The following is a 49,361-nucleotide window of genomic DNA, read 5'->3' as shown; positions in this document are numbered from 1 at the left end:
TTGAATCGTACCCTTATAAATGCAGAACTGCTTGCATAAGGGTACCTTTCGGCTTGGACGATGCCCTTATAGAGATGGATCTAGTGACCTCTTCCCTCTACCTTGCAATCCACGAAGCCGATCCACTCCATCGGCGGCTATTTTTACAATATTATAATTCCACCCGCAACACGCTCCAATACCCAAATAAATAAAGCCAGCTTAAAAACTAAGCTGGCTAATTGTATTAATCCTTTTTAACAGGGAGTCCTTCTTCTTCCCAGGCGGAGTAGCCGCCTTCGAGGTTGACTACATCCTTGTAGCCGTTTTTCAAGAGCAGGCTTGTTCCGATCGCGGAACGTGCGCCTGACTGGCAGTGGGCGATGATTTTCTTGTCGTTTGGCACCTCGTCAAGCTTGTCGGTCAGGTTTCCGAGCATCATGTGATGGGCACCGGGGATATGGCCGCTGTCCCACTCGCTCTGATTGCGGACGTCGATGACAAAGTAGTTATCGTCTTCCATCATTTCTTTTGCCTCGCTGGCGGTGATGGTCTTGTAACCTTCCAGGCTGCCGCTGAGCTCTTTCGGGTCAATATACCCTGTGACCTGGTCAAGTCCGATTGACTGCAGGGATTTTCCTGCATCAGTCAGTTTTTCCGGATCACCAATCAATACGATGTCCTGGTCATAGTTTAACAGCCAACCTGCCCAGTTCGTGAAGGAGTTATTATAGGGGATATTGATCGTTCCTTCAGCATGTCCCTCGGCGAACTCATCTGCCGGACGGGTGTCGACAACCACTGCGTCCCCTGCGTCAGATAATGACACTTTAGGCGTTTCCTCATGTCTGAGCAGTTCAGGGCCTACTTTATTCAGCTTTTTCATCTGGGCAAAGTACTTCGGAGGCTCCGGCTGTCCGGCAAGCAGCTCCTCAACAAACTTATCCTCTTCTTTGATTTGGAAAGCCCAGTTGAATTTTTTTTCATAGCCTAAAGTGGACATTGGCACAGCTCCAAGGGATTTTCCGCATGCGCTTCCTGCTCCGTGTGCTGGCCATACCTGCAGGAAGTCAGACAGCTCTTCCACTTTTCGGAGCGATTCGAACATCTGGCGTGCACCCGCTTCGGATGTATCCTTGATGCCTGCCGCCTTTTCAAGAAGATCCGGTCGGCCTACATCGCCCACGAACAGGAAGTCTCCCGTGAAAATTCCCATCGGCTCATTGGCGCCGCCGCCCTTATCCGTCAACAGGAATGAGATGCTTTCCGGTGTATGGCCCGGCGTGTGGATGACTTCAAAATAAATATTTCCAATATTGAACGTCGAGCCTTCTGTCAGCAATTCATGCTCATACTGGTCGACATATTGATACTTCCAGTCCTTATCCCCTTCATCGGATACATACAGCTTCGCGCCATGGTGATGGGCAAGCTCCCTTGCTCCTGACAGATAATCTGCATGAATATGGGTTTCTGTTGCAGCTGAGATTTTGAGGCCCTCTTTTTTGGCGATGTCCAGATAAGGCTGGATATTCCTTGCCGGGTCGATGACAATCGCTTCGCCCGTTCTCTGGCAGCCGATCAAGTAAGACATATGTGCAAGCTGGTCATCAAAAAATGACTTGAAATACATATGAACTCCTCCTTCATTTTAATAGGTTTATGAAGACTATATTCTCTTATACCCCACACCATATATTTTAAAAGTCAAAAAACATCAGTGCAGGGGGCTGCCTTAATTCCAATATATACCTATATCTGTATTTTACTCTGTTAAGAAATCTCCTTCAAATAAAAAGAACCTGCTCCAAAATTGGAACAGGTCTATTTTCCAGCAGGACGTTTCATCATCAAAATATAGAGGAGAATCGAAACGGAAACGGAAATGGCGGAAGCGATGTAGATGCTGCCATAGCCAAGCCAGTGACCGATCTGGCCAAAAGTCATCGCTCCGACACCAACGCCCAAATCGAAAAAGGAGAAGAAGGTTGCGTTAGCCATGCCTTTTCGATTCATCGGTGCATCCTGTACTGCCCATGCCTGAAGTGCCGGCTGGACTGAGCCGAAACCGAATCCGTACAGGCCGGCTGCGATGAACATCACCAGGCTGTTTGGCAGCCAGGCTAAAAGGATCATGGCGATCATAATTAAAACTGTCCCGGGCAGGAAGACGGCGCCATGTCCTTTTTTGTCATAGAGTTTGCCCGCAAAGGACCGGGAAAGCATTAGGGTAATCGCAAAAATAAAAAAGTACCATTCTATCCCTTCAATTCCCTTCTGTGCTGAGTAAAGGGGCAGAAATGAAGCGATTCCTCCAAATGTGGTTGTAATGAACAATAATAGCAATGACGGCTGCAGGGCGGACTTTTCGTATACATCCCATCTGCGCCTGACCTTATTCTCTTCCGTTTTTTCCACCTTTTTATAGGTGATCCTTGATGCCAGCAGGAAGGCAGCAAGACCCAGGATGGCACTGATTAAAAATAACTGCTTGAATGTGATTGCCGCAGCCAGCGCCAGACCAAGCGTCGGTCCCATCGCGAGCGCAACGTTCCCAGAGAGACCGAAATATCCCATTCCTTCTCCCCTGCGCCGCGGTGGTATTAAGTCGGTTGCGATTGTACCAGATGCTGTCGTGGAAAATCCCCAGCCAACCCCCTGGACAATCCGCATTAAAAACAAGAAGGCGATTCCTGAAGCAAATCCAAATGTGCCTACAGAAACCACGAAAATGGCCAGGCCTGTCAGGTAAATACCCCCCCTGCCTCTCGTTTCCAGCATCCATCCTGCAAATGGGCGTACAAGCAATGCCGAAAATGTGAAAATCCCAACGACAAACCCGATCAACTGGTCATTTCCGCCCAGATGCTCCACAAACAACGGAATGGTAGGCAAGGTCATTTGAAAACCCAGGAAGATAAAGAAATTCGCCAGGAATATAAACATAAAGTCCTTGCTCCAAATTTTTTCAGTGCCCTGTGGCTGCTGAGCTGCTCCTGATGATTGATCCATATGATTCATCCTTTCTAAATTCCATGCTTTGTTTAGGCACTGTTGCCAATCCATCCTTTTAAAAATTTTCTTGTTCAATATTCCGTCAATTTGTTGTTGCATTTGTGTGAACAACTTCACAATCAACTCATTTTTATTTCGGATTCTGATATATTGTAAGTGTAATCAATAATTACTTATTTTTGAAGGGAAGCGATTTAGATGTTCGCTAAATGGTTAAGAGAAAACAATATTGCTGCTGGCCTGTTGACTGTCATTAGGGTATGGCTCGGATATAACTGGATGACTGCGGGATGGGGAAAATTGACGGGTGAAGGATTTGACGCAACTGGATATTTAAAAAATGCAGTTGCCAATCCAGTAAAAGGTCCAGACGGAAACGCAGTATATGGTTGGTATGTAAACTTCCTTGAAAGTTTTGCGCTCCCGAATATCGAACTTTTCAACTTTATTGTCCCGCTGGGAGAATTCCTTGTTGGTCTTGGTTTGATTCTCGGAACTCTGACAACTGCAGCCATGTTCTTCGGCCTGGTGATGAACTTCAGCTTCTTCCTTGCCGGAACAGTATCTCACAATCCAACTGACATCTTCTTCGGCTTCATCATCCTGTTCGCTGGCTATAACGCTGGCAAATACGGTTTAGACCGCTGGGTCGTTCCTTTCATCCGTAAAACTGTATTCAAACGCGAAACTGAAGCTGCATATAAAGCAGTTTAACTGAAATCATAATCAGAGAGCCCGGCATTTGCCTGGCTCTTTTTCTTTTACGGATCTGCCTATACTAGTTTTTGCTTCCACCATGATTTCCCTAGCCCCCGCCAAGCATTGCCACTGTCATCTTCTCCACAAAGTGTTCAAAATCCTGACAATATGTTTTTTCTAATATGTGAACAAAGACTTCCTGCCCGCATTTTAAAATAGAAGATTAATATATTGTAGTGTAATCAAATAATACTTCATCCTTGAAGGGAAGCGATTGATATGATTGCTGATTGGTTAAGGGAAAACAAGATTGCCGCTGTCCTGTTGACTGTTTTAAGATTTTGGCTCGGATATAACTGGATGGTTGCTGGATGGCATAAAATGACCGGGGAAGGATTTGACGCAACTGGATACCTGAAGAATGCCGTCGCCAATCCGGTAAAAGGTCCTGATGGGAACATGGTTTATGGCTGGTATGTCTCTTTTCTGGAAAACTTCGCGCTGCCAAACATTGAGCTATTCAACTTTATAGTGCCGGTCGGTGAATTCCTCGTCGGCCTGGGCCTCATCCTTGGCTGCCTGACCACTGCCTCAATGTTCTTCGGCTTAGTAATGAATTTCAGCTTCTTTCTAGCCGGAACCGTATCCCATAATCCAACTGATATATTCTTCGGTTTCATCATTCTCTTCGCTGGTTTTAACGCAGGGAAGTATGGATTGGACTACTGGGTGATCCCGTATATCCGGAAAACCATTTTCAAACAGAAAGCAGCCACTAAATAAATTTTCGGCCTCCTGAGCTAATAGCAGGGGGCTTTTGTATACCTTGTCCCAACTGGAAAACTTAGCTATAATTTTACATAGAACGCCTATTAGAATAGGAGCGATTATTTTGTTCAACCTCGGTGCACTAGAAACTCACCAGCTTTTAAATAAAATCAATGAAAATATTTTCATTGCTGATGAAGAATACAAAATTGTCTTCATCAATGATTCTGCCCTGAAATTATTAGCGCAAATTGGCCCTTATGTAGGGATTGCTGATCCAGAAGAATTCATTGGCAGGAATTTAGGAGAGTTCCATGGCAGCCGTCAACAGAAAATCCTGGTCGAAGGGAATTTTCCTCATTCCGCCAGCATCACTTTGTTCAATAAATTTTCAGCCGAAATTATGGTAGATCGACTTACTAATCATGATGGCAAGGAAAGCGGATTTATCCTTACATGGAAAGATATCACTGAATTCGAAGAGGCACTGGAGGAAAACAGGAAACAGCTGCAAGTTCTTGATATGCCTGTCATCCCGCTATCCGTCGACTCAGCTGTCCTGGTTCCGGTCATGGGAAAATTGACTGAAGACCGACTGGTGCTTCTTGGTGACAAAATCCTCTCCCACAGCGCCAGGCAGGGAAATCAATTTGTCATTTTTGATTTTACCGGAGTTTCGGATGAACTTGATGCATCCATCGCGTTCCGACTGCAGCAGGTCATCAATGCCTTGAAGCTTATGGGTGTTCAATCCATCTATGTAGGGATCCGTCCTGAAATGGCCAAATCAATCGTGCTAAATGGTTTGCACGTTAATGTTCCGACTTTCAACACATTTGTCCATGGAATCCGTTATGTGTGGAAAGAAACGGGTTTTGAACTTGTAAAAATTGAAGATTAACCATAAAAAGAAGGCTTGGTCACTGACCGAGCCTTTTCATCTATTTATATTGTTGGAAGATCGGAAACCGTTCTTTCATTCAATTCTTCGCCTGTATTCACGGTTGATTTCGGTTCGAAAAAGATAACATGTGCTTCTTCTTCTGCTATAGGAAGGTGCTCAACACCTTTAGGGACAATGATGAATTCCCCTTCTTTCAGGTGTACATCCCGATCTCTGAATTTAAGCAAAAGCTCACCTTTTACAACAAGAAACATCTCATCCTCATGTTCATGCATATGCCAGATAAACTCACCTTTCAGCTTGGCGAACTTTACATGCATATCATTTATTTCCCCCGCAATTTTTGGACTCCAATAATCACTGAAAAGCGAAAACTTTTCGTTGATATTTACCTTCTCCATTTTTGCCAATCCCCCCCTATTGTCCAAAAGAAAACTCTGTATGGATTTCCCAATACTTTGTTATCGTATTTCCAGTTTGTAACATAAACCCTATCTGCACTTTTTCAGTTTCATTTTCAAAAGTCAAGACACCGTGCGGCAGGTAATCGTATGTAAGTCCGTCATTATACTTGAAGGTCCTTGGGCTTCCATTTATGTCTGCTATGATTTTGGCAATCTCGTCCGGGTCTTTTATAACCTGGATTGTTGTGCCATCCATGCCGCTGACTGCCAATTTATCATAATTACCTGACAGGATTTTGTGATGATAAGCCCAATATCCTGTCAAAAGGATGACACTCACCAGAACTAAAATGACAGTTACAAGCGTTTTCCTTTCAGCCATGCCAATCCCTCCCCCTATCATTTTACCATTTACTTCATTAAAAAAGACCAACCCATTGGATTGGCCTCATATTACTATGTTACATCACCATAAGCTTGAAGATTGTCAAGCCAATCCCGATCAGGAAGCCGCAGACGGCTCCGTTCACCCTGATCCATTGCAGGTCTTTTCCCACGTTGTTTTCCATCATGTCAATCAGTGTTTCTGTATCGAGCTTATCAAGATTTTCTCTGACAAGCTTGCCGATTTTAGAATGGTTTCTTTCAATTAACCCGGCAATCTTCGCATGGAGCCAGGTTTCGATTGCTGTTACCTTTTCATCGTCAGCTTTGATTTCTTCAATGAACTTTTTCACCACTGGTGTAACCGTATCATCTACAAAGCTGTCTTTTTCGATAAAAGCCATTGTACGCTCCTTTGCCTTCGCCAATACACCTTTGATTTGTCCGGTTAAGTCCATCTCTTCGACCATCTTGTTTTTCCAGGCCTGGATTTCCGACATTAGAGCTTTACGCTCACTGATGCTTCCAAGCTCTTGGCGGATTTTATCAAGAATCATATGGCGGTAGCGATTATCATCCTGCTGCAGGTTTTTCATTCTTTTTAAAATGAATGACTGCAAAATATTGCCGACCTTTTCTTCCGTGATCATATTGCTGAACGATTGGATCGCGAATTTCAAAAGTCCGTCAGCTTCCGTTGTATCGATCGCCTGCTTTCCCAGTTTGCCAAGAACCAGTTTCGCTTCATCCTGAGACGCCCATTTTTCCGTCTCCTGGAGTACATAGTCAAAAGCAGCCGAGTCATATTCCTTTGCCAGTATATGGCTTGAGGCTTTTTGTAAAAAATCGGAAGAGTCTGCTGATAGCAGGAAGCCTTTGATTTCTTGTTCGATCGTCGGTGCAAATCTTTCGATGTCTATTTTCCCCACAACATCCAGACTGAATGATTGGATGCTTTTCTTAACAGACTCAGAATGCAGTTCCTTCTCAACCGTTTCGAAAATTTTATCAAGAATATGAATCTGCTTGAACTTTTCCATGATGCTCTCTTTCGTGAGCCAGTCATTCTCAAGCATGTTGATTAACGCGCGCGTTACTTTATCACGATTCTTCGGCAGAAGTGCCGTGTGCGGAATCGGGATTCCCATCGGGTGCCTGAATAGCGCCGTAACGGCAAACCAGTCCGCAAGTCCCCCGACAAGACCAGCTTCAAAGCCGCCCATCAGCAATTTCCCGATCAATGAATCCTGAAACGGAATCGCGGCAAGGAACCCCGCTCCCATAATCGCCAGCGAAATAGCCGCTAAATGTCTAGATCTCTTATCACGTTTTTCCATATATCTCCCTCTGTTACTGTTTGATTTATGCCCAAAAATTTCTACTATTAAAAGAACAAAAGAGTCTTCCTAAAAAGAGTCTCTTCAATATTTTAACCAATTTATAGGGGAGAAAGCTATAAAAAAGGAAAGTCCCGGGAGCTTTGGCTGCCGGGACTTCATTATTATGACTTTCCTACTTCATCCACTCTGGCTTTCCGAAACCTTTGAACTCTTCATCGATGATTTCTTCAAACTCAGCGGATTCTACAACTTCTTTGATGTCCTTTGCAAACTGGGCATCCTGGTCTTTTGTGTTGATAACCACGCGGTTACGGTATTGGTCTGGCATGTTTTCAAGCTGAAGCGCGTCCAGCAGGTTCATTTTTGCTGCAAGGGCAAAGTTTCCTGGTACAGCTGATAGGTCGACGCTTTCTACTGCTCTTGGAAGCTGTGCTGCTTCAATCGGCTTGAACTGCAAGTTCTTGACATTGTCTTTTACATCTTTCTCAGAAACTGTCAGTGGGTCAGCATCAGGATCAAGCTTGATTAATCCAGCGTCCTCAAGGATCAGGAAGGCACGCGCTGCATTTGTTGGGTCATTTGGAATCGCGATGGCAGAACCGTCTGCGACTTCATCCAGTGAATTGAATTTCTTTGAGTAAATCCCCATTGGCGCGGTTGGCACGACAATCACTTCCGATAGCTCAAGTTTATGTTCTTTCGCGAAGTTTTCCATATAAACCTTGTGCTGGAACAGGTTAGCATCTAGATCACCTTTTGACAAAGCCAGGTTCGGCTGGATGTAATCGCTGAACTCGACTACTTTCACTTCATAGCCTTTTTTCTCAAGGAGCGGCTTGATCCCCTTTGTGACCATATCGCTGTATGGACCGGATGTCGCACCGAATGTCACATGTTTTGCGTCTGCTTCCGCATCGCCGCTGGATGCTGAGTCGCTGCCGCATGCGGCAAGCAGCCCGATTGATAAAAATAACAGTACAAACAATAATAATTTCTTCATTTTAAAAGAACCCCCTAATATTTATCTTTTGTCTACTAATCTTGCAATCCTGTCCCCGCCAAATTGGATCAGCTGGACGAGGCAGATGAGGATAATGACTGTTGTGATCATGATGGTATTGTCGTATCGGTAATAGCCAAAGCGGATCGCCAGGTCACCGACTCCACCTCCGCCGACAATGCCGGCCATTGCCGAATACGCAACAAGGCTGATAATTGTGATGGTTACCCCCTGGACAATGCCAGGCTTCGCTTCAGGTATCAGTACATCGTTGATGATCATCCATGGAGTCGCGCCAGTTGCAACGGCAGCCTCTATGACTCCTTTATCAATTTCCCGAAAGCTTTGCTCTACGATTCTCGCAAAAAACGGAATTGCCGCGACCGACAATGAAACAGATGCCGCTGTCGGACCAATTGTCGTGCCAGCAATTAAATTCGCAAGCGGGAGAAGGGCGATCAGCAAGATAATGAATGGAACCGAACGGATCATATTGACGATGAAGCCGGCAATATTTTTAAAAAGCTGGTTTTCCAGGAACAGTCCTTTGTCAGTGACAAAAAGAAGGACTCCTGTTGGCAATCCAACGATGATGGCGACAAGGATGGAGATGCCGACCATATAGATCGTTTCAAAAAACGCTTTATTCAATTCAGGCAGCAGTGCAATCAGGTTATCAAGCAGCATCATCAATCACCTCCAGATTTTTAGTCCTTGCCGCTATATAGGCAATCGCCCGGTCAATCTCCAGCTGGTCGCCCGAAATCTCCATAATGAAAATGCCCAATGGAATATCCTGAATATATTCAATCTTTCCATGCAGGATATTTCCGCGAACCTTATAGGTCTGGAACACATCAGAAATGACTCCCTGTTCGGCAATTTCACCCTGGAAATAGATTTTGATCAGCTTTCCTCGACGCTCCTTCAGCAATCTTTCCGGCAGTTCGAATTGAAGGATGGCGTTGACAAAGTCCCTTGTGAGAGCTTGTTTCGGATTCGCGAAGACTTCATACACCTCTCCTTCTTCAATGATTTTCCCGTCTTGCATAACAGCCATCCTGTCGCAGATGGTCTTGACGACTTCCATCTCGTGGGTGATGAGGACAATCGTGATGCCCAATTCACTATTAATCTTTTTAAGTAAGGATAGGATTGATTTCGTAGTGCTTGGATCCAGAGCAGAAGTAGCCTCATCACATAAGAGCACAGATGGATTGTTCGCCAGCGCCCTGGCGATACCGACCCGCTGTTTCTGTCCGCCTGACAATTGTGCCGGATAGACATCCCTTTTATCAGTGAGGCCGACCATATCAAGAAGCTCCGTCACTCTATCATTGATTTTCGCTTTCGGAGTGCCGGCCGCTTTAAGCGCAAAGGCGATGTTTTCACTAACTGTCTTTGCGCTGACAAGATGGAAGTGCTGAAAGATCATCCCGATTTTCAGGCGCGCTTTCCTCAGTTCACTCTTGTTCAAAGAAGTTAGCTCCAGACCATCAATATGTATTTCTCCGGATGTTGGTTTTTCAAGAAGATTCAGGCATCGGATTAAAGAACTTTTACCGGCTCCGCTGTATCCGACAATACCGTAAATCTCTCCCTTTTCTACTTTTAATGAAACTTGGTCAACACCTGTAACCGCCCCTTTTTTTGTTTCATAAATCTTGACCAGGTTTTCCACTTCAATCATGATTTGCACCCCCGTTTTTAAAAAATAAAAAAGCCTCTTTCATTCAAAGAAAGAGGCATCGTAAACATCTATACGACTTATCTTTCAGAATGAAAACATTCTGCAGGAAGTGGCACCTTTCCCAAAAGGAGGTTGCCGGACGTCATAGGGCCTAATCCCTCAGTCTCTCTTGATAAGTAACTTATTTAATTAATTTCGATAATTGAAATATTAAGTCTATCTGATTTATTTGTCAACAAAGTTTTTTGAGGTTTTTCTCATGTTACCGCTTACAGGGCTGCAGGAGTAAGGAATTATTTTTTGAAAAAGAAAACCCCTTGTTTACGATAAAACAAGGGCACCGTAAACAAGGGATCCTGCGATGACATAGGCAGGGTGGACTTTGAATTTTTCCATCAGGATGAAGCTGATTCCGCCAATCAGAATGGTATGCATCAGCCCGACCCCCTCATAGGAAGAGAAAAAGAAATCATAGGTCATGACTCCTAAAAGGACGGCAATGACAGGGCGGACGACGATTGTCAGCCTTTTGACACGGGGTGAATCTTTAAACTTCATTAACAAACCGAGCAAGCTGATCATCAGGATTAGGGATGGTGCTACCGTGGCAAATACCCCAACTATAGCTCCGAGGATTCCTCCTTCTGCATATCCGATATACCCAGCCATCTTGGTAGCAATCGGGCCAGGCAGGGCGTTCCCCATTGCCAGCACCTCACTGAATTCATTGACTGACATCCAACCATATCGGTCAACGACTTCATTTTCGATTAATGGAATGGAGGCAGGGCCGCCGCCGTATCCTAAAATCCCTGGAATAAAAAAGGCCAAAAATATATGGAAATAAATCACTGCTGCTCCCCTCCTGTTTGTTTATTTTCAGATGTTGCAGGGTCTTTTTTCAGCAAGGCACCGAGCAGCAAGACAAAAATTAAAATAGCGGGATGCAGATTCAAGAATTGAAGAAGAACCAGGCTGCCAATAAGCGCCACAGCTGTCCACGCCCAACCAAGGTTTGATTTACCTGACTTCTTGATAAAATCCCATGTCAGGACAGCAAGCATGACGGCAACAACTGGAACAACAGCCTCTGCCATTCCTTTCACCCAAGGCTCATCTTTGTATGAGTTCAGACCGGTCAGCAGCAGGATCATCAGGATAATTGCTGGAATCATCGTTGCTGCAAGGGCATTGATCATACCAAGGTATCCCCCTACTCGATAGCCAATGTAGCCCGCCATTTTTGTGGCAATCGGACCCGGCAGCGCATTTCCCAAAGCAAGAACATCACCGAATTCATCAGAATCCATCCATTTATATTTTTCAACCACTTCCTTATGTACAAGCGGAATCGAAGACGGGCCGCCGCCATATCCAAGGATTCCCACGCGAAAAAATGCTAAGAATAAATCTCTTTGCTTCAAAACTTCACCTTCTAATCTATTATTGATGCAACTAATCGTATCCTTATGAAATGAAATCAAATCCAGCCTCAAAAGTGTACCGTTCCAGGAACAGCAATCTATTCAATCTATACTTATATCTTGTATTTAATTATAGACTCATATAATCAATACTGCATGTCAAATTCAAGTAATTTTACCGTGTGGGCCTATTTCATCGTAATTTTCGCCATTCAGGTGTCTCAAATTCTCCCCGCCACGCAAGGTATTGACGAATTATTAATTATCCCTGCCAATTTTTGATCAATTCGGCAAACTCCACGAATATTTCGACCCAGCAGCATTTCTGCAGTTTCGGCTGCATATAGCTCTTCATATAAGGCTCTTTTCTCATACTTTGTTGCTATTGACTACCAAATATGATTGAATGACCTATTTTTCCTCGCAAAGTAGACTCTTTTGTGAGGTAAAGAGCACGCAAACTTATTACCGATCCTTATATTACGTTAAAATCGGCTTTAGGATTTTAACAACAATCTTTACGAAAAAAAGTACCACAGGCCCTAAGGCTATGATACTCATCTTATTATCTATTAAACTTAAAAACTGAAACGGATACATTCAACTCATTTGTCAGCTTCCTCAGGTCTGTCACCTTTTTCGAAAGGTTGCCGAATGCAGATAATTGTTCCGTTGTGGATGCGGAGATTTCTTCGCTTCCAGCGGCTGTTTCCTCTACGACCGCACTGATCGATTCAACATTATGCAGAACCCTGGCTCCCAATTCCTTCGAAGCTTCCATACCTTTGACAAGCTGAGTAACTTTCTCTGAGATGCCGCTTACCTTCGATTCAATATTCACAAAAGCAGACATTGTCAGGCTCATTGATTCCATCTGCTCTTCTGCGATTGCTCCGCCTTTGTTTACCGCTTCTCCGATTCCTTCAAGTCCAGTCTTTAGGAGATTGACCATATCAAAGATTTGTGTTGTGGCTCTGTTGGATTCTTCAGCCAGCTTCCTGACCTCTGAGGCAACGACTGCAAATCCTTTTCCGGCTTCTCCTGCCCTTGCTGCTTCAATCGCCGCATTCAATGCCAGCAGATTGGTCTGATCCGCGATGGCTGAAACAGTTTGGGCCATATCCTGGATTTTTGCCGCATAGCCTGCAAACTGATCAGTCGCTGCCTGGATTGAAGCAGAGGCTTCTTTGTTTTCGGTAATTAAGACTTTTTGCCCCTCGATCGCTTTTCTGCCTGCGCTGATTGCTTCCACCGCTTCCTGGCTATACGAGGAAGATTCCTGGGTGTAATCGAGGTTCAGCATGATTTCCTTATCCATTTCATCAATCAGCTCGACTGATTGCTGAAGATCTTCCGAGACAGTCTGGGCACCTGCAGAAAGCTCATCCGTTGATATAGCCACTTGGTTGGAGATTTCCGTCAGCGCGATATTTTCCTGCTCGATTTCTCCTGCGAAATCTTCCACTTCCTTGCTTGCCATGTTCACTTTTTGCAGCAGGGATGTCAATTGGGCTGCCATCATTTCAAAAGACTCGTTCAAGGTTCCAAGCTCATCCCTGTGTTTGTAAGGAACTTTTTCGATCATCAAGTTTCCTCTGGCGATTTCCTGGGCATTGAAGGCAATCTGCTTCAGCGGCCTGGTGATTGAGCTGGTAAGCCTGATTCCAATACCACCAGCAACAATCACAAGCAAGATGCTGCCGATGACAGCCGCCAAGATGATGAATTGGATCTGGTTCTTCAAATCCTCCTGCAGAAAATTATAGTATTCATTGACCTGGATATTCAATAGGTGCAAATCGTTCAGGATTCCTTCACTGCGCAGTGACTGACGCTTAACTTCAGCACTTACCTTGTCCTCAAGAGCTTGTTTAGCTTCAGACTCCAGGGTGCTGAACTTTCCAAGTGCCTTTTCCAGCACGAATTTGCTGTTCTCCTGCTGTATCACTTCTTTTGCCTGAGCAAAAGTCTGCGAGGTCTTCTCCATTTTCACCAAAGCATCCTGCTTGTTGCCTTCTGTTGGATTGAAGGAAAAATTGCTTAGCGATTGCTTTACGGCCGATGTTTCAGCCTGAAGATTCTGGACCGTCAGCAGTACCTGGACATAGTCCTGATTAGATGCCTGGACCATCAGCATCCTGTAAATGATGAAAGAAATCATCACAATCGATAAGCCAATGGCTAGCAATAAGTTCAATAGTAATTTCTTCTTGATTGTCATCTTGGTTCCCCCAGTTGCAGCTGTTAATCTAGCTGGATTGAAACTTCATTTGTTGATAATTGTTCTTCCAGGTCTTTTAATTTCTTGTCCTGTTCTGGTGTCAGTTTGATCACACGAATCGGTGCTAGCCCGATTCCTTTCTCATTTATGCCCAGCTCGATTTGCCTGGATTCGAGTTTCTTTTCGGACTGGAATTCCTTTACTACTTCGTATAGAGCGATATCCACATTTTTCAGCATGGAGGTAATGATTGCTTTTTCGGCAAAAAAGTATTGGTCGCTATCCACACCAATCGCGAATTTTTCCCTCGCTTGCGCTTCCTTCAGCACACCTACTCCGGTAAAACCAGCCGCAGCATAGAGGACATCCGCACCCTCATCAATCATTCCGGAAGCAATCTTCCCTCCAAGCTCTGCATTGCCAAAGTCATTTGCGTATTCAACCTTAACCTCGGCTTCTGGATTCACAGATTTTACTCCCTGCTCAAATCCCACCTTAAACTTGTGGATCAGTGGGACATCAGCTCCGCCAACAAATCCAACGATATTTGATTTTGAGACCATTCCTGCTACGGCACCGGCCAGGAAACTTCCCTGTTCTTCTTTAAAAGTAATCGATGTGATGTTGTCCATCTCTGATACCGAATCGACAAGAACAAATTGTTGGTCAGGATATTTTTTCGCCACCTTTTCAAGGTCTTCAAGAACCATGAAGCCAAGACCGATGACAAGGTCATTTCCCTCTTCAACCAACTCCGTGAATCCTTTCTCATAGCTTCCTGCTTCCTGCAACTCCCGATAATCAAAAAGAATATCAAGTTCGTCCCGTGCCTTTGTCAGGCCGGCAAACGCCGCATCACTAAAAGATTGGTCACCTAGTCCGACGTCAGACAACATAATGCCAATCTTTACCCTTTCTTTTGCGTTCAACTCGGTAGTGGTGCATCCAGCAAGCCCTCCTGCGAGTAGTGTCACGATTATAAGCACAAACATGATTCGTTTCATCTTGGTGTCCTGCTCCCTTTTCAGTTAAATTTATATCTTATTCATCGACCATTGCTAATTATTGTTTATGCCAAAAAATAAAGTCTATCTTTTATCAATTTTCTAAAAAATATAAAAGCAGGCTGTGATTACCCAGCCTGCTTCGATTACATTATTTAATTTTCGTAAACCTGTTCAAATCGCCATTCTCGCCTAATACAATCAGGATATCCTCTGCTCTAAGCGTTTTCTCTGGATCTGGAGAGATGTCGACCTTGTTAGCGGTCTTCACGCCGATAACCGTGATATTATATTTGGCACGCAAATTAATTTCAATCAGGTTCTTCCCTGCCATGCTCATCGGAAGTTTGATTTCCTCGATACTATAGTCATCCGATAGCTCGATAAAGTTCAGTACATTGGGTGAAGCCATCAGCTGGTGGGCAACTCTCTCCCCCATATCCCGTTCCGGGAAGATGACTTTGTCCGCGCCAACCTTGAACAGTACCTGCGCATGGTGTTTGTTAAGGGCTTTGGCAACGACATTGGCAACACCCATTTCTTTTAAAATAAGGACGGTAAGAATACTTGCCTGGATGTCGTCACCGATTGCCACGATGACGGTATCAAAGTTCCTGATTCCTACTGCCTTTAACGTCTGCTCGTCCGTTGAGTCGCCGATTACCGCATGGGTAACAAACTCCTTATAGTCCTCGATATGCTGTTCACTTTTATCAATCGCAAGAACCTCATGTCCTTCATGATAAAAAGTGGTCGCTACACTGGACCCGAAACGTCCCATTCCAATTACTGCGAACTGCTTTGCCATAATAATATCCTCCTACCCAATCATCACTTTTCCAGCTGGATATCGATAATGATCCTCTTTTCTTTTTTTCGTAACTGCAAAAGCCAGTGTCAGCGGACCAACCCGGCCAGCGAACATCGTAATCGTTATTAATATTTTTCCGTATGGTGACAGCTCAGGGGTCAGGCCCATTGAAAGCCCTACTGTTGAAAAGGCTGAAACTGCCTCAAAGAATATCATCAAAAAATCTTTACCTGGTTCAGTGACAGTCAACACCATTGTAACCAATCCTATTAAAAAAAGTGAAATCATTGTAATCGTCAACGACTTGGAGACAATGCTTAGGTCCATTCTTCTGCCAAAGAATGTGATATCCTCCCTGCCGCGAATTTGTGATCTGACTGCACCAATCAGGACTGCAAAGGTGGTGGTCTTGATTCCTCCGCCCGTAGAACCCGGCGAAGCGCCAATGAACATCAGGAAGATGATCAAAAATAAGGTCGACTGTTTCAAGTCAGGGATATTTAATGTATTGGATCCAGCTGTCCTAGGTGTGACAGCCTGGTAAAGCGCTCCGAATATTTTACCAGTCATCGTCATCGGCTTCAAGGTGGAAGGATTGTTAAATTCCAGGATAAAAATCAGGACAGCTCCTCCAAACACCAAAACAGCTGATAATGCCAAAACGACTTTTGAATGCAGGGAAAGCCTTTTAGTCCTGCGATAGTCAAAAAGCTCATTCATGACAATGAATCCAATCCCGCCCAAACTGATAAGAGTGACCATGGTAAGATTGACGACCGGGTCTTCAGCATATGCAGTGAGCCCATTGAATCCACCCATCAAATCAAATCCAGCATTATTAAAGTTCGATACGGCATGAAAAAAACCGAAATAAATCGCTTTGCCCGCAACCATCTCCTGTGAAAACCTTAGAGTAAGGATGATTCCGCCAGCGATTTCGACTGCCGCTGTAAAAAGGAATATTCGTTTGACAAGTCTGACAATCCCTTCAACCGTCGCGTTATTCAATGACTCCTGGATGATCAGTCTTTCTTTAAAGGAAATTCTTTTCCCTAAAATAAATGCAAGCAAAGTGGCGAAACTCATGAACCCCAGTCCGCCGACCTGGATCATCGACAGGATGACCATTTCCCCAAACCGCGTAAAGGTATCGCCTGTGTCCACGACGACAAGGCCTGTTACACAGGTTGCTGAAGTTGCCGTAAATAACGCATCTAAAAGAGGAAGTCCTTTGCCATCGACTGTTGAAGATGGCAATGACAGCAACACTGTCCCAAACAAAATAATGGCTCCAAATCCAAAAACAAGTACTTTCGGCGGATCCATCCTGAAAAACAAATTCCTCCTCATGATCCTTCCTTCTTTCCTTAGTATGAGGAAACCATGCGTCTAATATTTCTTTGCAGGGACTTTGTTCAAACTGGAATTTTCAAATAGCCGGCATATCTAAAATACAGCAAAACAAAAAAGCCCACAGAGGCTAAAAGATAGCAGCCTTGTGGACTTTGAACAAACCTGTCACACAAGCTTCATCTTCCTCATCTGCAACGCTTACGGAGTTAGCTGTCGGATTAGGGCTCAGAATAGCCCCGCCTATCATTCAGGCCTCACCCCAAGTGGATTGCATCCACAAAGTTGGTTCCCCCGCTCCAATTGGATTCAGCGATTTAGAAATATGAAACTCATTTAATTTTTGTATAGAAATCTGAAACTGTTGTAATCATACTCCTCCCATATTCTACTTGTAAACAAGAACAGAACGCCAAAAATGACCCTTTTTATTCAATTTAAAGCATTATTTATACCAAATCACAGCCTTTCTCACTAAATCATCGTTTTGCTTCATTTTTTAATTCTGTAATAATGCGTGCCATTCCTACTCCCGGACTAAGCGGTTTATAGTGATTCATTTTAAGGTAAATAATAGGGTTGATAAAATACTTATTTCTGTGAATAGATTTTGGGGAGGTTAATCCTGGATGAAAGCCATGATTATTTTGAATCCATCTTCAGGAAAAGAAAAAGCGGCTGACTACGCTGAAAAAGTAGAGGAAACCTTAAGAAATCAGTACAATGATATAGATATTCGAAGAACCGAAAAAGAAGGCGATGCTGCTGCATTTGCTACCGAAGCCTGCGTTGCTTTATACGATGCTGTCATTGCCATGGGCGGGGACGGGACAATCAACGAGGCGATAAATGGACTGGCTGAACAAGCCCACAGGCCTGCTCTCGGCATCATCCCACTTGGTACGGTCAATGATTTTGCCAGGGCTCTCAACATTCCGCTGGACCCCTATGAAGCTATTTCTATTCTGGATGGGCAAAACCTCCGGCCAGTAGATATAGGCAAAATCAATGAACATTACTTCGCCAATGTCATAGCAGTCGGTGCGATTGCAGAAGCCTCTTATAGTGTGAGTCCTGAATTGAAAACAAGACTTGGTCCACTTGCTTATTTTATGGAAGGGGCGAAATCGTTCCTAAGTGGTGAGACAATCGAATTATGCGTTGAACACGATAGCGGGAAATGGGAAGGCCAAACTTTCCTGCTGATTGCTGCACTAACGAATTCTGTTGGCGGGTTTGAGGCCCTTGCCCCTAAAGCCAGCGTGAATGATGGAAAGTTTCATGCATTCATTATTAAAAAGATGTCTGTCCCGAAAATTGCTGCACTGATCCCATCCCTTATGAAGGGAGAATTGCAGGAAAGTGAAGAAGTAGAATATATACGAAGCTCCTTCCTTAATGTAACTTCCGGCAAACACCATGTGGTGAATATCGACGGTGAAGAAGGCGAGCCATTGCCATTTAAGGCGAGAGTGCTACAGAGCCATTTGGAAGTGTTTGTACCGATAATAAATGAATGAAGAATAAAAAACCTGAGCAAAGGAATTCCCTGCTCAGGTTTTTTTGGTTTATTTTACGCTTGAATTAAAGTTGTAGAAGAATTTAGCTGTAATTGAGCCATCTGCATTTTCTGTAATGCCAGTCACATGGATTCCAGAGTCAGCAGGTGTATCACTAAAGCCCTTCCAGAAGTAGTAAGAACCAGTGTGTACATTTCCGCTTACTGGAGTGATTTTGCTGCCAGTCTTGAAGAAGTCACCTGCATTACCGCGGTTAAGGTTCTTCTCAAGCTCATACAGGCCATCTGCCTGAAGGACTGACAATCCGTAGTGAGTGACTACATCACCATTGCTGGCAGTCTGTGACTGGTTGAACTGGAAGCGCTTGTTCATCCAGTTTTCTACGTTGTTCGGACGGAATCCGGCAGTCTGGTAAAGATTGATGACATTTTCATCTACATGCCATGCAAGCAACCCTTTAGAGTCTTTGCCCTGGCGGATTAATCCCTGGTTAAATCCATCCTGCTGGACGTTTTCGAACAGGAAGTATTCTGTTCCATTTGAGCCTGGAACTTCCATCTTCACAATCGCGTTGTCTGCGGATGCTTTGTTAACCGGAGGCAATGTGATTGTTTGTACTCCATCCTCTGGCTTAACTTCGACAGGATTTACCCATCCAAGGAAAATCTTTGAGAACGGATCAAAGTGTGTAGGCGAGTTTCCGCCATAAACAGCTGCATCTGGATAGCGCATCCATGATCCGCCTGCCATCATTGAATAGTTGCCAACACCCTCTGAAGTATAAACAGTGTCATAAAAATCAGGAAGGCCTAAAGCATGTCCAAATTCGTGTGCATATACCCCAGTTTGAGCAGGGAATGGACCCGTTTTCGCTTCTTCTTTATATGTCTTCGTTGCAGCGTCAAAACCTGCTACGTTGCCGCCGATTCCTGGCTGGATGTTGTAGTTGTTTACGAGTACGCCATCGTAAGTCATGTCTTCTTTAATCGTTCGGTCGATCCATGCTGACTGGCTGATCCCCTCATGCTGTGGAGCAGGCTTTCCAGTTTCATAGTATTTTCCATAGAATAATGCACTTAACAGGCTCCACTTGTGAGACCAGAATTGAGCAGGGTCACGGCTGAATTCCGCTCCAGTTCCTTCGTGTACGACGAAGATATTTGGTACTTCACCATTTTCTGCATACTGTGAGAAATCAACCTGGTCGTCCGCTGCCTTCAAAAGGTCACGAATGAACTCACCAGTATGTGCATCGCCGTTTTCGTTTCCAAGTACGTATTTACCGCTTTCTGCGTATTTACCTTCCTGATCTAAATAATAGGAAGCGCCCTTCGGCATTTCTACCCATACAAATTCAGTATCTTCTTTGCGGACAAGGTTGGTTTTTCCGTAGCTTGATTCCTTATAGGCATTTTGCATTGTACGATTTTTTGGTACATCTGGTCCATCGTATTTCTTGAATTGCTCTAACTCATACGGATTGTATTCAGTACCGAAGATTAGATCTTCATAATACTTTGCAGGCACCTGTCCTGGCATATCTCCAACTGGCTCATCCCCATCAGGATATTTTGCCAAAAGAACGAGTACCGGAATATCACCTGTTGCTTCCTTATAGGCAACATGATTGTCTCCAGGCTCCTGGAACTTTGTGCCATTCTGCGCGGCTTTCTCTGCAGGGTCTACCTTCGATAGATCGATACCCAATTCCTTTGCTTTTTCGGTTAGCTCAGGAGAAGCGCCAACATGGTCGGCCAGCCCGATGTGATATTTGCTTTCTTGCTTAGCCGTTGTGTCAGTTCCATTGATTCCTACAAAAACTGCACTTCCAGCCAAGGCAAGTGATAACGCTGATGTTGAAAGGACTTTTAACAATTCATTCACTCCCTATTTAGAATGTTTCTATTTCCTAAATAATATAAAATATTCAGTATATTCTAAATAGGGATAAAGTATCGTTTGATAGTTTTTTTCGTGAGTCGAAAGGCTTAACTATCAATATTGCTCTATAAAAATTAACTATATTTCCATAATTACCTAAATAATACCTTTATACTAGCTCGATAGGAGGCTGTTGCTACGACTTTTTGCTGTTCCGCTCTTAATCTTGGCCAAGATTGCATCAAGTTCGGACAACTTTTTGCGTTTTCCCTTCAAACCTGTTTGAAGTTGGACCATGTTCTGACAACTTTTTTTGCTTTTCCTTCAAACCTGTCTGAAGTTGGATCATGTCTTTTCACTCTTATCCTTAAAACCTGTCATAATAACCTCGCTTTCTTGACAGCTTTGGGGCTAACAGCTTGAAACCCGTCATAATAACCTCGCTTTTTTGACAGCTTTGGGCTATCCACCTTAAAAACTGTCTAAATAACCAATGTAAGTTTATCTCAAAAAAAAACAAGACTCCGCAGAAGCGGAGTCTTGTTTAAATAAATCTTACAGGATATCCATCCAAATCTTGATTGCAGTACCTAAGATCAAGAATGCGAGGATATATTGAAGAATCTTAGTATTCACTTTCTTACCAGCATTTGCACCCATTGGCGATGCGATTAGACTGGCCACTACCATGATCAATGCCGGCCAAAATTCCACCTGGCCAGTGGCTAGCTTACCCACTGTCGATCCAATTGAAGAAATGAAGGTAATGGCAAGTGATGTTGCAATTGTCATTCGAGTAGGAATCTTCAACACAACAAGCATGATTGGCACCAGCAAGAATGCTCCGGCAGCTCCAACAATACCCGCTCCAATCCCAACGATGAATGCAAAGATTGCTGCCAGCCATTTATTGAAAGTAACCTGGTCGAGCGGGATCTCATCTACGCCCTTCTTTGGAACAAACATCATAACAGCAGCAATCAAGGCAAGAATACCGTAGACTAGGTTGATGCCGCCTTCAGACATGAAGCGGGAACCGTAGCTTCCGATCAAGGAACCGACCAGGATCGCGGAACCCATATAAATAATCAAGGTCTTGTTCAGGTATCCGCCCTTACGGTAGGCCCAGACACCGCCGATTGTCGCGAAGAAAACCTGGACCGCACTGATCCCTGAAACTTCGTGCGCGCTGAATGCAGCAATGCCGAACAATGGCGGAATGTATAATAGCATTGGGTATTTAATGATTGAACCGCCGATTCCAACCATCCCGGAAATATAAGAACCGATAAAACCAATTAGAAAGATGACAATAAGATATGTGAAATCCATCGGGCTTCCTCCTTTTTGTAGATAACTACTTCCACAGGAATGCCTCGAAGCATTCCCTATTCAAAAAACGCATAAGAAAAGGGAGACGAGCTCCCCCTTTCGTTCAATTACGCCTTCTTCATCCAGAACTTGAACACACCGTTTTCTTCTTCATGCTTTAGAAGTTCGTTTCCAGTGGATTGTGCCCAAGCTGCTAAATCTTTTACAGCGCCTTTATCAGTTGTATGGATTTCTAGTACATCTCCAGATTGAAGATCAGTGATGGCCTTCTTTGTTTTTACGATTGGCATTGGACAAGCTAGTCCCTTTGCGTCTAATACTTTTGCTACGTTCATGTTAAAATCCTCCTTGGTTGTATAAAAAATTGTATTTTTCAATAACGATCAGGGAGCAAAGCCCCCTAATCCAGATTTATCTTACCGCACAGCGGTTTGGTCCGATTTCCATTTCTCTTTGCTTCTCATCGTCTGGGTTGATTTTGCCCATGTTTGTTTCACGGATTTCCTGGTATGCATTTGGCTGTGGCGGCAGGTTCTCAGTCACAAGTCTTCTGAACTCAGCCTCGTCTTCGATGTTCAAGCCATGGTTTTTGGCGAAAAGTGTACCTAGTTTTTCAGATACGCTGCCATCTTCATTCAACTCTTCAATGATCATGAAGTGTGCAGGAAGAACGACAAGCTCATCAGAAAGCTGCTTGTAGCGAGTGTATAGTGAGTTTCTCAAGTCTGCTACCCAGTCTTCTGCTTTACCAGCAAGGTCTGGACGTCCAATTGAATCAATGAATAGTATATCCCCGGATAGAAGATATTTTTCATCTACAACAAAAGATGTAGAACCGATTGTGTGGCCCGGTGTATAAAGTGCGTTGATGTCGATGTTTGTTTCACCGATTTTTACATTGTTGCCATCTTCAAGAGGCTGGTAATTGAATGTTACTTCATCAGCGTCTTTTGGAGGCAGCCAGTATGCTGCACCTGTTGCTTCCGCAATTTTTCTGCCGCCGGAAATATGGTCGGCGTGCAGGTGTGTATCAAAAACGTGCTTGAGTTCAACGCCAAGCTCTTTTGCGAAGTCCAGGTAAACATCTGTCATTCTTGTTGCGTCGATCAATGCTGCTTCACCGTTAGAAACTACTGCGTATGAAAGGCAGCCTTTTCCGATGCGGACGAACTGGTACATTGCTCCGCCATCTTTAAGATCTCCAACCTTTACTGGCTCAAGGTGTTCACTCCATGCTTTCATACCGCCTTGAAGATAAGATACTTCACGGCCAGCTTCATCAAGCATTTCAGCGACCATTACTGAAGAACCTTCTTTTGCACATACAACTAGAACTTCTTTATCAGTAGGTACTTTATCAAGGATTTCTTCTACTCCGTCAAGAAGATCGAAGTATGGGATGTTAAGGTATTCGAAGTTTTCGCCTTCAATTTTCCAGTCGTTGAAGTCGCTCTCGTTACGGACATCAAGAATGAAAAATGGTTCTTTATTGAATACTTTTTCTGTTATTTCTTTAGACGTCATTGCTTTCATAAACTATTTTACCTCCCTGGGTATGGTTTTTATAAAAAAATAAATTATTGTACTTTTGTTTCAGTTGGGCCATTCCATTCAGACATGCCTGGCACTACATTCCAAACCTTCTCAAAGCCTTTGCCTGAAAGTGTCTGGGATGCCATGTCACTTCTGTTGCCTGTACGGCAAACAACAAGGATTGTTTTGGACTTATCAAGTTCCTCGAGTCTGCTTTCAAGTTCACCAAATGGAATAGATACTGCATTTGGAATGTGTCCAAATGCATATTCAGCCGGCTCTCTTACATCAAGGACAACAACATCCTCATTTGCTTCAAGCTTCTTGACAACATCATCATTTGAAACAATGTTTGGATATTTTGTTTCTTCTTGTTCTTCACCTGAACCGCCCTTGCGGATATAGTGCTTAAGAACATCGCCTTCTTCGATGGTTCCAAGATACTGATTGCCAGAGCTTTTAGACCAAGCCTGGATATCCGCCCTAGAACCTTTATCCGTTGCGAGCACCTCTAAAACCTCGCCAGGTATTAAATTGTTGATTGCTTTCTTCGTTCTGACAATCGGCATTGGGCATGCAAGCCCTTTTGCGTCGACTGTAGCATTTGTTTTAACAGTTTCCATTTGTCGACCTCCAATTAATAGTATCTATTAGATGAACAGGTTGACGTTTCCGTCTTCCGCATCAGCAAGGTAAGCTGCTACACCAGCAAACTCAACGCCTTCCATGATTTCTTCTTGCTTAAGGCCAAATAAGTCTACTGTCATTTGGCAAGCAACAAGCTTGACATCCTGCTCTTTTGCCATGTCAATCAAGTCTGGAAGCGGCATTACATTGTGCTTCTTCATTACATCCTTGATCATTTTAGGTCCGAAGCCTGCATAGTTCATTTTTGACATTCCTAATTTGTTCGCGCCTCTTGGCATCATCTTGGCAAACATCTTTTCGATGAAGCCTTTGTCAGCCTGGATTGGCTCATCTTTCCTTAGAGCGTTCAATCCCCAAAATGTGTGGAAAATCGTCACTTCATGATCATAGGCAGCGGCACCATTAGCAATGATGTAAGCAGCCATGACTTTATCATAATCCCCACTGAATAAAATAATTGTGGTTTTTTTCTGTTCTCCCATTATCTCTCTTCCCCTCTTTAATTACGGTAACGGGTATTTATGACTGCAAAAAAATATAATATCTTTTCTAACGTGATTACGTTATTAAATACCTCACAGGGTATATATTATATAAAATCAATACCTTTGTCAACCGTAATTATGAATTTTTTATGACTTTTTTTATCATAATTAATCATAACCTTAGAAAACAGCTTTATGACACGGATAATATCATCATATGTTTCAATTTTGGATTGTTGAATGGAATTTGAGTTAAGAAATGAAAAAGACATGCAGCTGATAACATATTTATATAGAAGGAAATAGTTTTCTGGAATAAAGAAAGCTATGAAAAAGCACCTAGTCAGATAAGAGATAGTAAAGTGAATTGAGTTAGAAGAAGTAATAGTGGGATAGTAAAAAGAAATAGAAGCCTGGAGAAATGAACCTTTATAATTAGCAGATTGTAAAGATTTGATCCAGGCTTGATTAGTCTTCATCAAGCATTCTATATTTTACACTTTCATCGTAAAGGCCGTTTTTCTTGCTCCAGGCCCAGACAATCCCTGCTGAAGCAGTGAATGCGAACATAACCATCAGTAAGAGCCAAGCTCCAGGTACCATAATTGCACCTCCTTATTGAAAATTGTCCTATACTATCGAATTACTCTAACAGAAATATCGGAAACCGTCCAGAGTATATTTTAGGGGTTGTAAAATAAAATCTTTGGGATTACAATGTGTTCAAATTAATTTGGGAGGTAAGCAAATGGAACATCAATCCCTGGGTTTTTACTTCGATTTTCTTTATTATATCGGAGTCCCTATCCTGATTATCTTCGTCCTTGATACACTGCGCAGAAAGTATAATAAAAAAGAAGAACAAAATTAATAATCCCCTGACAGAGCGAAATCCATTCGCTCTGTTTTTTTTTTTACAAAATTGTAAATTAACGCGTGTTTTTTCCAGTTATATAGCTAGTATAAAACATTTGGATAACACTATAAAAAACTTGAATAACTTTATTTCTGTATGGGATGTATCATGTAACATAGCAGATTGTGAAGAAATTGTGAAATATTTGTGTTTATTTTATGAACAGGGGAGTGTCAAAATGTTTACAGACGAAAAATGGAGTTCTTCCAAGAACTGGTTCATCGCTGCTGTCTTCTGGATCATCATCGGCATGAGCATGGGACTTCTTACTGCAACAAAACAAATTTGGCCAGAATTGTTGAACAATCGCTGGTTTACTTACGGGCACGTGCGTTCTGCCCACGTTATGCTTGTCATCTATGCATGGTTATCGATGGCATATGTAGGCTCTATGTTCTACATGATTCCAAAGCTTGCTAAAACGAGGGTTTATAGCGAGAAGATGGGGAATTTCGCTCTAGTATTTTATAACATTGTCATTTTGGAAGGTTTCTTCGCATTGCTTTTGGGCCAAACCGAGGTCATCGAATACGGCGAATTTCCATTATGGGTAGACGTTCAGCTTCTTGTCGCAATTGGACTTGTAGCTTATAACCTTTTCAAGACAGTTGGACGCCGCCAGGAAAAAATGCTTTATGTCAGCCTCTGGTATTTTCTAGGTTCATTGCTATGGCTGCCTTTGACCTGGATTGTCGGCAACTTCCCGGCACAATGGATTCCAAGCGGGGTGCAGCAAGGTCTGATGGGCTGGTTCTTAGGCCATAACGCAATCGGCCTTTGGATGACAACAGTCGGTGTTGGACAGATTTATTACCTGCTGCCTAAATTGACTGGACGTCCGTTATACAGCCACCAGTTATCCATGATTGGTTTCTGGGCAATCGCTACATTCTATGTTTGGAATGGCCCTCACCACTTGATGAATGGACCGATTCCAGGCTGGATTTCAAAAGCTGGAGTTATTCCTTCAATCGTTCTATTGATTCCGGTATGGGCAGTTCTAGCCAACTTCTGGGGAACGATGAAAGGTTCCTGGTCCCAGACAAGAACAAGCGTGCCGCTCCGTTTCACGGTTGCGGGAACGATTTTTTACCTGTTCGCATGTCTTCAGGGACCATTGCAAGCCCTTCCATCTGTAAGTTCAGTCATTAAATTCACTCACTGGACTGTCGGGCACGCACATATGGGACCATTCGGTGCGTTCTCTTTCACATCTTTCGCAGCAATCTATTACATCCTGCCTAAAATCGTTGGACGCGAGATGTTCAGCAAGAGAGCAATGGAAGCTCACTTCTGGTTCTCTACTGTTGGTTTCCTAGTATTCGCATTCTCATTGTGGATCGCAGGAGTTGTCCAAGGATTCGCATGGATCGAAGGTGTTCCATTCCTGCAGACTGTATTGATGATGGAGCCTTACGTACAAGGCCGCGCAATCGGTGGAACAATGATGTATGTAGCTCAATTCTTCCTGGCATGGAATATGTATAAAACTATCAAACTTGCAAAACTTGAGAAAAAACAGCAAGCACAGCAGCAAGCTGCTTCTGCTTAATGAGGAGGGAACACGTTGGAACGTAAACCATCAGCTGTATTAATCGTTGCTTTAATCCTATGGACTTTCGGTGTAGCCGGAACGGTCATCCTTCCCCTCTTCGACCAGGAAATCAACTCTGCGACTGCGAGCGGTGAGCTCCGCAACTATCCAGAGGATTCTGCTGAAGCAAGAGGAAGAGAAATATATGTACAAAATGGCTGCCAGACTTGCCATACACAATTTGTAAGAGCATTGCCTGCTGACACGAACCAAAACCTTGGTCCTGTAACTAAAGGCGGCGACTACAAATATGATTTACCCCATCTCTTGGGATCTAACCGTACAGGTCCGGATTTAATGTGGGTTGGCTTGAAATATAACGAAGACTGGCAGCGCCAGCATTTGATTGATCCCCAATCAACAAGCCCGGGAACAATCATGCCATCTTTCGATTATCTATCGAATCAGGAACTTGATGACCTTGTCGCTTACTTGATGAGCCTCAAGCCAACAGAAGAGCGATTGGAAGAGTACAAGAAAGAACGGGAAGAAGCAAAATCAAAGGACCATAACTAAGCCTCGTTTTAATAGCCATTACCTTAAGCCCCGGCGGTTTAAGGTAATGATTTTCTATCACAGCATTTTAAAGGCAGGTGTAAAAAATGAAAAAAGAATATCAGCAACATGATAGCAAAGAGGCGGATATCGTCTCTGGTATTAAAATTGAACACAATAAAGTGCCTAAACTCCTGGTAGCTGTATTTTATGTTGTAGCCATCTGGGCGATTGGGTATGCGATCTTCATGCCCGGAAAGCTTGCGGTCGAACCTGCTGCAGCTCCCCAGGATAATAAAGGAGAGCTTATTTTTGAAGGCACTTGCCTGAGCTGCCATGCTACGGGTGCAGCACCTGACTTGAGAGGTGTGACCGACAGGATGCCTGAAGAGGACATCAAGAATGTCATCAAAAAAGGTCGTAACACGATGCCTGCGATCGGACACCTTTATACAGAGAAAGAAATCGACAAAGTTTATGAATACTTAGAGGACTACAGATAAGGAAAGGAGGATTCTTGTGGGTAAAACTATAACAAGATGGGCATTTTTTATCATTATTTTCACTCTTCCATTCTGGAACGGCTTCAGGATGGATATCGACAATGAAAAATTGTTCTTATTTGGCTTCGAATTATCCTATGAAGCTGGCTATCTATTTTTCGTTTTCTTATTCTTGTTCCTGATGGCTTTCCTTGCACTATCGCTGATCGTGTACAGGGCGTTTTGCCAGTATGCATGCCCGCACAATACCTTCAGCATGCTTTTGAACAAGATTGAAGCAAAATTAGGTGAGAAAGGAAAAGCGGTAACCTTCCTGCTGGCTTTCGTTGTAAGCATCTTCATGGCTTATGCGACAGTAAGTTATTTTTACAATCCCATCACGATTTGGGAATCACTCGTTAACTTTAAAATGAATAAATATTTCTTCCTTGTAACTTCAACTGCTGTTCTATTTACAACTTTATCTTACAAGGCCAGGAACTCATTCTGTAAGGTTTGTCCATACGGACTTGCCCAGGGCATTTCACGTGTGGATGATAAAACTCAATGGCTTACACATCCAGGAGTATGGATTACATGGGGTACTACGACTGCCCTTGTACTAGTCCTGCTTGTTGGGTGGTTCTAAGAAAAACCAAAAGCGAGGTGAAAACATAAATGAATAAAATCTTGAAACTCTCAGCATTCGCACTACTTTCAATTTCTCTTACTGCCTGCTCTGAAGCAGCAGTGAAAGATACATCACTTGATGATAAAAACAATAAAGAACTTCCTCCAATCCATGAGGACTATTCTTCGAACTGGTGGAAAGACCAGCCGAACGGAAACGCGGATACCAATAAGGACTGGGACGGCGAAGGCTGGATCTTGTCAGCAAACGAAGTTAGTAACGGTATTGCCATCGCTGATATTAAAACTGGCAATCCAGTAAAATACTTTCAAAGCTCTGGTACACCTCACCATGTCCACCTGAACAAAGACCAGACATGGGCTTTTGCGACACAGCGTTACGGAACAAGCGTATTAGCCATCAACATGGAGACACTAGAGGCACATGACATCGACTTCCCCGGCTTTGACAGTGATCCTGCACCACAGCATATGACATTCTCGAGAGATGGCAAATACGCTTTTACCTCCTTGAATGGTGTTGGAGCGGTTGGAATGATCGATGCTGAAAAAGCTGAACTTGTAAAAGTCTTCAAGGATGTTGGTAAAAAGCCAAGGGATCTGAATGTCACTCCTGACGGCAAAAAGCTGTTTGTCAGCTTGCAGGCTGAATCTTTCATTACAGTCATCGACATCGAAACAGGTGACATGAGATACCTCGAAAGAACGGAGACAGACTACGGAAAGGGAACTGGTTCCGGTCTGGATATGTCAAACGATGGAAAACTTGTTGCAGTATCCAATACTGCCGACAATGAAGTGGCAATCTATGACGCTGAATCCGAGAAGCTTTTAAAGAAAATCGGAGATATCCCTAAGCCGGTCAACGTAAGCTTCATGGGCGATACTTATGATTTGGTTACAGGGAACCGTAATGATGGATCCATTTCCATCATTGATGCAGATAAACTAAAGTTCATTAAAACCATTAAAACAGGTCCGGGAACAAATATCCCTTATCTTGGCCCAGATGGATACTGGTATACTTCCCAAAATGGTGCAGGGTATCTGACTGTAATGGATCCGGAAGATAACTATAAGATCGTGAGGAAAATCTGGGGCGTACAAAATATCCATTGGCTCAACTGGAGCCCGGATGGCAGCATGATGTTCGGATCGAACTGGGGTGACAAAACCCTTACGAAGATTGATCTGACAAAGAAAAAAGATTTCAGGCAGACCATTCCTGTAGGTTTGAACCCGAACGGAATCGCCATTAAGACTAATGTTCCCAAAGAGCAGCTCCTTGCAAACCAAAAAGGCAATGAGGAAGAAGCAAACAAGATCAAAAAAGCTTCCACTCTCGTATTCCCTGATGCAAGGAATATTAATGAAGAAGCATTCCTGGGCACTTGCCTGACTTGCCATGATATCGGCCGTATCATGAGGAACAACAGTAAAGGTGCTGAGGCGTGGACATCAGTTGTTGACCGTATGAAAGGAAACGGAGCGAAAATGACCGATGAAGAGAGACAGCAAATCATCGATTACCTGGCTTCTGACGAGCATAAGTCCCTTTCAATCCAAACGGAACTCGAAATGGAATTGGCTGAACAAAACAAAGATAAAGATAAAGAATAAGAACAACTAGCTCGATCGCATTTGGCTAGAACCATCCTATATACGCTGTTGCTGCACAAAAGAAAAATCCTAATGCTTCTTAACAGGGAGCATTAGGATTTTCATCTAATTCTTTTATATAGTCCCATAATCTCTCATGAAGATTGGACTTAAACTGTTTATCCTTCCTTAACAGGTAAAATGGGCGGAAACGGTCCCTGTCTTTGAAAGAACTGACCATAAGCTGTCTTGTTTTTACCTCGGGGCATATCGCCAGCTTGGAAAAGACAGCTACACCAAGTCCATTTTTCACGCCTTCTTTGATGAGCGTGTTGCTATTATACACGAGGACGGATTTCGGTTTGATGTTCAATCCATTCCATAGATCCAGTGTTGCCTGCCTCATTGCACAGCCTGGCTCTCTGATCAGCCAGGTCATTTCTTCGAGCTTGGCAGGGTCCTGGATTTCCGGGTCTACCCTAAGCTGTGGAGAAACACCCAGAACGAGCAGGTCATCATAGAACTCATGAGAAATGAAGTCATATCGGCCGGCCTGTCCCTCGACAAGCGCAAGATCAATATCAGAAGCATACAGCAAATCTGTAATGTGGACAGATGTTCCGATGGTGATCTGGATTTGGTTGCTTTTAATATCAGGATTCAGCTTGATGAAATCCTGAACCATTTTCGATATAAGGCATTCGCCGATCGTATTGCTGCATCCAATCTTGATTGTTTGACTTGAGTCTCCTTCCGCAAGGATTTTTTCCAGTTTCTCATTCAACGCAATCAACTGCTGGCCATGTTCATACAATGTTTTGCCAGCCTCTGATAATTTGATTTTACGATTGGCCCTTATGAATAACTGTTTATTGTAATAAGTCTCTAACTGACTGATTTGATGGCTGACGGCTGGTTGGGAAAGATTGAGCATCTTCCCTGCCTGGGAAAAGCTCTCATATTTTGCAGCAGCAATAAAAGTCTTTAAGTGTTCCAGATTCAATATGATCGCACCCCTTTATACTATAGAATTGGAGGGAATAAAATGAAAAAAGTAGATATTGTCATTACCGTTATTGTATTATCTGTTTTTATCTTCGGCTTGATGTACTTTACCAAGGATGATTCCGTCACATATCGCGACGTTAAATTCGAAATTGCCTCTTTGTCCATATTATCCACTGTTTCCCTGTTTACCTATTTCGGTATCAGAAGAAATTTAAATCATTAATTGGCATTATACCACACAGGGTTTAAGTTGTAAGAGGAAATATTGTTCAGTAAAACCTAGGAGAACTCCTAGGTTTTTTTAGTATCAGAATGTATATCATTTCAACTTAGAGAATTGTCCAGCTCCAGCGCCTAGCCGTTTTCATCTCCGAGATTCTTCCTCGAGTATCTTGCGAGAAGCGTCAGCTTTGAGCAGCTCGAGACGTCTGTCTAGCTGCGGCTCCTACCTCCTCGAGTCGTTTCGGTCCTGCCAATGAAGTCAAAGAACGACTTCACTGTCAGGCCCTCTGAAGCACAGGAAGTGCCAGACCCGCCAGCCACACGAAGTGGCGTTATAGGCGGGCAACGCTTGTCGGGGCTGCCAAGGCGCTTGCGCTTTTCTTATGTTCCTTGAAGCAGTATACTAGCAATCAAAAGCACGAAAAACCGTGTCGGCAAAAATAAGTGAATAAATTTGAAACTTATCTTCAGTCATTATACAATAAAAACACACCATACCAACAGGGGTATATTTTTAGTATTCTTAATTAATCCTTAACAAATACATCACAATATAGATAACAGAAAAGGAGTGACTATTTATATGACAGAAATCGGTTTATTTTTTGCTTTTACTGCTGGAATTTTATCATTCTTCTCACCTTGTGTTTTCCCTCTTCTCCCTGCTTACATAACACATTTGACTGGCGGAAAGATTGAGGGATCGAAAGTTGCAGTCGATCGCACAACACTATTTACCCGTTCATTTGGTTTTATCGTCGGTTTTAGTTTGATTTTTATCGTCATGGGTGCCTCGGCATCTTTCCTTGGACAGGTTTTCGCAAATTACCGGACAATCGTCATGCAAATCGCAGGATTGCTGATCATCATTTTCGGTTTGCAGATGGCCGGCTTGCTGAACATTAAGTTTCTGATGATGGAAAAGAAGGTTCAATCCGAAACCAAATCGAAAGGTGCATTTGGTTCCGTGTTCCTTGGTATGGCGTTTGCTAGCGGATGGTCACCTTGTGTCGGCCTCGCACTCTCATCTATCCTGCTTTTGGCGAGTTCTTCCGATACTTTATATCAGGGAATGTATCTGCTGACTTCTTATTCTTTTGGAATGGCAGTTCCTTTTCTAATCATATCTTTTGTCATTTCTTATTCATTAAAAGCAATCAAGAAGATCAACAAATATCTTTCTAAGCTTGCACTTGTGAATGGTATGATTATGGTAGGAATGGGCTTCCTTGTCCTTTCCGGGCAAATGCAGAAAATCAGTGCCTGGCTGTCTGCTTACAGCTTATTCGGAGTTTAATTCCTGCTGTAATGCTTTTTATTATATAAGTTGAACTTAACCATTATCGATTAAATGGAGCGGAATGTGCGTAGACTCCTCGAAAATGCTGGCACATTTCCATCGTGCGTGGGCGGGTTCGTGGAAGCTCAACCAATGTCCTGCGGGATGAAAGGTCAGTGGGAGACCCCACAGGCGCTTGCGCCGAGGAGACTCCCAGGCCGCCAAGGAAGAATTTGCACTTAATTCTTCCCGCGGAAAGCGAAGCACCTGGAGCGAAATGAAAAGTTAAACTTTCTAGTTCAACTTATATAGTTGATATAAGGCAGTATTAAGGAGTGACCTATACAGTGAAGAAAGAACTGGTTGGCAAAAGTGTACTGGTTGTCGAAGATGATCCTAAAATCCGTACGCTTGTAAAGATTTATTTAACAAATGAAGGCTACGAGGTCCTTGAAGCGGACAATGGGATTGCTGCACAGGAAATGATTGAAAAATATGATCCATGCATCCTCATCCTTGACCTTATGCTCCCCGGCAAAAGCGGTGAGGAAATTTGCCGCTGGCTCCGCAATGACCTCGAAAGCATGATGCCTGTCATCATGCTGACCGCAAAAGCTTCTGAAAAGAGCAGGATCGAAGGCTTCAAGCTTGGTGCCGATGATTATGTCGTAAAACCATTCAGTCCAGCGGAGTTGATGGTCAGGATTGAAGCGGTGCTTAGAAGGACGGCAAGCCGATGCGGGAAGCTGACTTTTACTGGCCTGACCATTAAACCGGCTAAAGGGCTGGCAATGATCGATGGCGAACAGCTCGATTTGACCAATTTTGAATTCAGGCTTCTTCATATGTTCATGCAGCATCCTGGTCAAATCCTTTCTAGGACGCAAATACTCGATACCATTTATGAAAACAACGAAAAAGCCGTTACTGAGCGGACCATTGACGTCCATATAAAAAATCTCCGTGAAAAAATAAAAGAAAAAACGCCGAAGGATTATATTCAGACTGTAAGAGGAATGGGGTATAAATTTGCGGCGAATTAAAAGCATGGCGAATTTATTGTTATCCAAGCTTGTCGCAGTCAATAGTGTCGTCATCCTGCTGGTTATTATACTTGCAGGGATATCAGTAAAAGATTATGCCTGCTTTCTTGTCAATAGCGAACAGGTGACAGGGACACAGCTGGTTGACACATTAAATTCCTTCCTGGTAAAAGTGAGTGTCGTTGCCTTTGTCATTGCCGGGCTTTTGCATTATTTTTCAGTAAAGCGGATCGTGATGCCCGTCAAGACTATGGCTGTTGCTGCCAATCAAATAAAGGAAGGAAAAATTCCCTCTAAGATCGATGTTCACGCCAGCGGTGAATTGGGTGAGCTCGTTTCAAATTTCAACGCCATGACCGAAACGCTCTCTGCGGTGCAAACACGGCGTGAGGAAATGCTCAGGGATATCGCCCATGAGTTAAGGACCCCGTTAACGAATATCAACGGCTACCTTGAAGCCCTTCATAATGGTGTATTGACCGGAGACCGTGAGCTGTTCGGTTCTCTATTGGAAGAGTCCAGGCGGATTACGCGGATTGTCGACCTGATCGCCGAGCTGGACGCGTGGAATAAAGAGGTTTACTTTCTTGAGAAGCAGTTTGAAGAGATTGATATTAAACAAGTCATGGTAGAATCACTTGCAGCCTTTCAACTGAAATTATCGAACAAATTCGAGACAGTCAGCCAGCATATAGAACATGCCCCCATTTTTGGCCATGAAGACGGATTAAAACAAGTCATGTCCAATCTGATTCAAAATATCATAGATTATGATATGGGCGGGGATCTATCAATCAAAGCCAAACCAGATGGCAAGGTGTACAGGATCACTTTTTCCCACAAAGGAACATGCATTGATCCCGAGACGAAAGAACTCATTTTCGAACGTTTTTACAGACTTGAAGAGTCCCGCAGCACAAAAGCTGATGGTGCAGGACTCGGGCTTGCCATCGCAAAAAGCATTATTGACGCCCATCAAGGAGAAATCGGCGTTGATACAGATGGGCATCATCACACATTTTGGGTAACGATTCCAATCTATCGCAAATCTTAATCATTCCTTAACAATCAGGTCACATACTGGTTGATAAAGCAGTTTTCGTAAAAAAGGAGCGATTGTGATGGAATTTACCTACTATAACGGAAAGCTTATTGGACAAATGGAATATGGATTCCTGCCAATATCTCCGAACACCGAAATGGGATACCGGCCTATGGAATTGTTCGTATCCTCTTTAACAGGGTGCAGCACATCAGTGCTCGCAAATATTCTTGTCAAAAAGAGAATAGACTATAAAAGGATTGACGTGCATGTGTCAGCAGCCAGGAACCCGGAAGAGGCAAACCGGATCGAACAAATGACATTCCATGTGAGAGTCCAGACTGATACCGCGGATAATGCTGGTCAGGCTGAAAAGCTTGCCGGACTTGTCCTGAAAAATTGCGGCATGATTCAATCTGTCATTGGAAGTATTAATATCCAATATCAGGTTGCTTTCACGCCAGACCAGCCAAAAAAAGGTGATGTTGCTTGAACTATATAACATTGGGCAGATTCACGCTGCCTGCAGATTTGCTTGCAGCGTTTGCCGCCATTTTTATCGGAGCCTTGATTTACCGTGTCAAGGAAAAAAAGAGTATCGATGATTGGTTTTGGAATAGCTTCTTCATTTACATTGCGATTTATAAACTCAGTTATGCAGTCTTCAATTTTAAACTGTTCATCGACACCCCATTCTCCCTTCTTTACTTTAACGGCGGTACTGAAGGCCAGATTTTAGCATTTCTAGGAATCGCAATATATTTATTTTGGTTAACAAAGAAAAAGGGAAATACCATCAAAGCTGAGGAATATCTCCCTGGGTACTTTATATTCTTTTTACTATATTGGACAGGATTATTTGCCTTTTCACAGGATTTCCTCGCGGCTGCAATCCAGGCCATCCTATTGGTGTTGTTCATTTTGTTTTACTTAAAAAACATAAAGCTTACCGCTGAGTACGCTATATTGTTCTTGATGCTCGAAGCACTGATAATTAGCCTTTATTCCAATTTACTGGCTGTGGAGAATCTGTTGATTTTCGTACTCGGAATTTACTTAATCATTTTTCAGCGTTTTAATAAGGAGGAATTTCAGCATTGAATAAAAATCTTTTATCATTTGCGATTTTAGCACTGGCTGTTGTCATTTTGGTCGTGAATATCTGGAAACCGGGATCAACAGAAAGTGAAAAAAACACAACAGCTCCAGCAGGCAAATCTGCAGAAACAACTGAAGATATTCCAGGCGCGAAGCTGTCTTCGTTGCGTGAAGGGGCTGAGGCACCTGATTTTGAGTTAACTACACTTGACGGCCAGCCTGTAAAGCTTTCAGATTACCGCGGCCAAAAGGTGATCTTGAATTTCTGGGCGACCTGGTGCCCTCCTTGTAAAGCAGAAATGCCGCATATGCAAAATTTTTATGAAGAACATAAAGATGACGGAGTGGAAATTCTTGCGGTTAACCTGACTAGTATGGATAAAGGTGTGGATGAAGTTCAGAAATTCGTCGATGAGTATGGACTGACCTTCCCAATCCCTCTTGATGAAGAGGGTGATGCAGGAACTACCTACCAGGCATTTACCATCCCAACCAGCTACATCCTCGATGAAAACGGAGTGATTATCAAGAAAATAGTTGGCCCGATGGATGAGAAAATGATGAAGGACCTTACTGGGGTTAAATAAGAAAAGTCGCGGTTATTTACCCGCGACTTTTTTTGTTTAATGGACATTTTGGCTCTGCTCCGCCTCCGAAATGTCCATTAAACCAAGGGATTTTAGGTGCTCAGGATTTTTGGTTCTCCATCTGCTTTGAATGTACCTTTTTCTTTTAAAAATTGCTTAATAATATCAACTGCATGGACACCATGATAGGTTTTATCAGCTTCAGCGCCTTTAAAAAGCTGCTTGCCTGCCCCCGCAATTTTGTAGTTCTTTCTCAAGTCAATCCCCTGCCCGGCAACAAGAAGCTTCTGAATTCTGTTTCCTTCCGGATTATAAGGCTTGAAGGACATGAATAATCCTGAGGACCTGAGAATATATCCGCCTTTTTGCTTGAATGGGTCTCTCGAAAAAACCATTTCAAGATTCTTCTCAAGAGTATTCATCAGATGCTCTCCTGTCATCTCCAGCGTAAACATCTCAGGGTTCGTGGGAATGATCGTATGCAGGTCATACTCGGTCACATCCCCTGCAGGGAGCGGGGTACCGTACCTCCAGCCATGTGAAAACGCCAAATCACTATCGTACGCATTTAGATAGGCATCCGTAATCAATTGATCCATCGGGGCTTCATTCAAGGTCATCCTGTGTAAAATCGACTCTGTCCTGCCCACTACATGATTCCGCTCCCTGCTGTATGGCTTAAGGATATCCGCAATGATTTCCTCCATCTCCTCATCTGCAGGGAAGCTTTCATCTATGGCTGCCAGCTCGTACTGATAGCTTTCCAGCTTTCCGCCTTCCAGGTTGATTTCCAGCTTTCCAATGAAGGAAGCACTGGATCCTGCCTGGACGACCAGAGATCCGTTTACAGTGATTGGCTTTTCGACCCTGTCATGGCTGTGGCCCGATAAGATGATATCAATTCCATCAATAAGCGCAGCCAGTTCAACATCAAGCGGGAGACCCATATGACTCAGCAGCACGATCAGATCCACGCTGCCTTTTAATTCATCAACACATTGACGGGTCTCTTCCACTCCTTTTGAAAATACCAGGCCTTTTGAAAAGCTTGCAGGCATGGTTTCGTCAACATAAGGATAGGTAAGTCCAATGACACCTACCTTGATGCCCTTAAGATTTTTAATGATATATGGCTTTAAAAATGACTGATTGTCATTCTCCTCTTTTACGTTGCATGCAATTGTCGGGAAAGGCAGGTCTTTTGCCAGTGAAGAAAATTGCTCCTTACCATAGGCAAAATCCCAGTTGCCGGGGACCCATCCATCCAGCCCCATTTTCTTCAATGCTGGCAAAATGGCTTGTCCTTTTGAAGCGACCAAAGGAAGCGTGCCATGAAAAAGATCCCCACCATCAAGGAATAGTACATTTTCATTTTGCGATTTAAGATTCTTGACATATTTTGCGATCCTCGGGAAACCACCTATTTTACGGAGTTCAGGCTGGTTCTCCTTCCAGAATAGTTCATGATGGAGTTCCAGGCTCCCATGTGTGTCGTTTTGCTGGATAATCGTCAACTTAGTCATAGTATCCTCTCCTGCATTGTTCGTTAAAGCTTTTTCCATAAACGTCCTGATCAGCACGATGCTTATGGAAAAAGCCTTATTAAAAGGGGTACCTTACACATAAGGTACCCTCTTTCTTAACATTTCCCACTCTAGCGCTTCCGGTTATCGAGTTATCTAACAGCACAACGGTTTGGACCGATTTCCATTTCCCGCTGTTCTTCGATGTCCGGGTTGATTTTCCCCATATTCATCTGCCTTATTTCCTGGTAGGAGTTAGGCTGTGGCGGTAGGTTTTCGGTTACGGTCTTTCTGAACGTATCTTCACTGTCGATTTGCAATCCGTGATTTTCGGCGTAAAGAACGCCAAGTTTTTCGGAAATACTGCCGTCATCATTCATCTCATTGATTCCCATATAGTGGGCGGGCAGGACAAGCAATTCATCTGCAAGTTCTTTATAGCGCTGGTATAAAGTATTCCTCAAGTCGCCTACCCAGTCCTGAGCCAGACCGGCTAAGTCAGGGCGTCCGATGGAGTCGATGAACAGAATGTCACCTGTCAGCAGATATTGGTCATCAATGATGAACGAAGTACTTCCGATTGTATGACCAGGAGAGTACAAAGCCTGGATCACGGTGTTTCCAACCTTGATTTCATCGCCATCCTGAAGAGGTTCATATTGGAATGTCACTTCTTCTGCATCTTTAGGCGGTAGGTAATATTTAGCTCCCACTTTATCAGCAAGCTTCTTACCGCCGGAAATATGGTCAGCATGGAGGTGGGTATCAAGCAGGGCTACAAGCTTGAAGTCCTTGCCTGACATGAATTCCTCATACTGTTCAATCATCCGGTTTGTATCGATGATCGCAGCCTCGCCATTTGATTCAACAAGATAGGAAAGACAGCCTTTGCCGATACGGACGAATTGATAAAGCGATCCGCCATTTTTCAGATCGCCAATCTTGATAGGCTCTAAATGTTCACTCCAGGCCTTCATGCCGCCCTCGATAGAGTAAACATTCGTATAGCCGGCCTCTTCGATTTGTTCGGCAACGAATTCTGACGAACCACCTTTTGCACATACGACGTAAATTTCCTGATCCTTCGGCAAAACATCCTTTACGGGATCCACACCTTCAAGCAGGTCAAAATACGGCGTATTATGGACTTTTACATTGCGGCCTTCGATTTTCCAATCATCGAAGTCATCTGTATTTCTTGTATCAAGGATAAACAGGTCTTCATGGTTAATGACTTTTCGAGCTAATTCTTTTGCTGTGATTGTCTGTACCATTTCATTCCTCCTGTCATGCTTTGATTTTAGAATGTCAATGTAATGTTTGCATCGCTTGCGAAGTGAAGGAATGAAGCTGCTCCGCCCACATCGATCCCTTCAACAAACTGGTCTTTTTCAAGAGACATAACGTCCATTGTCATCTGGCAGGCAATCATCTTGACGCCCATTTCTGCTGCCATTTCAACTAGCTGTTCTACAGGAGGAACGTTTTCTCTTGCGAAGCCTTCCTGGAAGTGCTCTGTTCCTGCTGGCATAGGCAGCTGCTTGTGCGCTTCCTTATGGATCAGGTTAAGCCCTTCAAATGTGAAGAAAATTCCTACTTCTGCGTCTGTTGCTGCTGCCGCAGTCGCTATATTGAATACTTTATATGCGTCGAACATTCCGCCGTTAGAGGCGATGATGGCTACTTTCATTTTTTGGTTCCTCCTTATTTTTCAACTGATGTTTCGGTAGGGCCTGTCCAGTCCTTCATCCCGGAAACAACATTAATTGGTTTCTTGAATCCCTTTTCGACAAGCTTCTTTGCCGCCATATCACTTCTTGATCCAGAGCGGCAAATGATATAGACATCCTCTTCAGGATCCAATTCATTGAAACGCTGCTCCAGCTCTCCAAGTGGGATTGATTTTGCATTCGGAATACGCCCAAAAGCGTATTCAGCTGATTCCCTTACATCAAGAACGGTTATTTTTTCATTGCCTTCCAGCTTTGCTAGCACCTCTTCAAGTGTTGCTGTATGCGGGTGTGGCGATTCATTGTTCAGTTCATCTTCACTGGCTTTGCGGAGATAATGTTTGAGCACATCCCCTTCAGTGATCGTACCGAGATATTGATTGCCAGTACTTTCAGCCCATGCTTTTAAATCGGTTGTTGAACCTTTATCCGTGGCCTGTACTTCAATAACCTGGCCTGGCTCCAGCTCATTCATGGTCTTCTTCGTCTTGACAATCGGCATCGGGCATGCGAGACCTTTTGCATCAAGTACTTTATCCGCAGAAATTGACATAGTAATCCCCCTTCCTACACTTTAGTATTTATGAATTCGCGGAATCCATACTGCGAAAAATTCCCCCTAGTTTATATACCTCCTACGGTAAAAACTATGCGTATATTGTAAAAAAAATAAAAAAAAACAGCAACCATTTTGCCTTGGCTGCTGTTTCCTGCTTATTCTTTGCCTAAATAGATATTTGGATAAGACTGGTATGGATCGGCGTATCCGCCCCTGCTCAGCCATGGAATATAACTCACTGGGTTCACACTGATAGCATACCTGAACATATTGTTCATCATGCTGTCCATCCCTATAAAGCTCATGTTCATCACCATATACATGGCCTTGATTGTGTTAAACTGTGAAAGCTCAACTACATATACGATTCGGTCTGCCATAACTCCAATTTGCCCTTCTGTCCATAAAATCCTGTCCGCCATGAACCCAATTTGATCTTCTGTATATAAAACTCCTTCTAATGCTTGTGTGAATGTATCAGCACCCATTTGACCCACATACACGATAGCTCTGCTTGTTGCCATCCGCATCACCTCCCATTAGTCAGGATATGTACCCCTGGGAGGATGGTGTCTGGCTAATTGGGAATGTTATTTGCAATAGGGGATAGAGCCAAAAATCACTGCAACCGAACTTGTGGTTCTTCCTATTCAACGCTTCCGTTAACTAAAAGCTGATTCCATGTCTTACCGCCATCCTCGGATTCATATAGATCATTAAGGATTGTGATGAATGCAATCCGGCCTTCCTGCTTTGGGTCAGCCGCTATATAAGTAATCGGATTATCATACTTCAGTTTGGGAATCGGAAGCTCCTCCCCTGCATTTGGCTGCTCTTTTGTAAGTCTGATTAGCTTAATCTCTTCATTCTCTACTGGCGCGATATACAAAGACTCCCGGGAATAGGCCGCAGCCGTTACCATTTGAAAATCTCCTGCCTTTGTCATCGTCATCCCATAATCATCCGAGACAAACACCCCTTCCCTTGTTGCCATCGCCAAAGTACCACCGTTTTCAGGGTGAACAGCCATCATACCCAGGGATTGCGCCTCCATTCCATTAAGTTCTACAGGTTCCCATGCTGCACCTCTATCTTTGGAGACATATACGCCTCGTTCCAGTTCGGAATTGGGTTCTTCGTTAATCAAGTAAAGGACGTTATCCTGATAGCTTGCAGAGAGAAAGTGAAAATCGCTTTCTCCGTAAAAAGCTATTTTATCAAGTGTTTTTCCACTGTCCGTACTTTTTACAAGTCCAAGCGGATTTTTCAAATCTGACCCCTCTGCTGGATGGCCGCTTGCAAAAAATCCATCTTCAACAGCCTGAAATCCCATGTAGTCATGGTTCTCATCCGTCGTTTCCAGCCATTCACCATTTTTGAATATCTTCAAACCATAGTGGGAGGCAACAAATAATCCCTTATCATTTCCCGGGTAACCAATCCCATGAATATGCTCAATTTTCTGTGGCTCTGCCTTAATCAAAAAATCAGTATCCGATTCCGCCTGCAGTTCCTTTTGCTCCTCTTTTTTTGTTTTATTTTCATCAGAAGCAGGATTTCCCTGTTCCTGATCTGCTTCACCTGAACATCCGGTAAACACGAGCATGACTGCTGCAAAGATCGCGATCAAAAATAATCTCAATTTAAACATTTTTACTTCCTCCGTTTTTTTCTCATTGTTGTCCAATAATAGTAGCAAATCCCGGCCGCCACCGCAAAAATGGCTGCAGCAAGCTGGTATTCAGTTTCCCAGCCAAGAACAGTATGAACTGAATATGCCTCGATCAACAGGGCCGGAATTTTGCCTATTGTGCTTGAAACAGCAAAAGTCCATGTGCCCATCGTGCTGTATGAAGCGGCAAGGGTGACGAGTCCGGATGGCGCGAACGGAAAAAGCCTTAATACAAGAACCAGCATGAAAGCCTCCATGCCTTTTGTTTGCTTAAGCTTTTCCAATAATTTAATTGCTTTTACAGAATCGATTTTGCCACTCAGTTTTTTAAGCCCTTTCCGATACAGAATAAAACTTATAATCGCTCCTAAGGCTTCTCCGAGAATGGAGAGAAAGAGTCCCAAGGAAAATCCGAAGTAAACGATGTTGGCAGCTGTCACAAAAGCACTTGGAATAATTCCCGCCAAGGCAATCAGTATGCTGACTGTAAGGCTAATGACAACAGCAAGCCATACCGGCTGGCCAGATAAAGTTTCTAATAATGACATTTTCAGCCTCCAGTCAAATTTCAAAACTTTGTCACTGCTTCTGCTTAGTTTTTGCAAACTGTCCCGGTAAGATTTATGTATACCTGAAAGGAGCTGACAAAGGGCATGAAAAAACTAACGTTAAGTTTTTTAGGCGCTGCATTGATATTCGGAGCAAGTACTGCTGCTTTCGCAGAAGAAGGGACAGAAGGCAAAGGTGCTTTTAATTTCGGCCAAATGAAGCCGTTAATTGAACAGATGCACCCAGGGCTGTCCAATGAAGAGGTCAAGCAAATGTACAATGATTGCCACGGTACAAACGGTGCTATGCCGAGCAAAAACTTTAATATGATGGATGGCAGCCATATGGATATCATCGACTGAATTGGATATCCTCTGTCACATAATGAGGTTCTGGCTAAAAGCCAGAGCCTTTTCCTATGTACTTGATCTATTTTAACTTAAGAATTTGCAGAAAACATGAAAGAAAGAAAAATGACATAAATTTTTAGTCGTATTAAAAAACAACCTGACCAAAACGGTCCAGGCTGCCTCAAAAAAGTTCCTTAAACTAATACTTCATTATGATCAAGCTGTGGCTCCAGATCCGCGATAGTTGTGCCGTTTTGAGAATGCTGCGACGGCAGATCGGCTATGGTTGTGCCGTTTTGGGAATGCTGTGACGGCAGGTCAGCTATGGTTGTTCTGCTTGCCGAGTGCTGTGACGGCAGGTCAGCTATGGTTGTTCCGCTTGCCGAGTGCTGTGACGGCAGGTCAGCTATGGTTGTTCCGTCTTGCGAATGCTGTGACGGCAGGTCAGCTATGGTTGTTCCGCTTGCCGAGTGCTGTGACGGCAAATCAGCTATGGTTGTTCCGCTTGCCGAATGCTGTGACGGCAGGTCAGCTATGGTTGTTCCGTCTTGCGAGTGCTGTGACGGCAAATCAGCCAGGCTTCTGTCCGCAGAATCCAAACCGAAAACACCAGCAAACAATACCGCAAAAAGGGTTATCATCAATGTTCTCTTCATTTTAAACCTCCTCTGCCTGGGTCGATCGTTCATAAAACCAATCAGCAATATTTCAATAATTTTCCCATTTCATTCGTTACTAAGCTGGCAAACTTCTCATTCTGCTGCAGCTTGAAAATCATGATCGCTTTTTCCAGATGTTCCTTACCTTTGTTTTCTTTACCCAATTTAATATAATTCATGCCTGTTTGGTAATAAAGTTCTCCAAATAAATACATATTTTCTTCATATATACAATTGTCGATTCCTTTGCTGCAGTAGATAAGGGATTCTTCATATCTCTCAAGCTTTGACAGTGCCTGGGCAAGGCCGTAGAGAATCCTTAGCCAAATCCTTGAATCCAGGACCTGAGGCAGCCCTGTCAGCTCGTTCAGCGCATTCTGAAAAAGTTCGACAGCCTTGTCCAGGTTCCCGCTATCTTTTTCAATGATGGCCATACTGGTCAAAATCTCAATTTCGCGTTCAGACATTCCAGCCTGTTCCTCATGGGTCATGTCCAATGCCTGGTCAAGCAGGCTGATTGATTTCTGTCGATCCCCTTCAAGATAATAGGTGCAAATCCCCTGGTGCCATACCAAAAATTGATTGAAGGATGTATGTTTGAACAGCGGATTATCCTGCTCCTTCTTAATGATTTCATGAATAGCGGCATAATCCCGCTCTCTTTTATACTTTTTGATTAATTCCGTGACAGCGATTGCGTAATTGTATGTATCAGTGGAAGCAATATCGAAAAAATGGTTAAGCTCTACTTCAAGCTTTGATGCCATCTTGAATAATTGATCGATTGTTGGATATTTCTCTTCTTTTTCAAATTGAATGATATCCACTTCAGAACATATACCCTCAGCCAACTGTGCCTCAGTCAATCCTTTAAAAACTCTAGAAGACCTAAGAATTTCTCCGAAGTTATACCCAACCAGGCTCATCCCTACACCCCATTTATACGTAATTATTTATATATTATCATAGTGTTTGCAAAATTAGAAAATTTGTAGTTGGAAAAGAGCCCAGAATTATCGCTGGGCCCGTACATTCATTGATGAGAAATGTAGTGCAGTGCGATGCATGCTAATGCTAACATAATGACGACAACCGATCCGATTTTATTGTTTTGCCGCCAGAGCGTTACCCCAAATAATAAATAATAGATAATGATTAAACCAATGGCAATCCACATAATTACTACCATTAATCTCTCACCTCTTCTAGCTTAGGCAGTTTCGACTGGCGCCCAAATTCTCCAAATCGAATTGAGACATTCACCTTCACTTCTGCATCAGGATACGTATGCATCCAATCAAATTCCCGGAATTCCCGAAGAGTGGCAAACTCCTTCCTCATCGGGATAGATAAGTCGAACGTATTTCCTTTAAACTCTTCCTGGCCATATGAAATAAAATCCGTAAAATTTTTTTCTATCGCAGCAGTAAGAGATTTTTTAAGTATTTTAACCTTTTCTCGGTTCTTTGCGTAATTGATCATGCTTGGATCACTGTATACCTCGATAAATAATGGTACATCTATTTCAATGGTTGGACGCCCGTTTCCGGTAATCAGCTTATATTTATTGCCTCTTTTTTGAGAGATCCTTATGGACAGCTTATATCTTTCATCAAAAGGATCTTTAATGGCAGTCAGGATATCTTCTGTTTCCCAAGTATTGTCTAACAGACTTGATATCCTTGTCTCTTCCCCTGTTATTTTGCCAATCATCTTTCCTTCCCTGAATACTGCTGAGCCAATAAACTGGGCATTTGTGTTTGTGCCCTCCACTTCAATCTCCCCGGCCAGCAAGTCATCATCTGTCATTTGGATTTCATCTTTCTCTACCTTTTTAGTGGTAGCATAAATCGCCAGATATAAATCCGCATCACTTTCCGTGACTCGGAAAAAACTATTCAGGTCAGCTTCTGGAATCATGCCTGTTTCCTGGCCCCGTTCTATCATCAGTTCCAAAAATTTATGGGGTCTGGTTTCAATTCTTGGTTTATTATTTTTTATGAAATCAGCTGCACCCTCCCTCGTGACCATGAATTGTGTACTTCGCTTAATTTCCCGATCCTTGGTTGCGCTGTATATCACCCTGATAAAATCCGGGTCTCTGGCTAATTCCTCTGAAACGATAATAACCTGCAGAAGGTCATAGGAAATTTCCTTCGCCACTACAGTATTTGCTGTATTCCGCGATGATATAAAATCATCCGCACCAATCGTCACTATCTCCTGCGGCGGCTCATTCGCTCCGCCTGCAGTCTGCTGTGAACCCACCTCAGGATTTGCAATCAGGTATGTAACTTTAACCTTTCCCTCCGCTTTATGCTTATCAAGCCCTATGCCAATTACATATGCTTTATCGTCCAGTTCCTTATGATCCCAGCATCCTGACAGACTCAAAGTGACTGCTATCAGGATAATCAATTTAATTATTATAGAATGAATTTTCATTCTTAAAATCCCCCCGAATTTTTGCCACGACCCACATCAATGGCGGAAGAATCATGAAGGCAGGACTTAATAATACAAGGATTTTTTCCCTTATAGTATAGAGAGTGATGGGTGGTGCATCCGGTGATAATCCTATTAGCAATATTATTGTCGCGATCAAAGGAATCAGATACTCAAACTCCTTAATCTTCAAAATTCCTCCCAGCAATGTTGCGATTAAATATAGATAAAATGAAAAACGGATAAATGTTGCGACCAGCCAAAAGGGGAAAAAGAATGTTTCAACATTTGCTAAGAATCCAATTTGAATAAATCGGATTGTTTCATGAAAAGGGTAGTTCAGCATTTCAGCAGTGGTGTAATCAAATAAAACGACAAACGCCACAAGTGCGAGACTCAGCTCCACCGTTAAAAATCCCAACCCTATTAACGTTCCTTTTTTCATGTCCTTATATGATGAGATGAGTGGCATAATTAACCCAAGGTATAGAAAATCGACAAAAATCGAAACGTTTTTAACAGATGCTTTTGCAACTTCAAGAGGCCCTTCACCCCAAAAAGGGAAAAGGTACCCTAATGTACCTTTCTTAAAAGTAAAAACCAGTGCAATGAACAAAGTGATCTTGATGTATGGAAGCAAGAGCCATGAAACTGACCCAATCTGTTCTATTCCCCTCTTTGCTCCATAAGCGCAAATAACCATCAAGATGATATAAAGGATGATAGCTGGCGTTTTTGTAAAATACATCGAGCCAATAATGTCCACGTAAGTACCTGAGTCAGCAATGACTGCAGTTGTCCCGCCGATTAAAAGGCAAACAGAAATGAAGGTTCCAAAAAATCTGCCGAAAAGATGCAGGAGGATTTCATGCAGATTTTTCCCTCTGTGTGCTGAATATACTTTTATTAGAAAAATGATAGGAAATAAGGACAAAAGACCGATCAGTAGTGTAGCCAACCAGCCAGCATTCTTTGCATTTTCATAAATGATCGCAGGTGTGTCGTCACTTAACTTGGCTCCAATCGTCAGAGAAATAAGCGCGAAATATTCTTTTATGCCGATTTTCCCCTTGTCCTGTCTCATCGCCTAATCTCCATTAGTCTTTTTTTGTAAATCTGTGGTTTTTAAGAAGCCTGGCCTTAATATTTCATTTTTCGTTAGCCTGCGGAAAATCGTATCCTTCGAAGACTTGTAATTTGGTGACATAGGCGCTAAATACGGAACGCCAAATGACTTGATCGAAACCATATAGAACAAGCCCCCAACAAACATTGCAGTCATGCCATAAATACCCATCACCGCTGCACTTAGAACAAATAGAAAGCGAGTAAGCCTTACAGCAAAATTCAAGCTTAAATCACTGACCGCAAACGAACTTAGTCCTCCGAGTGCGACAACAATGATAACAATCGGACTGATAATATTCGCTTCTACTGCAGCCTGTCCAAGGATTAGGGCTCCAACAATACCGATGGTCGGCCCTATCGGACTTGGGACACGCAGCCCTGCTTCCCTGATCAATTCAAATGCCAGCTCCATGATAAGAATTTCAATCACCGCAGGAAAAGGAACTTTTTCCCGTGATGCAGCAATCGCCAGCAGCAGGTCTGGCGGAATCATTTCAGCATGAAAAGTAGTGATTGATACATAAATCGCAGATGTAAAAATAGTGATGAAAAGGGCAGTCATTCTTAATGCCCTCGTGAAGTTTCCATAAAAAAACCTTAGATAATGATCCTCAGGACTGTGAAAAAAAGACCAAAATGTCGCAGGGAGAACAAGACTGTCGGGCGAATTATCCATTAATAAAACGATATAGCCATCTTCTAAAAAAGAAGCTGCCCTGTCTGGCCTCTCTGTCGCAAGAATGCTGGGAAATAATGAATAATTACGTTCCTCAATGTATTCCTCGAGCAGCGAAAGGTTCTGAATCGAATTCACGTCCAGGCTGCCAAGTCTCTCCTTGATATTGTCAATCAATTTTTCATTAGCGAGACCGCGAATATAGAGGACAAAAACATCATTATGAGACCGTTGAGAGACTTCCACGGCTTCAACGATAAGGTTTTCGTTCCTTATTTTTTTCCTGAGTAAAGAAATATTCGCTACAGCCTTTTCATTGAACGCTTCCTTTGGTCCCTTAATGAGAATTTCACTTTCAGGCTTTTCAATCGCCCTGCTTTGAAAGTCAGGACAATCCATAATATAAGCCTTTGGTTCTCCATCTAGTATGAGGAGCGCATTTCCTTTGTTAATATCCTTGACTGCATCCTTGTATAAGGAAATTTCATTTACCATTTGGATCGCAACTATATCCTTCACCTTTTTATCCGAAGCAGTATTTTCCGTTAATGGCTTAAGGATATTTTCTTCTATACTCTTAACATCTGTAATGGTACTGATGAACAATAATGCGGCCTGCTTATTAAACCCTCCAAGGTATAATTCTCGCAATTTAATATCTTTATTATCAGGAATGCTGTAGAGTTGCTTTAATATTGTTAAATTTTCCTGGAGATTTTTGCTGAATCCCTTTTCCTTAAGAGACGTTTGCTCTCCCTCCAGTTTATCGACTGCGGAAGCCGTAGTCCTCTGCTGTTTTGTAATCAGCCTGAGCATTTCCTTTAACATCTTGAACCTTCTCCCTGCCGCCCTGAATATTTTTTCCTTATCTTAACTTTTACTAATCTGCTATGTTTTATGAGTATTAAGCATGAAAAAACTCAGGAAAGTTCCTGAGCTGGGTTAAAGGTTCTTCTGCTTTCGTGCTGCCATTATGTATACTGCTCCTCCTCCTAACGAAATGATGCTGACAGGGATGAGGAATGGCTTGGCAATGTCCTTAATTCCTGACCAATTTTCACCGAGAACGATTCCTAGATAAAGGAAAAATATTGTCCATGGAATCATTGCGGCGATAGTATAGAGCGTGAACTTGATGGCTGACATACCTGCAATCCCCGCAGGTATTGAAATCGCATGCCGCACGACCGGAATGAACCTCGCCGAGAAAATGACACCTGATCCATATTGGCTAAACCATTTTTCCGATATTTCCAGATGATGCTTGTTGATCAATAAGTATTTCCCGTATTTCTCCAGCATCGGGCGCCCGCCAAAATATCCAAGCCAGTAAAGGAACAGCTGCGCGACCGTCCCGCCGATGGTTCCGGCAACCACAGCCCCTGTAAAACCAATGGTCCCTTCGGAAATCATATATCCCCCATACCCAAGGACGATTTCACTAGGGATGACCTCAAGCATCAAACCAAGAGCAATCCCAATATAGCCAAGGCTCGACAGCCAGTCCAGAGCATTCATCATTACATCATGCATTTCACCAACTCCCATTCAGTTTGTTCCTCTTTTTAAAAGGCTCTTTTCTCAAACTTTGTTGCTATTGACTACAAAATAGGATTGAATGACCTATATTTCTTCGCAAAGTTGACTCTTTTGTGAGAAAAG

53 protein-coding genes and 2 riboswitches are annotated in these 49,361 nt (G+C 43.1%); of the genes, 18 read left to right on the top strand and 35 right to left on the bottom strand.

All coding sequences use genetic code 11. From position 1 onward, the window contains the following. Positions 1-226: 226 nt before the first annotated feature. Positions 227-1,612, bottom strand: a complete 1,386-nt coding sequence (locus J7E37_RS09600) for an MBL fold metallo-hydrolase (protein ID WP_214776469.1) — start codon at positions 1,610-1,612, stop codon at positions 227-229. Between the two features lie 191 nt (positions 1,613-1,803). Continuing rightward, complete coding sequence (locus J7E37_RS09595) at positions 1,804-2,991, bottom strand: MFS transporter (RefSeq protein WP_215023736.1); 1,188 nt, start codon at positions 2,989-2,991, stop codon at positions 1,804-1,806. A gap of 201 nt (positions 2,992-3,192) precedes the next feature. Here J7E37_RS09595 and J7E37_RS09590 point away from each other — a divergent pair, with 201 nt between their 5' ends. From J7E37_RS09590 to J7E37_RS09580, 3 genes are all read left to right on the top strand, one after another. After that, complete coding sequence (locus tag J7E37_RS09590; protein ID WP_214776467.1) at positions 3,193-3,708, top strand: DoxX family protein; 516 nt, start codon at positions 3,193-3,195, stop codon at positions 3,706-3,708. A 264-nt stretch (positions 3,709-3,972) separates the two neighbouring features. Next, a complete protein-coding gene (locus tag J7E37_RS09585; RefSeq protein ID WP_215023734.1) occupies positions 3,973-4,476 on the top strand; it encodes a DoxX family protein in 504 nt (167 codons plus the stop codon). A 109-nt stretch (positions 4,477-4,585) separates the two neighbouring features. Then, positions 4,586-5,362 carry an STAS domain-containing protein gene (locus J7E37_RS09580; protein ID WP_214776465.1) on the top strand — a complete coding sequence of 259 codons (777 nt, stop codon included), beginning with the start codon at positions 4,586-4,588 and terminating at the stop codon, positions 5,360-5,362. Positions 5,363-5,406: 44 nt separating this feature from the next. Here the strand turns inward: J7E37_RS09580 and J7E37_RS09575 are convergent, their stop codons facing one another. The 12 genes from J7E37_RS09575 to J7E37_RS09520 form a co-directional block, all read right to left on the bottom strand. Continuing rightward, positions 5,407-5,766: a cupin domain-containing protein gene (locus J7E37_RS09575; protein WP_214776464.1), complete on the bottom strand. Its 360-nt coding sequence runs from the start codon at positions 5,764-5,766 to the stop codon at positions 5,407-5,409. 16 nt (positions 5,767-5,782) lie between these two features. Continuing rightward, positions 5,783-6,151, bottom strand: coding sequence for a hypothetical protein (locus J7E37_RS09570; RefSeq protein WP_215023732.1), 369 nt, complete (start codon positions 6,149-6,151; stop codon positions 5,783-5,785). Positions 6,152-6,230: 79 nt separating this feature from the next. Next, a complete protein-coding gene (locus J7E37_RS09565; RefSeq protein ID WP_215023730.1) occupies positions 6,231-7,490 on the bottom strand; it encodes a DUF445 domain-containing protein in 1,260 nt (419 codons plus the stop codon). 175 nt (positions 7,491-7,665) lie between these two features. Then, positions 7,666-8,493: a MetQ/NlpA family ABC transporter substrate-binding protein gene (locus tag J7E37_RS09560; RefSeq protein WP_215023729.1), complete on the bottom strand. Its 828-nt coding sequence runs from the start codon at positions 8,491-8,493 to the stop codon at positions 7,666-7,668. A 21-nt stretch (positions 8,494-8,514) separates the two neighbouring features. Continuing rightward, the gene (locus tag J7E37_RS09555; RefSeq protein ID WP_215023740.1) at positions 8,515-9,180 is read right to left on the bottom strand and encodes a methionine ABC transporter permease; all 666 of its coding nucleotides are present in this window, start codon (positions 9,178-9,180) and stop codon (positions 8,515-8,517) included. Next, on the bottom strand, positions 9,170-10,183 hold the full coding sequence (locus tag J7E37_RS09550) for a methionine ABC transporter ATP-binding protein (RefSeq protein ID WP_215023726.1): 1,014 nt from the start codon (positions 10,181-10,183) through the stop codon (positions 9,170-9,172). Before J7E37_RS09550 ends, J7E37_RS09555 begins: the two co-directional genes overlap by 11 nt. A 74-nt stretch (positions 10,184-10,257) precedes the next feature. Continuing rightward, positions 10,258-10,362, bottom strand: a riboswitch (SAM riboswitch). 142 nt (positions 10,363-10,504) lie between these two features. Continuing rightward, on the bottom strand, positions 10,505-11,035 hold the full coding sequence (locus J7E37_RS09545; protein WP_215023724.1) for a chromate transporter: 531 nt from the start codon (positions 11,033-11,035) through the stop codon (positions 10,505-10,507). Then, positions 11,032-11,607 carry a chromate transporter gene (locus tag J7E37_RS09540; protein WP_214776458.1) on the bottom strand — a complete coding sequence of 192 codons (576 nt, stop codon included), beginning with the start codon at positions 11,605-11,607 and terminating at the stop codon, positions 11,032-11,034. Before J7E37_RS09540 ends, J7E37_RS09545 begins: the two co-directional genes overlap by 4 nt. 565 nt (positions 11,608-12,172) lie before the next feature. Continuing rightward, complete coding sequence (locus tag J7E37_RS09535) at positions 12,173-13,828, bottom strand: methyl-accepting chemotaxis protein (protein ID WP_215023722.1); 1,656 nt, start codon at positions 13,826-13,828, stop codon at positions 12,173-12,175. A 23-nt stretch (positions 13,829-13,851) separates the two neighbouring features. Continuing rightward, positions 13,852-14,832, bottom strand: coding sequence for a BMP family lipoprotein (locus tag J7E37_RS09530; protein WP_215023720.1), 981 nt, complete (start codon positions 14,830-14,832; stop codon positions 13,852-13,854). Between the two features lie 151 nt (positions 14,833-14,983). Further along, positions 14,984-15,640, bottom strand: coding sequence for a potassium channel family protein (locus J7E37_RS09525; protein ID WP_214776455.1), 657 nt, complete (start codon positions 15,638-15,640; stop codon positions 14,984-14,986). 12 nt (positions 15,641-15,652) lie between these two features. Further along, complete coding sequence (locus tag J7E37_RS09520; RefSeq protein WP_215023718.1) at positions 15,653-16,993, bottom strand: TrkH family potassium uptake protein; 1,341 nt, start codon at positions 16,991-16,993, stop codon at positions 15,653-15,655. Positions 16,994-17,176: 183 nt separating this feature from the next. After that, positions 17,177-17,318, bottom strand: a riboswitch (cyclic di-AMP (ydaO/yuaA leader). Between the two features lie 304 nt (positions 17,319-17,622). Between J7E37_RS09520 and J7E37_RS09515 the strand changes: the two genes are divergently transcribed. Continuing rightward, positions 17,623-18,513, top strand: a complete 891-nt coding sequence (locus J7E37_RS09515; RefSeq protein ID WP_215023716.1) for a diacylglycerol/lipid kinase family protein — start codon at positions 17,623-17,625, stop codon at positions 18,511-18,513. A gap of 48 nt (positions 18,514-18,561) precedes the next feature. On the opposite strand, the gene J7E37_RS09510 is transcribed toward J7E37_RS09515, so the two are convergent. From J7E37_RS09510 to J7E37_RS22245, 7 genes are all read right to left on the bottom strand, one after another. After that, the gene (locus tag J7E37_RS09510) at positions 18,562-20,397 is read right to left on the bottom strand and encodes a M6 family metalloprotease domain-containing protein (RefSeq protein ID WP_353050004.1); all 1,836 of its coding nucleotides are present in this window, start codon (positions 20,395-20,397) and stop codon (positions 18,562-18,564) included. Between the two features lie 552 nt (positions 20,398-20,949). Then, positions 20,950-21,726 (bottom strand): sulfite exporter TauE/SafE family protein, encoded by a 777-nt coding sequence (locus J7E37_RS09505; protein WP_214776451.1) that lies wholly within the window; start codon positions 21,724-21,726, stop codon positions 20,950-20,952. 107 nt (positions 21,727-21,833) lie between these two features. Further along, positions 21,834-22,061: a sulfurtransferase TusA family protein gene (locus tag J7E37_RS09500; protein ID WP_144478685.1), complete on the bottom strand. Its 228-nt coding sequence runs from the start codon at positions 22,059-22,061 to the stop codon at positions 21,834-21,836. A 76-nt stretch (positions 22,062-22,137) separates the two neighbouring features. Further along, positions 22,138-23,259, bottom strand: coding sequence for an MBL fold metallo-hydrolase (locus tag J7E37_RS09495; RefSeq protein ID WP_215023712.1), 1,122 nt, complete (start codon positions 23,257-23,259; stop codon positions 22,138-22,140). A 44-nt stretch (positions 23,260-23,303) separates the two neighbouring features. Beyond that, positions 23,304-23,882 carry a sulfurtransferase TusA family protein gene (locus J7E37_RS09490; RefSeq protein ID WP_215023710.1) on the bottom strand — a complete coding sequence of 193 codons (579 nt, stop codon included), beginning with the start codon at positions 23,880-23,882 and terminating at the stop codon, positions 23,304-23,306. A 27-nt stretch (positions 23,883-23,909) separates the two neighbouring features. Then, positions 23,910-24,389 carry a DsrE/DsrF/DrsH-like family protein gene (locus J7E37_RS09485; protein ID WP_214776448.1) on the bottom strand — a complete coding sequence of 160 codons (480 nt, stop codon included), beginning with the start codon at positions 24,387-24,389 and terminating at the stop codon, positions 23,910-23,912. A gap of 471 nt (positions 24,390-24,860) precedes the next feature. Continuing rightward, entirely contained in the window at positions 24,861-24,995 is a 135-nt protein-coding gene (locus tag J7E37_RS22245; protein ID WP_285290313.1) for a hypothetical protein, read from the bottom strand. Between the two features lie 145 nt (positions 24,996-25,140). On the opposite strand from J7E37_RS22245, the gene J7E37_RS22240 reads away from it, so the two are divergent. From J7E37_RS22240 to J7E37_RS09460, 6 genes are all read left to right on the top strand, one after another. Next, complete coding sequence (locus J7E37_RS22240) at positions 25,141-25,263, top strand: hypothetical protein (protein WP_285290312.1); 123 nt, start codon at positions 25,141-25,143, stop codon at positions 25,261-25,263. A gap of 223 nt (positions 25,264-25,486) precedes the next feature. Beyond that, positions 25,487-26,860: a cbb3-type cytochrome c oxidase subunit I gene (locus tag J7E37_RS09480; protein ID WP_215023708.1), complete on the top strand. Its 1,374-nt coding sequence runs from the start codon at positions 25,487-25,489 to the stop codon at positions 26,858-26,860. A gap of 15 nt (positions 26,861-26,875) precedes the next feature. Next, a complete protein-coding gene (locus tag J7E37_RS09475) occupies positions 26,876-27,418 on the top strand; it encodes a cbb3-type cytochrome c oxidase subunit II (protein WP_214776447.1) in 543 nt (180 codons plus the stop codon). A gap of 86 nt (positions 27,419-27,504) precedes the next feature. Then, the gene (locus J7E37_RS09470; RefSeq protein ID WP_214776446.1) at positions 27,505-27,900 is read left to right on the top strand and encodes a c-type cytochrome; all 396 of its coding nucleotides are present in this window, start codon (positions 27,505-27,507) and stop codon (positions 27,898-27,900) included. A gap of 16 nt (positions 27,901-27,916) precedes the next feature. Then, the gene (locus tag J7E37_RS09465) at positions 27,917-28,528 is read left to right on the top strand and encodes a 4Fe-4S binding protein (RefSeq protein WP_214776445.1); all 612 of its coding nucleotides are present in this window, start codon (positions 27,917-27,919) and stop codon (positions 28,526-28,528) included. Between the two features lie 29 nt (positions 28,529-28,557). Next, positions 28,558-30,150, top strand: coding sequence for a beta-propeller fold lactonase family protein (locus J7E37_RS09460; RefSeq protein WP_215023706.1), 1,593 nt, complete (start codon positions 28,558-28,560; stop codon positions 30,148-30,150). A 79-nt stretch (positions 30,151-30,229) separates the two neighbouring features. Here J7E37_RS09460 and J7E37_RS09455 read toward each other — a convergent pair whose 3' ends face one another. Next, a complete protein-coding gene (locus tag J7E37_RS09455) occupies positions 30,230-31,132 on the bottom strand; it encodes a LysR family transcriptional regulator (protein WP_215023704.1) in 903 nt (300 codons plus the stop codon). A 42-nt stretch (positions 31,133-31,174) separates the two neighbouring features. Here J7E37_RS09455 and J7E37_RS09450 point away from each other — a divergent pair, with 42 nt between their 5' ends. The 7 genes from J7E37_RS09450 to J7E37_RS09420 all read left to right on the top strand — a co-directional run bounded on the left by J7E37_RS09450 (position 31,175) and on the right by J7E37_RS09420 (position 36,408). Then, entirely contained in the window at positions 31,175-31,360 is a 186-nt protein-coding gene (locus tag J7E37_RS09450) for a hypothetical protein (protein WP_214776442.1), read from the top strand. 582 nt (positions 31,361-31,942) lie between these two features. Then, on the top strand, positions 31,943-32,656 hold the full coding sequence (locus tag J7E37_RS09445) for a cytochrome c biogenesis CcdA family protein (protein WP_215023702.1): 714 nt from the start codon (positions 31,943-31,945) through the stop codon (positions 32,654-32,656). Between the two features lie 329 nt (positions 32,657-32,985). Beyond that, the gene (locus tag J7E37_RS09440) at positions 32,986-33,681 is read left to right on the top strand and encodes a response regulator transcription factor (RefSeq protein WP_353050003.1); all 696 of its coding nucleotides are present in this window, start codon (positions 32,986-32,988) and stop codon (positions 33,679-33,681) included. Further along, a complete protein-coding gene (locus J7E37_RS09435; protein ID WP_215023700.1) occupies positions 33,668-34,735 on the top strand; it encodes a HAMP domain-containing sensor histidine kinase in 1,068 nt (355 codons plus the stop codon). Before J7E37_RS09440 ends, J7E37_RS09435 begins: the two co-directional genes overlap by 14 nt. 67 nt (positions 34,736-34,802) lie before the next feature. Beyond that, positions 34,803-35,216 carry an OsmC family protein gene (locus J7E37_RS09430; RefSeq protein ID WP_215023698.1) on the top strand — a complete coding sequence of 138 codons (414 nt, stop codon included), beginning with the start codon at positions 34,803-34,805 and terminating at the stop codon, positions 35,214-35,216. After that, entirely contained in the window at positions 35,213-35,824 is a 612-nt protein-coding gene (locus J7E37_RS09425) for a hypothetical protein (RefSeq protein WP_215023696.1), read from the top strand. The genes J7E37_RS09430 and J7E37_RS09425 overlap by 4 nt, the downstream gene beginning before the upstream one ends. After that, positions 35,821-36,408 carry a redoxin domain-containing protein gene (locus tag J7E37_RS09420; RefSeq protein ID WP_214776437.1) on the top strand — a complete coding sequence of 196 codons (588 nt, stop codon included), beginning with the start codon at positions 35,821-35,823 and terminating at the stop codon, positions 36,406-36,408. The genes J7E37_RS09425 and J7E37_RS09420 overlap by 4 nt, the downstream gene beginning before the upstream one ends. A gap of 92 nt (positions 36,409-36,500) precedes the next feature. On the opposite strand, the gene J7E37_RS09415 is transcribed toward J7E37_RS09420, so the two are convergent. From J7E37_RS09415 to J7E37_RS09385, 7 genes are all read right to left on the bottom strand, one after another. Continuing rightward, positions 36,501-37,931, bottom strand: coding sequence for a bifunctional metallophosphatase/5'-nucleotidase (locus J7E37_RS09415; RefSeq protein WP_215023694.1), 1,431 nt, complete (start codon positions 37,929-37,931; stop codon positions 36,501-36,503). A 152-nt stretch (positions 37,932-38,083) separates the two neighbouring features. After that, entirely contained in the window at positions 38,084-39,205 is a 1,122-nt protein-coding gene (locus tag J7E37_RS09410) for an MBL fold metallo-hydrolase (protein WP_215023692.1), read from the bottom strand. A gap of 26 nt (positions 39,206-39,231) precedes the next feature. Next, positions 39,232-39,621, bottom strand: a complete 390-nt coding sequence (locus J7E37_RS09405) for a DsrE/DsrF/DrsH-like family protein (protein WP_214776434.1) — start codon at positions 39,619-39,621, stop codon at positions 39,232-39,234. Between the two features lie 14 nt (positions 39,622-39,635). Continuing rightward, complete coding sequence (locus J7E37_RS09400; protein WP_215023691.1) at positions 39,636-40,214, bottom strand: sulfurtransferase TusA family protein; 579 nt, start codon at positions 40,212-40,214, stop codon at positions 39,636-39,638. 161 nt (positions 40,215-40,375) lie between these two features. Next, positions 40,376-40,744, bottom strand: coding sequence for a hypothetical protein (locus J7E37_RS09395; protein WP_215023689.1), 369 nt, complete (start codon positions 40,742-40,744; stop codon positions 40,376-40,378). Positions 40,745-40,866: 122 nt separating this feature from the next. Further along, a complete protein-coding gene (locus tag J7E37_RS09390; RefSeq protein ID WP_215023687.1) occupies positions 40,867-41,871 on the bottom strand; it encodes a F510_1955 family glycosylhydrolase in 1,005 nt (334 codons plus the stop codon). A gap of 2 nt (positions 41,872-41,873) precedes the next feature. After that, positions 41,874-42,440, bottom strand: coding sequence for a TVP38/TMEM64 family protein (locus J7E37_RS09385; protein WP_215023684.1), 567 nt, complete (start codon positions 42,438-42,440; stop codon positions 41,874-41,876). A gap of 105 nt (positions 42,441-42,545) precedes the next feature. On the opposite strand from J7E37_RS09385, the gene J7E37_RS09380 reads away from it, so the two are divergent. Beyond that, a complete protein-coding gene (locus J7E37_RS09380; RefSeq protein WP_214776429.1) occupies positions 42,546-42,803 on the top strand; it encodes a hypothetical protein in 258 nt (85 codons plus the stop codon). 182 nt (positions 42,804-42,985) lie between these two features. Here the strand turns inward: J7E37_RS09380 and J7E37_RS09375 are convergent, their stop codons facing one another. The 6 genes from J7E37_RS09375 to uptA all read right to left on the bottom strand — a co-directional run bounded on the left by J7E37_RS09375 (position 42,986) and on the right by uptA (position 49,232). Then, positions 42,986-43,447: a hypothetical protein gene (locus tag J7E37_RS09375; protein WP_215023682.1), complete on the bottom strand. Its 462-nt coding sequence runs from the start codon at positions 43,445-43,447 to the stop codon at positions 42,986-42,988. 41 nt (positions 43,448-43,488) lie between these two features. Next, on the bottom strand, positions 43,489-44,376 hold the full coding sequence (locus J7E37_RS09370; RefSeq protein WP_214776428.1) for a helix-turn-helix domain-containing protein: 888 nt from the start codon (positions 44,374-44,376) through the stop codon (positions 43,489-43,491). 262 nt (positions 44,377-44,638) lie between these two features. Then, positions 44,639-45,895: a Ger(x)C family spore germination protein gene (locus J7E37_RS09365; RefSeq protein ID WP_215023680.1), complete on the bottom strand. Its 1,257-nt coding sequence runs from the start codon at positions 45,893-45,895 to the stop codon at positions 44,639-44,641. Further along, positions 45,870-46,979, bottom strand: coding sequence for a GerAB/ArcD/ProY family transporter (locus tag J7E37_RS09360; RefSeq protein WP_214776425.1), 1,110 nt, complete (start codon positions 46,977-46,979; stop codon positions 45,870-45,872). The genes J7E37_RS09365 and J7E37_RS09360 overlap by 26 nt, the downstream gene beginning before the upstream one ends. A gap of 3 nt (positions 46,980-46,982) precedes the next feature. After that, a complete protein-coding gene (locus J7E37_RS09355) occupies positions 46,983-48,527 on the bottom strand; it encodes a spore germination protein (RefSeq protein ID WP_215023678.1) in 1,545 nt (514 codons plus the stop codon). Positions 48,528-48,641: 114 nt separating this feature from the next. Next, positions 48,642-49,232 (bottom strand): undecaprenyl phosphate transporter UptA, encoded by a 591-nt coding sequence (gene uptA, locus J7E37_RS09350; RefSeq protein WP_215023738.1) that lies wholly within the window; start codon positions 49,230-49,232, stop codon positions 48,642-48,644. Positions 49,233-49,361: the final 129 nt, after the last annotated feature.

The sequence above is a fragment of the Bacillus sp. ISL-39 genome (assembly GCF_018613295.1).
In the GTDB taxonomy this organism is placed as follows: Bacteria; Bacillota; Bacilli; order Bacillales; family Cytobacillaceae; genus Mesobacillus.
Note: the sequence above shows the minus strand (reverse complement) of the source record. Positions and strands in the feature narration are given on the sequence as shown.

What these genes read in the sequence shown, in the direction of transcription:
- J7E37_RS09505 (WP_214776451.1), bottom strand. Translation starts at nt 21,726, where the DNA reads ATGGATTTCACATATCTTATTGTCATCTTTCTAATTGGTTTTATCGGT.
- J7E37_RS09600 (WP_214776469.1), bottom strand. Translation starts at nt 1,612, where the DNA reads ATGTATTTCAAGTCATTTTTTGATGACCAGCTTGCACATATGTCTTAC.
- J7E37_RS09560 (WP_215023729.1), bottom strand. Translation starts at nt 8,493, where the DNA reads ATGAAGAAATTATTATTGTTTGTACTGTTATTTTTATCAATCGGGCTG.
- J7E37_RS09370 (WP_214776428.1), bottom strand. Translation starts at nt 44,376, where the DNA reads ATGAGCCTGGTTGGGTATAACTTCGGAGAAATTCTTAGGTCTTCTAGA.
- J7E37_RS09460 (WP_215023706.1), top strand. Translation starts at nt 28,558, where the DNA reads ATGAATAAAATCTTGAAACTCTCAGCATTCGCACTACTTTCAATTTCT.
- uptA (WP_215023738.1), bottom strand. Translation starts at nt 49,232, where the DNA reads ATGCATGATGTAATGATGAATGCTCTGGACTGGCTGTCGAGCCTTGGC.
- J7E37_RS09590 (WP_214776467.1), top strand. Translation starts at nt 3,193, where the DNA reads ATGTTCGCTAAATGGTTAAGAGAAAACAATATTGCTGCTGGCCTGTTG.
- J7E37_RS09525 (WP_214776455.1), bottom strand. Translation starts at nt 15,640, where the DNA reads ATGGCAAAGCAGTTCGCAGTAATTGGAATGGGACGTTTCGGGTCCAGT.
- J7E37_RS22240 (WP_285290312.1), top strand. Translation starts at nt 25,141, where the DNA reads ATGGAACATCAATCCCTGGGTTTTTACTTCGATTTTCTTTATTATATC.
- J7E37_RS09565 (WP_215023730.1), bottom strand. Translation starts at nt 7,490, where the DNA reads ATGGAAAAACGTGATAAGAGATCTAGACATTTAGCGGCTATTTCGCTG.
- J7E37_RS09410 (WP_215023692.1), bottom strand. Translation starts at nt 39,205, where the DNA reads ATGGTACAGACAATCACAGCAAAAGAATTAGCTCGAAAAGTCATTAAC.
- J7E37_RS09385 (WP_215023684.1), bottom strand. Translation starts at nt 42,440, where the DNA reads ATGTCATTATTAGAAACTTTATCTGGCCAGCCGGTATGGCTTGCTGTT.
- J7E37_RS09490 (WP_215023710.1), bottom strand. Translation starts at nt 23,882, where the DNA reads ATGGAAACTGTTAAAACAAATGCTACAGTCGACGCAAAAGGGCTTGCA.
- J7E37_RS09585 (WP_215023734.1), top strand. Translation starts at nt 3,973, where the DNA reads ATGATTGCTGATTGGTTAAGGGAAAACAAGATTGCCGCTGTCCTGTTG.
- J7E37_RS09570 (WP_215023732.1), bottom strand. Translation starts at nt 6,151, where the DNA reads ATGGCTGAAAGGAAAACGCTTGTAACTGTCATTTTAGTTCTGGTGAGT.
- J7E37_RS09375 (WP_215023682.1), bottom strand. Translation starts at nt 43,447, where the DNA reads ATGAAGAGAACATTGATGATAACCCTTTTTGCGGTATTGTTTGCTGGT.
- J7E37_RS09430 (WP_215023698.1), top strand. Translation starts at nt 34,803, where the DNA reads ATGGAATTTACCTACTATAACGGAAAGCTTATTGGACAAATGGAATAT.
- J7E37_RS09450 (WP_214776442.1), top strand. Translation starts at nt 31,175, where the DNA reads ATGAAAAAAGTAGATATTGTCATTACCGTTATTGTATTATCTGTTTTT.
- J7E37_RS09480 (WP_215023708.1), top strand. Translation starts at nt 25,487, where the DNA reads ATGTTTACAGACGAAAAATGGAGTTCTTCCAAGAACTGGTTCATCGCT.
- J7E37_RS09500 (WP_144478685.1), bottom strand. Translation starts at nt 22,061, where the DNA reads ATGAACGTAGCAAAAGTATTAGACGCAAAGGGACTAGCTTGTCCAATG.
- J7E37_RS09470 (WP_214776446.1), top strand. Translation starts at nt 27,505, where the DNA reads ATGAAAAAAGAATATCAGCAACATGATAGCAAAGAGGCGGATATCGTC.
- J7E37_RS09515 (WP_215023716.1), top strand. Translation starts at nt 17,623, where the DNA reads ATGAAAGCCATGATTATTTTGAATCCATCTTCAGGAAAAGAAAAAGCG.
- J7E37_RS09535 (WP_215023722.1), bottom strand. Translation starts at nt 13,828, where the DNA reads ATGACAATCAAGAAGAAATTACTATTGAACTTATTGCTAGCCATTGGC.
- J7E37_RS09360 (WP_214776425.1), bottom strand. Translation starts at nt 46,979, where the DNA reads ATGAGACAGGACAAGGGGAAAATCGGCATAAAAGAATATTTCGCGCTT.
- J7E37_RS09520 (WP_215023718.1), bottom strand. Translation starts at nt 16,993, where the DNA reads ATGAGGAGGAATTTGTTTTTCAGGATGGATCCGCCGAAAGTACTTGTT.
- J7E37_RS09395 (WP_215023689.1), bottom strand. Translation starts at nt 40,744, where the DNA reads ATGGCAACAAGCAGAGCTATCGTGTATGTGGGTCAAATGGGTGCTGAT.
- J7E37_RS09530 (WP_215023720.1), bottom strand. Translation starts at nt 14,832, where the DNA reads ATGAAACGAATCATGTTTGTGCTTATAATCGTGACACTACTCGCAGGA.
- J7E37_RS09355 (WP_215023678.1), bottom strand. Translation starts at nt 48,527, where the DNA reads ATGTTAAAGGAAATGCTCAGGCTGATTACAAAACAGCAGAGGACTACG.
- J7E37_RS22245 (WP_285290313.1), bottom strand. Translation starts at nt 24,995, where the DNA reads ATGGTACCTGGAGCTTGGCTCTTACTGATGGTTATGTTCGCATTCACT.
- J7E37_RS09380 (WP_214776429.1), top strand. Translation starts at nt 42,546, where the DNA reads ATGAAAAAACTAACGTTAAGTTTTTTAGGCGCTGCATTGATATTCGGA.
- J7E37_RS09485 (WP_214776448.1), bottom strand. Translation starts at nt 24,389, where the DNA reads ATGGGAGAACAGAAAAAAACCACAATTATTTTATTCAGTGGGGATTAT.
- J7E37_RS09400 (WP_215023691.1), bottom strand. Translation starts at nt 40,214, where the DNA reads ATGTCAATTTCTGCGGATAAAGTACTTGATGCAAAAGGTCTCGCATGC.
- J7E37_RS09575 (WP_214776464.1), bottom strand. Translation starts at nt 5,766, where the DNA reads ATGGAGAAGGTAAATATCAACGAAAAGTTTTCGCTTTTCAGTGATTAT.
- J7E37_RS09445 (WP_215023702.1), top strand. Translation starts at nt 31,943, where the DNA reads ATGACAGAAATCGGTTTATTTTTTGCTTTTACTGCTGGAATTTTATCA.
- J7E37_RS09405 (WP_214776434.1), bottom strand. Translation starts at nt 39,621, where the DNA reads ATGAAAGTAGCCATCATCGCCTCTAACGGCGGAATGTTCGACGCATAT.
- J7E37_RS09365 (WP_215023680.1), bottom strand. Translation starts at nt 45,895, where the DNA reads ATGAAAATTCATTCTATAATAATTAAATTGATTATCCTGATAGCAGTC.
- J7E37_RS09595 (WP_215023736.1), bottom strand. Translation starts at nt 2,991, where the DNA reads ATGGATCAATCATCAGGAGCAGCTCAGCAGCCACAGGGCACTGAAAAA.
- J7E37_RS09555 (WP_215023740.1), bottom strand. Translation starts at nt 9,180, where the DNA reads ATGCTGCTTGATAACCTGATTGCACTGCTGCCTGAATTGAATAAAGCG.
- J7E37_RS09390 (WP_215023687.1), bottom strand. Translation starts at nt 41,871, where the DNA reads ATGTTTAAATTGAGATTATTTTTGATCGCGATCTTTGCAGCAGTCATG.
- J7E37_RS09415 (WP_215023694.1), bottom strand. Translation starts at nt 37,931, where the DNA reads ATGACTAAGTTGACGATTATCCAGCAAAACGACACACATGGGAGCCTG.
- J7E37_RS09495 (WP_215023712.1), bottom strand. Translation starts at nt 23,259, where the DNA reads ATGAAAGCAATGACGTCTAAAGAAATAACAGAAAAAGTATTCAATAAA.
- J7E37_RS09550 (WP_215023726.1), bottom strand. Translation starts at nt 10,183, where the DNA reads ATGATTGAAGTGGAAAACCTGGTCAAGATTTATGAAACAAAAAAAGGG.